Source organism: Kordia sp. (assembly GCF_965283645.1).
Classification (GTDB): domain Bacteria; phylum Bacteroidota; class Bacteroidia; order Flavobacteriales; family Flavobacteriaceae; genus Kordia.
In genome coordinates, this window is record NZ_CBDIPG010000001.1 from 2,292,400 (window position 1) to 2,350,070 (window position 57,671).

The following is a 57,671-nucleotide window of genomic DNA, read 5'->3' on the forward strand; positions in this document are numbered from 1 at the left end:
AGGATGGACAGCTGGTGGACCAGGTGCAGGAATTTACGGAACCTCAAAAGCAGGTGTACATGCAATTACAAGAGCATTAGCAAAAGATTTAGCTGAATACGGTATTCGATCAAATGCAGTATCACCAGGTACTATTGATACACCATTTCATGCTCAAATAAAATCAACAAAGCCAGAAGTTTTTGCTTCTTGGGCAAATAATATTATGCTTGGACGATTAGGTCAACCAGACGATGTAGCTGGTGTTATTTCGTTTTTAGCAAGCAAAGATGCTGCATTCATAACTGCCGAAACAATCCAAATAGGTGGTGGACAAGCATTAGGAATCTAATACAAAGAAATAAATTTTATTCTCAGCATAAGCGTTATTGTTTTTTAACAATAGCGCTTATTGTTTTTCAGACGAATCGCGTTCAATCAATTCAGCATCCAAAATAATTTTATTAAGGGTTTGCATAACGGTATCCATTTTAACACGTTTCAAAAAAGTTTCAGCGGCCAACTGCCCTATTTGTGCACTATGTTGATTAATGCTCGTAATTGTTGGTGTGACCAATGAAGTAAAAGGTTCGTTCCCGAAACCAACTAAGCAAATATCATTTGGGACACTAATATTTTTTTCTTTCAATAATTGCAATGCGCCCAAAGCGGCATAATCTCCGGCAATATACACAGCATCTGGTGGATTTTCTAGTTCCAATAATGCTTGCATTTTCAACTTTCCATCTTCAAGTGTTAAGCTACTTTCCATCAGTAAATCATCTTCATGCGGTAAATTATATGTATGTATAGCGTCAATATACCCTCTAATTCTATTATTAAAAATTCGTGTATGTCTAAAACCGCCAATATGTGCAATACGCTTACAGCCTTTTGAAATAAGGTGTTCAACAATCATATAACTACTATCATAATCATTAATTCCAATATAATCAACATTCAAATCATTCTCTCCTCTATCAAATAATATCAATGGAATTCCTTTCGACTTTATTTTTTCATAATATGACAAATCAACAGTTTCATTTGCCATAGAAGCGATAATGCCATCAACTTGTGTAAAAAGTAACGTATCTATATTACTGCATTCCTTCTTAAAAGACTCGTTAGACTGCGTAATGATAATATTATAACCTTCCTTATTCAGTACTTCTTCTATATTTTGAATAACAGATGAAAAAAAGTTACTACTAGTTTTTGGGACAATAACACCTACTAAATTACTTTTCCCTTTTCGCAACGCGCTGGCTAAATGATTGGGTTGATAATTTAATTCTTTAGCAACACGTTTTACGGCGTCTTTGGTTTTTGCACTTATTCTAGAATCGTCATGAAGTGCTTTCGAAACAGCCGCAGGCGAAATATTCAGCATATTCGCAATGTCTTTTATCGTAGTTCTTTTTTTTTTCACTTAGTTTTTATATATTTGCTTAAACGTTTAAGCAAAAGTAGCTTTTTATAGCTAATAATCAAAACCATCTCAGTTTTGATTTATTTTTAACGATTTGCTTAAACGTTTAACCAAAAAAGATATTTTAACAATTTAAGACGATATAAAGATGAGTAAAGTAGTTACTTTTGGAGAAATTATGCTTCGTTTAGCACCTCCTGGTTTTTTGAGATTTTCACAAACAAATAGCTTCGACGTTGTATATGGTGGAGGTGAATCTAATGTAGCTGTTTCTTTAGCTAATTATGGTGTTGATGTTGATTTTGTAACACGATTACCAAACAATGATATTGGACACTGTGCCATGATGGAAATGAGGAAACGTGGTGTTGGCGTTAACAAAATTGTTTGGGGCGGAGACCGTTTGGGAATTTACTTCTTAGAAACTGGTGCCGTAAGTAGAGGAAGTAAAGTTGTATATGACAGAGCACATTCAGCTATAGCTGAAGTAACATCAGGCATGATTGACTGGGATTCAGTATTTGATGGTGTTGAATGGTTTCATTGGACAGGAATTACACCTGCAATATCGCAAGGAGCAGCAGATGTTTGTTTAGAAGCCGTAAAAGCTGCAAGTGCCAAAGGAATTACAATTTCTACAGATCTAAATTACAGAGCAAAACTTTGGAAATATGGTGGCGATCGTGAAGCAATAATGACCGAACTAACGTCGTATTGTGATATCATTTTAGGAAATGAAGAAGATGCAGAAAAACACTTTGGTATTCATCCCGAAGGATTAGATGTGCACAAACATGGACACGATGTAAAAGCAGAAGCATTTTTATCAGTTTGTAAACAAATGATGGAAAAATTCCCAAGAGCTAAAAAAGTAATTACAACATTAAGAGGTTCAATATCAGCTTCTCACAACACATGGGCTGGTGTATTATATGATGGTTCAAAAATGTATGAAACACGCCAATATCAAATTACAGATATTGTAGATAGAGTTGGTGGTGGCGATTCATTTATGGGTGGATTAATTTATGGATTATTAAAATATCCTGAAGATGATCAAAATGCATTAGATTTTGCAGTAGCGGCTTCATGCTTGAAACACACAATCAAAGGAGATGCAAATTTATCAACAATCGCCGAAGTAGAAAAATTAATGGGTGGTGACGCATCTGGAAGAGTTGCGAGATAATACAAATTCAACAAAAATAAATTTAGAATGGCACAATATTCAAGACTCGAAGTAGCGCAGGTAATGAAAGAAACCGGAATGGTTCCGCTATTTTTTAATAACGATATAGAAGTTAGCAAAAAAGTGCTAAAAGCTTGTTATGACGGAGGTGCTCGCCTACTAGAATTTACTGCTCGTGGCGATTTTGCGCATGAAGTTTTTGGCGAATTAACCAAATATGCAATTGCAACATTACCCGGAATGATTATGGGAGTTGGCTCAGTTACTGATGCCGCCGCCGCTTCGTTATATATGTCGCTTGGCGCGAATTTTATTGTAACACCTGTATTACGAGAAGACATTGCAATTGTGTGTAACCGACGCAAAGTATTATGGTCGCCAGGTTGCGGATCGTTGACAGAAATAGCAAGAGCAGAAGAATTGGGTTGTGAAATTGTAAAATTATTCCCTGGCGGAATTTATGGCTCTAATTTTATCAAAGCAATAAAAGGTCCACAACCTTGGACAAGTGTTATGCCTACTGGTGGCGTTGCTCCTACTCGTGAAAACTTAGAAGGTTGGTTTAACGCAGGTGCAACCTGTGTGGGAATGGGTTCAAAATTGATGGCAAAAAAAGAAAATGGAGACTTCGATTTAGAAAAAATTGAAGCACTCACAAAGGAAGCTATCCAGATTATAAAAGAAGTAAAAAAATGAATTTTTCGCAATCAGCAATCACATTAAAAGAGTTATCGCAGTTATCTGGCTTTTCAGTTTCAACGGTTTCTAAAGCGTTGAATAATAAATTTGACATTAGTCTTACAACACGAAAAGCCATTCAAAAAATTGCGTCTAAGCATAATTATGTACCCAATAATTATGCGGTTGCTTTGCGTAAAAAACAAACGAAAGCGATTGCCATTATTGTTCCACAAATCAATACAACTTTTTATAGTTGCTTTTTGCACAATATTGAAAAAGTAGCTTCAAAATATGGTTATCGCATTATGTTGTTTCAATCTTTTGAAGAACGTAAACGCGAACAAGAATGTATGAAAAATATTAGTGATGGTAGTGTTGACGGTGCCATTGTAGTATCGTCTAACTGTTTACTCAGTGAAACTTCTGGCAGAAAACACAATTTGCCAATTCAATGCATTCAACTTTCTAAAGAACTTCATGGCAAACAGCTTAAGCATGAATGTATCAATGCGTTTTCGAACTTGTTAAAAGATATTCATAAGTAATAACTTCAAAATCCAAAACTAAAGATAAAACTATTCTAAATATTTAAATCGTTTACCGAAAAATCGAATAAAAAAGTTTCGTCATTAATTTTGACTAACGTAAAGTCTGTTCTTCCATATGCTATTAAATGGTCAGCTGTTAAGAAGGTACCATTTGCTAAATTTAGTCTATTACGAATATATCGTCCCAACTCACTATTATCATTTGTTGTTTGAACTCCTTTTCTTCCACCTTGAGCTACAACACAATCCAGAACAACATTATCATCTGTAAGCATCGTAAAAGTAAAGCCTCTTTCTGGAAGAAAACCTTCTTTACGAGCCGTTTTTTTGATACTTAAATAAGCTTGATCGGGATTTCTAGAGGAATATTTAACTACTCCTGTTCTTGGGTTTGTACTTTTAGCTTTTCTTTGTCCCCAATTTAATCCTGATTTTTCGGGTAAAGTTCCATCTTTTTGTAAAAAACTTATTCGGACAGATTTATTAGGTACTATCCATTGTATTTTACCAGGCGCTATAGTTCCTTCAACATTAGGCATTTCTTCTGAAACGCTTTCTTCAACTTCAATAGCAGTCATTAGTTGCGAGTTTGGAATTAAAGAGTCATAGAAATCTTTAATTGTTTGAGGCTCTTCATCACTGATTTGATTTATCTGTTTATTCGAAAAAAAACCATATTGACTGTAATTTGCAGAACCTGCGAATCCTAGATCAGGTTTACCATTAGTAAACCAAGAATATACTTTGCTATGTACAGAAACTGAACCATTATAGTAATGTCCCATAAATATCTGAGGATATTCATCATATAATTGCAAAAAAGCTTCGTGATCACTTTTCTTAGACGGCATACCTACTATTAAATTGATTTTAAAATTTATACCATGCGAAACTAAATCTGTAATATGTCGTCGTAAAAATGTAGCAGATGCATAACCGCTTACTATGTATAATTCACTAGATTCTTCTACTCTTGCTGGTTTAATAAGAACATTTTCGTATAAATTATCTATTCTCATAGGCATAGCTAGGTTCTACATGTGCATAATTAATCCCTGCAAAAGTTCTCAAAATAGATTCAAAAACTATTTTAGATAACACAGGAGGAACAGCCATTCCTATTTGTTTTCTTACGCTTTCTTTTGAGCCTAAAAAAAGATAATCATCTGGAAAAGTTTGAATTCTTGCTCTTTCTCTATTCGTTAATGCTCTATTTTCTGCGTAATGATAGCCGTGTGTTCCACCACCACCACTTCCTGTGATTGTGTAAGAAGGCTTATCTGGATGCAATTTTTTATAAATTTGACTTAGTTTAGCGCCTTTAACATTTAATTGCAAGTGCTTGGGTAAACCTTCTTTCCAAACGTTTTCTCCTGGATTAATATATGATAGCCTTTCAATTACTTTTGCACTTTGCCGAGTCCTTTCATTATTCAGTGCATTTAAAGGTATCGGTGGTATTTCTAATGCTTCTCTTGAGGTTCTATAATTTTCTTGGTTTGGAGTAGTAGGCGCAGGAACTTGAAAAAGTAAATCATGATCTTTTCTTATCCCTACAATAATTATTCTGTGTCTTGTTTGCGGAATTCCGTATTTTTCACTTCGGTATAAGTTAATTGTAAGATTGTAACCATTCTCTCCCGAATTTTCTAAGTCATGTAATATTTTCTTGAAAGATTTACCTTCATTTGCAGAAGTAATACCTCCAACGTTCTCTGCAACAAAAAAATGTGGATTGAACCTATTGATAACGTTAATTCCATAAGAATATAAAGGTCCAAATTTTCCATTAAAACCCAACTGTTCTCCAACCAAGCTAAAATCATTACACGGAAAACCGTATGCAAAGGCATCTATAAAAGGAAGTGCATCAATATTTAACTCTTTAACATCACCGAAAAATACATTATCATCATTCGCTCCGTCAATATTTTGCTTGTAAGTTTCACAACTATCTTTATGAAAATCGTTTGCCCAACCATGACGAATATTAAATTGTTCATTGTTATGATTAAAATTAACGTTCATTGCGCCATGCGACAATCCGCCTGGTCCTGAAAACAATTCTCCTAATGTAAATTCCATATATTGATTTTACTTTTTCTCCAACAAATTTTCTATATAATTCATCAAATTGAATCTAATAAAGCTTTTATCTGTATTCTTACTAGCTACTTTTAAAGTAGCTTCCATCAAATTATTCTTAATTATCAAACGATTATTGAATTAGTAAGACACTGTACATTCAAAAGTGGCAATGTACCAAATTCAAAAACATTTTATCTATTATTCATTGGAGAACAAATCTAAAAAAATTAAATGCTTTTTATATTATTTTTAATATAAACTACTTGATGAAAAATTGAATTGTTTGGTGCGTTGCTTGCATGATGACTAGATAAAACGCAAAATGTTTATCCAGAAAAACTTCAACCCATAAAAAAACCCTTCAAAATCAAAAAGATTAAGAAGGGCTTTCGTACTCGAGGCGGGACTTGAAACCATTCAATTTGATACTTTCTGAAAAACATTAAAGAAAGCTAAAAACCTCAACAAAATCGACACTTTAAAAGCAACATTAAGCACTTATAAAAATCTATTCTAATTGAATAAAATCTAACGAAAGGGAATTTTACCGTACAAAAATCGTACAAGCCGTACAAAAAACATTTTTTATTAGCTACATTTGTATTGTTCAAATAAATACTTTCAAAAATGGCAACGGTAAATTTCTTATATCGCTCTACACGTAAAAGAGCCGCTTTAACACTTCGTTTATTATTTAGAGATACCCAAAGCAAAGATCATGCGATTGACGCTAAAACTCAATATTTTGTAGATACTGAATACTGGAAACTTCACAACAAAAGAACGAAAGACGCTAACATCAAAAACAAACAAGTTGAGGTAAAAGCGCATTTAATTGAGATTGAAAACTTTGTACGCGATGCCTTTATCAATGAAAATGAAAAAAACGTTGATAAGGAATGGCTAAAAGATCAAATACACCTATTCTACAACCCAATACAAGAAAAACAACAAAGCGAACTTTTAACGGATGCTATACAAAGCATAATAGATGAAGCACCAACGAAAAAAAATGCAAAGGGCGGTATTGGGTTATCTAAAAGTCGAATAAACTCTTACAAGTCTTTAAAACGAATGATTGCAGAATACCAAAAACCGAAAAAATTCAAAGTAAAAGATATTAACGTAAGGTTTTCTAATGATTTTCTCAATTACCTATTGAATACTAAAAACTATCAAAAAAGCTATGCGCTTAAAAAAATCACAGATTTAAAAACTGTTTGTCGTAATGCTGAATTGAACGGAATCGAAACAAATATTCAATACAACAAAATAGAAAGCACCAAGCCAAAGAATGAAAACATACTGTATTTAACAACTAACGAACTCGAAGCCATAGAAAATACAGTTTTACTGAATGAAGCGCATAAAAACGCTCGTAAATGGCTTTTACTAGGGTGTGATTTAGGTCAAAGAGGTGGCGACTTATTAGAACTTACTAAAGACAACTTTGTTACAAGGGATGAATTAGAGGTTATTGAATTGCAACAACAAAAAACAGGAAAAAATATAACGATTCCTGTTTTAGAAACAACAAAAAAAATTCTCGAAAGCGGTTTACCTCATAAAATATCAATTCAAAAATTCAATAAATACATTAAAGAGGTTTGCAAATTGGCTGGGATTGATGAAATGATACAAGACAGTAAAATAACTGTTATCGAACTAGGAAACGGCAACACACAAAAGCGAAAAATTGAGGGTACATATCAAAAATGGGAATTGATGTCTAGCCATGTGTGCCGTAGATCATTTGCAACCAATCAGTACGGGGAATTACCAACACCACTAATTATGCAAATAACGGGGCATTCATCAGAAAAGATGCTACTTAATTACATCGGCAAAAACTCACTCGACTACGCACGACAAATAGCCGATTTCTACACGATACAAGCCTTAAAAAAGCAAAAAGAATCAAATCTAAAGGTAGTTAGTAAAAAAGCTTCAAATCAAAATTAAAATAACTCTATTTAATCTTTACCGCTATGAGTTATGAAAACATTACGCCCATATTTAACAACAAATTGGATAGACTAAAATTCCTAGTTAAAAAATACAAGCATGATTTTGAGATTGAAAAGAAAAAAGGAAATGAAGCTTTGCAAACTTTTTTAAAAATTTCAATACACGACATAGATGAGGTAATTGCGGACATTTTAACCGAAATTCAAACCGTTAAAATGACTGAAACAAAAATAGTTGATTACACGTATTACTGCAAAAGACTAAACAGCATTAAAACCAATTTTGAAAAGGAAAAACAAGAAAATGATTTTGATAAAGATGAAACAAATGATTTCCTGGACTTTTACAAAGAAATAGATATTAAATTAAGACCTCAACCAAAAATATTACTCCCTAATTCAGATGAACTCACAAAGCAGTTTAAAGACGTTGTTTTCAATTCCGAAAAAAAGACTGTTAAATCAAAAGATGAAAAAATATTTCCCGATTTTTTCAAGGGAGAAAAAAACATAAATTTTCAAATTTTCAACCTCTTTTCTAAAAAGTATATTCTAAATACCTACAAAGATTATAGTTTTCTCATTGCTAAAATGAAACATGAAAATCGTGTTCACAAACGAACTCATAAAATATGGTATAATTGGCTACATCAAGAAAATTATATCAATGAAATACAGTATGATATTTTTTTAAAAAAAGGCAATTTGGAAACACTAAATAAATCTTTTAGCGAACAAAGACAAAACAATTACTACAACGTTATTCAAGAAATAGAACCCGAAAAATAAAGAATCGGAAAAAACGCCCGAAAATCGGAATTGAAACAGATAGATATTGCACCAAAATTAAAAATATTTATCCATGAGCAACATTTCAATATTTCAAACAACACCGGACGAAATCGCTGAAGCTATTGCAAAAAGCGTAAAAACTCAATTAGACGAACTTAAAAAGAATTGGCAACCGAAAGAACCTACTGAATACTTAACACGAAATGAAGTAGCTGAAATGCTATCAATAGACCTGTCAAGTGTTCATAATTGGACTAAAAAAGGGATTATAACAGCTTATCAAATTTCGGGGCGTGTGTACTACAAAAGAAAGCAAATCGAAAACGCTTTAATTGAACTCAAACAAAAGTAAGCATCACAATAAAAAAGGCTTGCTTATTACTTCATTGAAATAAGAAAAGAGAGCCTTTCAAAACTCTCTTTTTTTGTTCAAATATCCGTTTCAAATACGGCAACGCATTCAAAACTATTTTCAAAAATACTTAATTCTTACCAAAATCGTGGACGGTGTAAAAATAATATGCGTTGGCACTACTCTCGAACAATGGGAAAATAACCCATTAATAAAATTTAAAAGCACGCTAAACGAAGATACAGCAGAAATAAGCAAAAAGAAATTTGCCACTTACAAAGGCTTATCTTTTATCGTTAAACCGAAATTAAAATCAAAAGGCTTTAACTTGATAATACGTGGCTCAATAGCACAATATTATAATAACGGGAAAGATAATGCCTTTGATTATGATTTCGATATGCTAAAGCAGACAATAAATGAACTTTGCGAAAAGTTTAATATAAACCACAAAACAGCCATTATACAGCATTTAGAAATAGGCGTGAATATATCGCTAGATAAAAATATAGATTCCATTTTAAGCGGACTTATAGCATATCAAAATGATATTTTTACACACCCAACACCTAAAGGTAAATTCAATGGCAAAGAAATTTACAGACAGGAATACAGATATAAAATATATGATAAAGGATTAATGATTAACAAAGCACATAAAAATCTACTAAGAATCGAATTTGCTGCTAAAAGTAGAAAGTATTTAAGAAAGCATAATATTGAAGTATTAGCGGACATTTTAAATATTGATAATCTGAATAGCTTAAAAGCGGAACTAATAGATTTTTGGCAAAATACGATCTTTCATTCTGACAAAATGCAATTTGACAAAATGACGAATCAACAACATATAAAATGGCTTACTTTATGCGATCCTACACATTGGGAAAAAATTAATAGATCACAACGTTTTAGGGCAAAAAAAAGGTTTCAACAGTTGAAAAATCAATTTAGCACTACCAGAACCCAAGAAAAAATTCTGCAAATGATAAAAGATAAGTTTAAAGATTTAAGCATAGAAAACACTATAAATACAAATCAATCTTTACACAACACCCAAAATAAAAGCGTAACGCTTTACGCTATGTGATAAACACGTAAAACGTTACGCTTTTATGATGAGGTAAGTATTAGTAAGAGAAAAAGCAACGATTAGCACACCCACACTAAAATAATAATGTAGTCTTTTTATTAAAATACTATATTTGTGTAACTCAAAACGTAAAACCAATGCAGGACAACATAGATAGTATCGTAAAAGCCTTAAAAGTAGTCAAAGCAGAAAACCCAAACAGCGAAGCAATATCTTTACTAGAAGACGCATTAAAAAAGTCTATGAAAGTTTACATTTTAAATATGGCTTCAATGGGATCAGTTATTGACATGAACGAAATAAAAGAGAACTTTAAAAACGGTTTGGAATTATTGGACGTTTTCAATAGGAAGTAAAGAAAATCGTAAAAAGGTACTGTAAACTAAAATTCCATGTAATGCAATACGTTGCGCACCGCTTTTAGTCCACGCTTAACCCTTTTTAAGCAACTGTAACGGTATTTGTAACGCCTATGAGTGTAACGCTTGCTAAATATATTTAAACAGCAAACCAAGTGATTTCAATCTCGTATTTTTCTATACTACAATCATTAAAAAATTAACCAATGAATTTACGCTTACCAAAAGACGAAGACATAAATATTGCCAATGGCGAAGACGTTGCACGCATCATGCGTAAAATACTATTACGTCAAAATAGATTACACCGTAAAAAGGAATACTTTTGGGCAATTGGTTTAAATACCGCAAATGACATTGAGTATATCGAACTCGTTTCAATTGGCACGTTAAGCGTAGACAACATAGAACCCGTAGACGTATTCAGCTTTGCAGTATCAAAAAAGTGTACAAAAATCATTATTTGTCATAATCGCCCAAGCGGGAACTTAAAACCTACTAAAAGCGTTCAAAAACTAACATACAAACTACTACAAGGCGCAAAAATTCTAAATATTTTGTTACTCGATCACATTATAATATGTGAAGATAAAGAGTATTTTAGTTACGGAGATAGTAAAAGCTTTCCAAAAGAAGAAGATTTCGAGTAGTTCTTTTTTGCTTGAATACCTCAACATCATAGCCAATTTAAAAAAATACGCAATTCCGTAAGCTAGTTTTAAAAGAAGTCACTATTTTTAAATTCTTACATTTTCAGTAAAACAGTATAGTAATACTGCTAAGATTTGTAAATGAAAATATTCTTTACTAAAAACTATGAATAAAATAAATACTAGAAAGGCACTTAATCCAGCTTATCGAAAACATAAACCACTACGTAAAGACGTAACCAATTTTACTACACAATTACAAAACTGTATTGACGCTGTAAAGTTAAGTGATAGTAATGGAGAATACGAAGAACATATAAAAGCACATTTTATAAAGTTTTTTAAGTCTACGTTCTATGCGGATAACTACATAAATACTAAAGATAGAATTGATTTGGCAATCTACTTGGATAATACTGTAAAATCCGATGTAGGTGTTATTATTGAAGCAAAGAAACCAAGTAACAAAGCAGAGTTTCTAACTACTAAAAACCTTAATCGGAAAGCATTACAGGAACTTCTTTTATATTATTTACGGGAACGTGTAGACAATGAAAATAATAATATTAAACATTTGATTGCTACAAATGGCTATGAATGGTATTTGTTCAACGCATCCGATTTTTATGATTATTTCTATAAAAACAAAGCTTTACTAAAAGAATATAAAGCCTTTAGAGATGGACTCAAAGACACCTCAAAAAATGAACTTTTCTACAATGAAATTGCAAAAAAATATATTGCAGAGGTTGAGCAGAGTTTGCCTTATGTTCACTTAGATTTTTCAAAAACAGATTTCAATAAATTAAGTGATGCACACCTAAATACACTTTTCAAAATATTTTCAGATGTCCATTTGTTAGGGCATTCGTTTGGCAATGATAGTAACCAACTAAACAAAGCTTTTTACAATGAATTACTGCATATCATTGGATTAGAAGAAATAAAAGACAAAGGAAAAAAAATCATAAATCGCAAAGATCAAAAAGATAGAGACTATGCGTCTTTACTAGAAAATGCAATTGTATTACTCGAAGATAGAGATTACTTAACCAATGTAAAAAGTGTAGACAATGGAGCAGACAAAGCCTTTAACGTAGGCTTAGAATTGTGTTTGACTTGGGTTAACCGTATTTTATTTTTAAAGCTTTTAGAATCGCAATTAGTAACCTATCATAAGGATGCAAAATATAAGTTTCTACAATCAAATTTTGTACATGATTATGATGAATTGAATGACTTATTCTTTTCCGCATTAGCAAAGCAAGAAGAAGAAAGACACCCAAAATACAAAGAAAAGTACAAAGATATTCCGTACTTAAACAGTTCTTTATTTGAGCGAAATACTTTAGAATCCGAAGCTTTTGAAATTTCAGCGTTAAACAATGACGAAATTGTAATTTATAGCAGTACTGTTTTAAAAGATGCAAACGGAAAAAGGCTAAAAGGAAAACTTTCTACGTTAGATTACCTGTTTAAATTCTTAGATGCGTTTGACTTTGCCACAGATGGAAATGAAGGAATTGAAGACGGACAAGAATCCAAATCGTTAATAAATGCTTCTGTATTAGGGTTAATATTTGAAAAGATAAACGGCTACAAAGAAGGCTCATTTTACACGCCTGCATACATAACCATGTATATGTGTAAAGAAACGCTTAGACGTGCTGTAATACAGAAATTTAAGGAACATGAAGACGACGAAATAGAAACCTTTGAAGACTTACAGTCATACTGTCTGAAGAAATTTAGAATAGATGATTTAAAACGATTTAATGCAATTGTCAACAGTTTGCGTATTTGTGATCCTGCGGTGGGTTCTGGTCACTTCTTAGTAAGTGCCTTAAATGAATTAATAGCCATAAAAAACGAACTACGAATTTTAGTTGATGCCAAAGGCTTACCGCTTCGCTGTGATATTGAAATCGTAAACGACGAATTATATGTATTAGATGATAGAGGTGCATTATTTGAATACAACCCAAATGACAAAGAAAGTGTGCGCATACAACACACCTTATTTCACGAAAAACAAACATTGATAGAAAACTGTTTATTTGGTGTAGACATTAACCCAAATTCAGTAAAAATATGCCGTTTGCGTCTGTGGATTGAGTTACTAAAAAACGCCTATTATAACAGCGATAACCGACTGCAAACACTTCCAAATATTGACATAAATATAAAGTGCGGAAACTCTCTAATAAGTAGGTTTACTTTAGATGATGACTTAAAAGACGCTTTTAAAGGCAAAGAAGTTGCACACAGTTTCATAGATTACAAAAATGCAGTTGCAGAGTACAAAGAAACCAATAGCAAAGAACGCAAGCGCGAAGTATTAGAAATAATTGACGAGGTTAAAAACAACTTTAAAAGCACGCTAGACAATGCCTTTATAGACAAATTTCAAAAGGCACAAGGGAAACTTATAAACGAGCAGGAACGACAAAAAAACCTCAAAGCCTTTGAAGAAAAAATAACCAAAGTAGATAGAGACAAACTCAAAAAACTGAAAGTAAAAGCTGAAAAAACCTATTTTGAAAAAGAAGAAATTGTAAATAATGCCATATACCGCAATGCCTTTGAGTGGCGTTTTGAATTTCCCGAAGTACTCGAAGATGATGGTAGCTATATTGGTTTTGATGTGATTATAGGAAATCCGCCTTGGGTTTCTTTAATGGGAAAACATAGTTCAATTAAGGATGAATCATTATTGAAATTTTACAAAAAAAGTTTCCCCGAAAATACATACATGCCTAATTTATATGAGTATTTTGTGAAAAGAAGTATAGAATTATTGCATAATGATGGTTACAATTGTCAAATTGTTCCTGACCGATTAGGCTCAAATGAATCTCTTAATTATTTGAGGGAATATATTTTAACTAAAACAATTTTAATTGAAGTTACTTACAGGTGGGATTTCCCTGATATAATAACAGATACAATGACTTTTTTACTTAAAAAGAGCCTTAAAGAAGATTATCAAATCAGCGTGAAATATAACCCTAAAGCACAGAATATAGAAATATCAAATAAAACATATTTGACAAATAGCAATTTTGACTTCAAGAGTTATAAAAACAGTCATATTTTTTCTTTAATAGATAAACTTAACACTTTTCCAAAGTTAAAATCTATTGCATCAGCTACTTCTGGATTTGGTGGGAAATCAAAGTTAATAACAAACGAAAAGATTAATTCTAATCAAATAAAAATATTAAAAGGTAAATCTATAGGAAGATTTAAAACATTAGAAACCTTATACTTTGAATTTAATGATACTAATGTGACAGGAAGAACTAGAGATACTTACAAGTTGGGTTATATTCCAAAAATTTTATTAAGAAAAACAGGAATACCATTGATTTGTACCATTGATTTGACTGGAGTATTTCCCGAACAATCACTATATTTTATTTATGAGGTCAATGATAGTATCAATCCTTTATTTTTATTATCATTAATGAATTCGAAATTATTAAATTTTATGTACTTGAATGAATTAGTTACAAATATAGATAGTACCCCACAGCTTAAAAATAGCGATCTGTATAAATTTCCAATAGCCTTAACAGAAAATCAAGATGATTTTGTATTTAAGACTAACCAAATCTTATCTGTAAAAAAAGACAACCCACAAGCAGACACAAGTAAGTTAGAAAACGAAATAGATCAAATGGTATACGAACTCTACGGACTTACCGAAGATGAAATACAAATTGTGGAAAACAGCTAAAAAAAGCTAAAAGTTGAAGTTATGATTACGGACTAACTAACGTAAGCAACACAAGAAGTCTTTTGAAGTCAAAAACACCAAAAACAACATTGACCGTACAACAATCGTACAAAACAAACATCATAAAATATAAAAACCCTTCAAAATCAAATGATTAAGAAGGGTTTCAGTACTCGAGGCGGGACTTGAACCCGCACGGCCCAAAGGCCATTGGATTTTAAGTCCAACTCCTTTTGAACTCATTTGAACGTATATACGCTAAAAATCAATTGATTACCAGCATTTTAATAAATTCATTGTTCAGAAAAAACCATGAAAAAATACTAAATGTTTTACCTATGTTTTACCCAAATTTCGTAACTTAGATAAAAGATAGAAACATGGCAACAAGTGTAAAAGTGCTTTTACGAAATAAAGCTAACAAAGAGGGACTCTACCCATTGGTTGTGAGAATCATTAAAAATCGTAAGCCTTCGTACATATATATTGGTCATTACATTGACAAAAAGTATTGGAACGAAGATGAGCGTAAGGTACGAAAATCACATCCAAATTCTGCACGACTGAATAATCTCATTGCTGCTAAACTTGCTGAAGCAAATAAAACACTCATTGAACTACAATCCAATGATATGGAAATAAGTTCTCAGCAAATTAAGAAAGAGATTAAGAATCCAATGAGTGATAAGAATTTCAATGATCTTTCAAAGGAATACCTCAACGAACTTGAATCAAATAAAAAACTCAATCAATTCTATGCTGACAGAGTTAGAGTAAACCACGTCATTAATTTTTCTAAATCAACCTCACTTAGCTTCCGTGAGATTGATGAAACCTTTCTCAGACGATTTATGTCGTATCTAAAAATTGAAAAAGGAGTTAGTCAGCGATCAATCATTAACAATCTAGTAGTAATAAGAACATTATTTAATCGAGCAATCAGAAGTGGAATCGTTGAACAGAAGTACTATCCTTTTGGAAGAGACAAGATCAAAATCAAGTTTCCCGAATCAAAAAAAGTTGGACTCTCTATTGAAGAAGTTCAAGCGATTGCAAATAATGAAGAACTTAGTACCGCAGAACAACACGCACGTAATGTATGGCTCTTTAGCTTCTATCTAGCAGGTATGCGAGTTGGTGATGTATTAAAGATCAAGTGGGGTGATATCTATGATGGTCGCCTCCACTATCGCATGAACAAGAATAGTAAATTACTATCGTTACAACTACCCGAAAAAGCTATTGATATCATTTCACACTACAAAGACTCAAGACAAGAAAATGATGACTTTATCTTTCCCGAAATGAAGAAAGCAAATCTAAAATCTCCTAAAGACATTTTAGCCAAAACAAAAACTGCTACCAAGAAGTTCAATAAGTACCTCGCCTCTATCGCAACTAAATGTGAAATTGACAAGAAGTTAACGATGCACATTGCTCGCCATACCTTTGGCAATATATCGGGTGACAAGATTCCAATTCAAACCTTACAGAAATTGTATCGTCACTCTTCAATTACTACAACGATTAACTATCAATCTAACTTTACGCATAAAGAAGAAGATGAAGCTTTGAATAAGGTATTGGACTTCTAAATATTTCATACCTTTAGTTCATGGAAGTAATATGTCTACATGATGAAGCTTTTTATGAACTTGTTGAGCAAGTTGTTGAGCGTATGAAAGAAAAGCATAAGCTCCCAAAAGAAAAATGGGTGTCACAAGAACGTGCAATGGAAATTCTTAATGTTAAAAGTAGAACCACTATTCAGAAACTTCGTGATACAGGAGCAATCTCATATTCCCAACCACAGAAGAAAATCATCTTGTATGATTACGATTCCATTATGTCCTATTTAGAAACTCATCGTAAATCAACATTCTAATGGAGATAGCAAACAAACAACGATACGTCAAAGGTGTGAATCATGCTTATCTTCTAGCGGAACATCAACCTCAACTTCTTGAAAATCTTCTCAAGAGCGAATCACGTAACGATTACTTCATAGGATTACAAGACGGGAAGCGCATGTTTGAGCAAGAATGCAGTCAATCACGACTAAATGAACTTAACACCATGCAGAACAAGAAATCGAAAGATAGAGGCTTGGAGCGTTAGTCGTTCAACCAAGGTCTGAAAACCGCTATTTCAAAAGCCTAGGCAGTGTCTAAAATGGTTATCACAACTGTATTAGTATGACTAAATTATACTTTACAAATTGAAGCACCCCTCCTATTTGATAAGCCAAATTCATTCAAGATTAACATTTTAGGGAATAATATTTATGTAACTGATGTAATTCGAATTACTTTTCTACAACATTTAAAATGAAAATACTATCAATATAAGTGAGAATAGTGAATTTCTCAGTGAGAATATTCATGTTGTTAATTGTAAGTTAAACTATTGTTTAACAAAGTTTTAACATCTATATTTAAGATCTAATTCATCATATATGAAGCAGTTATACCTTTTCTTTTTTTTTAGTCTTCTTTCTTTTTTTCTTTTTGGACAGCAAAGTAAAATTGATAGTTTAAAACAAGTAATTAATCATACAGAAAAGAAATTAGTTACTATATATGATTTTTGCAATTCAGAAAAAGATAAAAGTAAGATAGAAGATTTTAGGTTATATATTGATTATTTAATAGAAGAAGCTAAAATTCAAAATGAAAAGAAATATATTTCTTTTGGAAATATATTATTATCAGATAAGTATCAAAGAATTGGAGATTACGACAATGCAATAAAAACAATAAATAATACAATAAATAATACTGAAAATAAATTTAGTGATTCTATTAGAATTGTTAATTTTAATCAAAAAGCTAAAGTGCTTAGATTTTTTAATCAAAAAGACAGCTCATTTGTTTATTATAGTAAAGCAATTAGTTTAGGTGAAAAATCAGAACAATACAGACCTTTAGGTTATGCCTATAATGGACTCGCTTCTCTTCATACAAATATGGGGAATTATACCGAAGCTATAAAAACACAACAAAAATGTTTAGTTATTGCAACGGATTACAATTTTGAATATTTACAAATAATATCTTTAATCGGTCTAAGTTGGATATATATATCAAATGAGAATTATTCTAAATCACTCGAGTATTTAAAAGATGCTGAAAGAAGAATTAAAATTATTGACAATCCTAAGAAGGAACAAGAATGTGACATTTATAGATTCATTGGATTAAATTATTCAAAACTGGGAAATCTTGTTGAAGGAAACAACTATAATCAAAAAGCTCTTAAATGTCTTGAAGAAACTGATAATCTTATACTCGCTGCAGATGTTGCTAATACTATTGGTGCTAATTATTTAAGAAGTAAACAATACAAAAAATCAATACCATATTTCAAAAAACTTATTTCTAAAGCACAAAAATTAAAATATAAGCAGATAGAGAATTATGGAATTATTAATTTATCAAGGGCATATATTGAAACCAATCAATTAATCGAAGGTGAAAATATATTATTACAAATTTTAAACGACACATTAGATGAAGTAATCTTACCAAAGAAATTAGAAAAAGTCATTTACCAGAATTTATCAAATTTATATGATCGAAATAATAATTTTAAAACTAGTTTAAATTATCATAAAAAATTCAAAAACCTTGATGACTCTCTAGCCTCTGCCCAAAAACTAAAAGAAGTTTCTGAAATAGACGCTAAATATAATAATGAGCTTAAAGAAAAAGAAAACCTCCAACTAAAAGCAGATAATGTAGAACAAGAACTTTTAACCCAAAAAGCCAATACTCGAAATTGGCTACTTATACTTGGCTTAATCACACTAGGTATTTCAGCTTTTTTCATTTGGAGGCGCTACAAATCCGAAGCCAAAGGAAAACAGATTATTAGTAAACAAAAAGATGAAATAGAACAGCAGAAAAACATGGTAGAAACTCTTCAAAAAGAGTTACATCACAGAATGAAAAATAATCTTTCATTTATCGATTTGTTCATCAATCTTGCTAAAGGACGATTTCCTAATCAGGCATACCAAACCAAGTTGAATGAATTGCAAAATAGAATGCGTAGCATGTTTGAGGTACACAAACAACTCTTTAAAAAAGATGATGTAACATCTGTACAAGCAAAAAGTTACATTGATACTTTGACTCAAAACGTTAAAGAAGCCTATGCAAAGAATAATGTTACCATTGTCAATACAACTGACTCCAAAGAAACTATATTAGCTGATACATCGTTTCCTGTTGGACTTATTGTAAATGAATTTGTAACTAACTCCTATAAATACGCATTTGATGACAACGAACAAGGAGCTATCAATATTGAATTAACGTCGGATACTTCCAACTATCATTTATCCTTAAAAGATAACGGTAAAGGCTTACCAACAGGTTTTAATATTGAAGATTTAGACTCTTTTGGAATGGAAACTATACAACTCTTAACAAAAGAATATATGGGAACGTTTACAATTGATGGTTCTGATGGGGTAACTATGGATATAACATTACCTAAAACTGCGGCATAAATGAAAGCAAAAGCACACATACTCGTTGTTGAAGACAAGTCACTTATCTATAAGAGACTAAAAATGATTCTTAAAGAGCATTATTATTCTGTGGATTCTTATACGCCAAGTGTAGAAAAAGCAATTGCTAACATTAACAAAAAGCGACCAGACCTAGTGCTACTTGATATCGATTTACAAGGTGAACATAATGGCATCTATCTTGGTGGTTTATTACAAAAAGAATACAACATTCCATTTATTTATGTTACCGACCTTGATGATGATCAAACGTTTTATAATAGTCTTAAAACAAAACATGGTGATTTTGTTTCTAAAAAAGATATTAATCTTACCGAAGAAGAACCAATCGTTATTCAAACCAAACCACATTTAGATGAAAAACGATTAATTCGTTCTATACAAACAGTTTTGGAGCAAAATAAAGCACAACAAAAATCAATCAATAAAGATTCCATATTGGCGTATGTAGATTATGTTCAAAGCACTAAAGATTTAGGTAATGAAACCATTTCACAAGTTCCAATACCATTTAAAGAAATAGCTTATTTTACTACCAATACCGAAAAAGTAGATGAAGTCAAAACCAAAGAACGTAATAAGACTACTTACATAAAATTAGAAAAAAATAACGCTCGCGTATATACATGGCTAAAAAAATCATATATCGTACCTAATAATTTGTCTTCTATTCTGAAAAAAATACCACACCACTTTGTTCGTATTAGTGATGATTGCATTGTTAATCTAGATAATGAATTTGCTTTACAAGGTAGAATCAATGGAAAGCGCATTAAAATTGCAGACCAAGTATTAGAGGTTTCCGATACATATAAAGTTGAAGTTGAAAAACGCATCGCACACTTCTACATTACAACAGATACAATTAAGAATAAATGATTTTCATTGAAAAACAGGTGATTTTCATTCTTATTAGAAAACACTGAATAAGCTTCATACTTTTATTTTAAATGTTGACAAGTAACCTTTTGTCATGCTAAAATTATTTTATTATGAAGAAAAAATATTTATTAATTATTGGAGCTCTTTTATTTCTCTTTATTGGAGGCTCTTTTGCAATAAACCCTTCCAAAGATTTTACAAATCAAAATAAAGTTGAAATAGGGAAAAATGATAAACTAATTCCACAAGAAGTTAACAAACAAAAGAAGAACACCTTAACAGTTAAATTAAAAAAAAATAAAGACCCAATTTCTCATAAACTTATTTATTCAGAAATTGAAGTTTACAACGAAGAAAAAGAAAAAATAGGTAGTATAAATTTATTTACCGAGAACCCTTATTTACAATATAAGCTAGGAAATAGACAAATAAATCCTTTTCAAGTTAACAACGCTGAGCTTGCTTTTTCCCAAACACATCTTGATAGAAATATAGCTTACCGGACAACTTTTAATGATAAAATCCCAAACCATATCGGAGTTACTTATACCGCAAAAAGTTCAGATTTTAATTATAGTAGTTCTGTTATCAAAGTTTATAATCAGTTTGGTGATGTGATCTTCGATTCGGATGTTTTATATGATAAAAATTATATGTTACCAAGCATTTCACCAAATGGAAAGTATCTGGCTGTTTATTCTTCTATTTATGAGGATGAAACTGAAAATTATCGTTTGATTAATGAAAATAAAATTGATTTTTTTGACTTACAAACAAATACAAAAATTCAGATTAACAATAACGATTTGAATTTAGATTTAGCTCACGGTTCTTTTAATGAAAATAATTTATTTATTACAACTAAAAAATCCATAGTAAGCATTATAGATATAAAAGCAGGTAGTTATTATTTAGGAAATAGAGATACAGGGCAACATATTACAGCCGTAAGAAATAACGAAGAAATAAAAATCTACACAGTTAACAATCTTAATAAAGATAACATAAAAGATGTAACTAATAATTTTCAAAAACATTCTTTATAAATGAAAAAAATAATTTCATATTTGTTCATTGCTTTTTCAATAAGTAGCTATGGTCAAATACAACATTTATATGCTGACTGGAATAATAGTACAGAAACATATTCGAGCCCACAATTATTTACTTCGAGAGCAATTTCAGAAGATTATGGACCAAGACCAAAGAGTGGTTATGATTTTCATGGTGGTATTGATATTGGTAAGGATGATTCTACAAACCCTAGTATTCTAGGCGACGCTATAGTTACACCTTTGAATGGTGAAGTTGTTTTTATTGATGATTCAGGCGTTAAAAATATTTTAGTTAAATATTCAAACAATGAATATGTTGTGTATAGACATATTTTTGAAGGTGGAAGCTCAGGAATTCAAGAATCAGGTGGGTTTGTAATGAAAACAACAAATGAAGGAACTTTAACAATAATAAATTTAAAAGCTAATCCTATAAAAGCTATTAGTACAGCTAATGGAGACACAGTTAGTTACGATCTCAATAATAATGGCATAATAGAATCTAACGAAACTTTTACTACGAGTAATACATTCAATCAATTTCAACTTATAGCGCCAATTGGTAACTCTGTTGGTTTTGCTGCTCATCTACATGTACAGTCAGTTAAAGAATTAAAAAATAGTGCAGGCAATACAACTACAAATATCGATAATATCAACGAGGTTATGACCTTTAATGACGATAGCAACACCTTTAATCCTCTTTATGATTTTAATTATACTGGTATTGCTTATAATGTAATTATGACTGATTTCTCTAGCTTAAATCAAAATTCTTATGTGAAAATAAGAACAGAAGTACCTGAGGAACATAGAACTGGACTAATAAAGAGATATGAAAATGGAATGTTTGATGTTCAAAATATTTCATTAAAAATAAGCCGATACAATGAAGATTCATTTTTAAAAATGAAAAAAAGTGATGGTAATTTTATTGAATTTGATTTTGGCTCCAAATCGAATGGTTTTTACCCAGAGGAAATGGAAGATGTTTCGGAAGTACCAAATGAGTGGAAAATAACTCCAACTGCCTATTGGAGTGGCACAACTAATAATTATGGTCTTTATGATGATTATTATTTAGCATTAACAGACTTTAATAGTAGAGCTATAAATCCAAATATTCAAGATATAGATAATAATGGGATGGCAGAAATAAATAATGAATCCCTTTATGGAGATGGTTTGTATAGAATGAAAGCTGTTTTAGAACCTGTTGAGGAAAGAAACCCTTTTTTCTACAGTAATATTGGACCATTTCAATCTTCTGTTTCAGAACCATTTATTATTGATAATTTCTATCCCTATGTTGAAAGAGTATTAGTAATTTATTCACTACTGGATGTCTATCATAAACGGTGGGAAAGAGATGGGAATTCCATGCAATTAAATGGTTCCAATGGTGGTGCAATTTTTGAAAACGGTGATGAATTTCATGTTAGAGTTTTTAGTAGTGAACCTCTAGAATCATTAAATCTCCAAGTAGATGGTATATCTACAGTTTTTTCTTTAACACCAAATATCAGTAAAACTCAGTGGGATATTGATTTAGTATATTCTGGTACAACTATTCAAAGAGATTTAATTTTTACAGGTTTAGATACAAATAATAATGAATTACTTAAAGGTGAAAATATTGCTAATTTAAACAATCATGTGATTCAAGGTTCGGGTTTAGGTCAAGGAATTACATTTGATAATGGATTAACAGGTGAAGACAGAACCCATAAAATTAATAATCTTGACGATTGTCAAGTTACAGCTAATGCAGGCTTAGATGTTACTATACAGAACGGAGAAAGTATTCAACTACAAGGTACTGGTGGTTCAATATTTTCTTGGTCACCAACGACTGGGTTAAACAACCCAAATATTTGGAATCCAATTGCTACACCATCTCAAACAACGACATATACATTAACTGTAACAGAAAATGGATGTAGTGATACCGATCAAGTAACAGTAATTGTTAATAATAGTTCTGGTGGAGGAAATGAACCAACTAATGATAATTGTAATGATGCGATTAGTTTAATAAGTAGTACGAGTTGTAATAGTGTTTATGGAAGTGTAGACTTCGCAACAAGAGAGGTAACTATTCCTACCCCTCCTTGTGATTCTCATCAAAATCCGAATGGCTTTGGAGTTTTTTATTCATTTATTGCTGTAAGTAACACTCATACTATAACTGTAGACCCAACAGGAACACTTGATGCGGTAGTTAGTGTATATCGTGGAAGTTTCTGCCCGATAATAAATCCATGGGACTGTGAGGATACTCCCGGAGGTAATGGAGTAACTACAATATTAACAAATAATAATTTTACGATAGGAGGAAGATATTGGATACGTGTTTATGATTTTGGAAATATAGAACCTCCTATCGGACAAGGTGGGTTTAATATTTGTGTAACTCATGACAATTCAAGTAGTGGAACTGGGATAGATTTAATAAGTAATATTACCAATGTAAATGATAATAACCCAGATGCAGGAGATCAAATTTCTATTAATTATAGTGTGAAAAATATAGGAGATACATCAACAAGTACCTTACCTACTATTAGTTTTTATCTATCTAGCAACCAAAATTTGACAAATAGTGATGATTTTTTAAATTCTGAAGCAATTCTACAAACAATATCAATCAATCAAACAGTTAATGGGGACATTTTAGTTGATTTACCTAATATTTCTGATGGTCAATACTATCTAGTTTCAGCAGTAGATAATATTGGATTTATAAATGAAAGCAATGAAAATAATAATCTAGATTTTTTCCCAATACAAATTGGTCAAGTTAACCAAAATGGACCAGATTTAGATATTACAGGTATGACGGTAATTGCAAATTCTGGATTAGCACCAAATCAAGAAATTAATATTGAATTAGAAATTGATAATGACGGAAATCAAGATGCTGATAATTTTGATGTTCTTTATTTTTTAGATATTGATGGAGATGAAGAATATGATGTTAACGAGTTTATGCGTCTAGCAAGTTTTGGAGAAATTGATGCAGGTGATGATCGCGTAAGAGATAGAGATATGTTTTTGCCATCTGGAATCCCTTCTATTGGAAGTTATAAAGTGATTGCAATTGCTGATTATAACAATGAAATAAATGAAACAGACGAAGATAATAATGATAAAAGTCGAACAGTAGGTATATCCACTATTACTCCTGCTGGACCTGATATTATCTGTGATTTTGTTAAATGGGAAATTAATGGAACAACGACACAAGTTAGTCCTCAAAATCTTTGTCTTAACGAAGAATATCGAGTGTATTGGGAAATCACAAACATTGGTAGTTTAGACGTTTCTGGAGGATTTCAGGTTTCACATAAAGTTTATATATCTCAAGATGAGTTTTTTGACGGTTCTGATATCTTTTTTGATTCTAGTAACATAAATGCAGGTTCTCATGATGTAGGACAAGTTTTTGAAAGAGATGATAATAACAATTGGGAAGGTGTTTCTCCTGGAGATTACTACCTTTTATTAATCGCTGACGAAGATCAAGAAATTGCTGAAATTAATGAGCAAAACAACGTTAGGGCATTTCCTATTACATTGAACAACTGTAATAATTCAGATTATCCAGATTTAGCTATCGAGATTACAAACTATACTCCTTATGCTTCTGCATTAGGAGATTACATAACTGTTGATATGATTGTTTCTAATTTAGGTAGTGTAGATGTTACAGATAATATTGATGTGGAGCTATTTTTATCTGATGACCAAATTTTTCATGGAGATGGTGGAAGTGGAGTATTTAATGATCACCAACTAACCGACAATGGGTTGTTAGTAATAAATCAAGATATTAGTGCTGGAAGTTCTATTAATATTAGTATGACAGCATATACGCTTAGTGATAACGGTAGTACATCTGACCCAATAAATTCAACAGGAATAAAATATTTATTCGCTGCGATTGATGAAGGTGGAGATTTTATTGAAACCGATAGAACAAATAATATTGATTTTGTTCCTATTGAATTTACATCTGTTGATTGTTATTATAACTTTGATAATGAGATACCTACTGTTGCGTATGATGACACATTGGAAGATCTATTTCTAGTTAGAACTGAAGATGACTGTACATATATTGTTGATAGTGTTGAAGATTGGATAACATCACCAAATAATTCATCCGAAACAGGTACAGAATACATTCTTGCATTTTTTCAACAAAACCCATACCCGTTTCCACGAACTGGTCACATTAATGTGGGTCCAGAAGTTTTTGAATTCGTTCAAGAAGCTCGACCATGTGAGTTTTTAGATGAGTCAATTAAAATGAGTTTGTCATCTCAAAGTATTACTGATATAGATTGTATAAATCAAGGTAAAATTGAAATAACTATGCAGAATGGTTTTCCAACATATACATACTCTTGGTCAAATGGGACATCAGATAGAGACTTAATTAATATAACTACTGCTGGAGACTATACCCTAACAGTAACAGATATATCTGGTTGTACATTTGAACAAACGTTTACTATTGGTGAAAATTTAACTCTGGATACAACAGTTACTAATAATGGTGGCATTTTAACATCTAACCAAAGTGATGCTACTTATCAATGGTTAGATTGCAGTAATAGTTCTAATACACCTATTGCTAATGAAACTGATGAAACATTTACTCCAACATCAAATGGAGAATATGCTGTAGAAATTACGTATGGAAATTGTACTGAAATATCAGAATGTGTAATGATTTCTACATTAAGCACAGAAGAGATCAACAAAGAGAAAATTAAAATTTATCCTAATCCGGCACAAGATATTTTAACAATTAACTTAGGTAGAACTTATTCAAAAGTAAATCTAGAGATATACAATATTGTTGGGCAAAGAATAAATACTTTAGAGTTTGAGACAAAACAGATTTTGACAATTAATACTAGTTTACTTTCTAGTGGTATTTATTTTTTCAAAATTAAAACCGACACAATGAAATCGAAAGAATTTAAAGTTATTAAAGAATAATCTTATAGGTGTAACCTCACTTAAAAACCAGAATGAAATATTTCTGGTTTTTTTGTTCATTCATGTTTTCCATTTTACACAAATGATATTATTCAAAACCATCTTTAAAAAACTCTTCAAGCGATATATCCAATGCCTTAAGAACTTTAAGCAGGGAAGAGAAACGTAAATCTTGACCTTGCTCATACCTACCATATTGCGCTCTTGGCAAGTTATGTTCAAAAGCAAATTGCTCGTAGTTAGAAAAACCTTTCTCCATACGTAAACTGCGTAGTTTCTCGCCTAGATTGGTGAGTTGCTTTTCAGTGTATTCATCCTTTTTAGCCATGCAACAAATTACTATCAATTCATATTAATTTGTTACCACTAATAAATTCATACTTATAAGTAGTATTTTGAAAAATAAAATCTATATTTGACACATAAACGACTCTATATGAACACCCTTAGAAGCCAAAGGGTAACTAAAACTAAAACAAATGAAAAAACTAATACTTCTTTTACTATTTCCATTAATGACCTTTTCACAAAGTTTTAATGAAACAATTATTGCTGATGCGAATAACTGGGTACAACCAAAAATTATAGATTTAGACAATGATGGTCTTGATGATTTGGTTTCTGTCAGTAGAGACGGAAATGTAGCGTGGTGGAAAAAAGATGCTACATTTAACTACACAAAGATTATCATAGACGAAACATCCAAAAGTTGGAATCACTTTGATGTTTATGATATTGATGGAGATTCTGATTTAGACATTCTCGTATCAGAACAAGGTTCTATTGAAATTTATTATAACGATGGAAATCAAAACTTTGTTCCTACCTATATTAATGGAAGTTCATTGTCATCAAATATCGTTGCAGGAGATTTTGACGCAGATGGATATATTGATTTTATCACTACGAGCAGAGGGCAAAACGGATCGCTGAAATTTTGGAAAAACATTCTCAATATTGGATTTCAACAAAGCACCGTAACTAATGTGCAAATTTCTACTGGAGATATATTAGTAAATGATATTGATAACGATGGTGATCTTGATCTTGTTATGTCAGTATCATCTGGTTTTTGGATGGGAAATCATATTCTTTGTTATCTCAATGATGGAAATGCAAATTTTATTGAACAAGTCATTAATTACACACTACCAAATGAACATCTTCAAATACTAGATTATGATACTGATGGAGATAAAGATTTGGTGGTAAAACAAGGGAATTGTTGTGTAGTTCTATTTAGCAATGATGGAAACCTCAATTTTACAGAAACCCAATTAACCAATGACGCAAATATGGATTCAATGCACATTGTTGACTTTGATAATGATGGCGATTTAGATATATCTGTTGTGTTTTCTGCATCTAATATCATCGATTCTTTTGGCTTCTATGTGAATGATGGAAGCGGAAACTTTATTTTAAACACCTTAGAAACTCTAGATAAAGGAGAACGCATTCAAAGCTTGGATTATAATACTGATGGAATGATGGATTTTCTCATAACTTCTTCGGCATTTGATGATCCACGACTCTATGAAAATATTGGAAGCGGAAGTTTCAATCTTACGACTCTTGATGATTCTTTTGTATCACCAACAAGCTTTTATACAGATGATATTGATAATGATGGATTGAAAGACATTGTCAGTACCTCAAGTAGTGAACATGAATTAGTATTATGGCACAACACAGGAGCGTTTAATTTTACCAAAATAGTCATTGATACTACTGAACCACTTATCAGTTATGCTCATATTGATGATATTGACGGCGATGGTCACAAGGATATTCTTGTATCAACTTATGGCTTTAATGAAGGAGAAGTTTTGTTATACACCAATGATGGTAATTTAAACTTTACCAAATCTACTTTTTTAAGTGTTACAGGAGTAGAAAGAGCTTTTACAACAGACATCAATAATGATGGTCATATTGATATTATTATTACTCGACCTGCTGGCAGTAACGGGCAAATATTTTACTATCTCAATGATGGGAACGGGAACTATCAACAGCAATTTGTAAACAACATTCCTGAATTTAAAGTGTGTACTGATTTTGTAGATATTAATAACGATGGTATTAACGACATCGCTACAAACGGAGCATTCTATTATCAAAATGATGGGAACTTAAATTTCACACAAGTATTACTTCCAACTGAAGGGAAACTTTTTGACATTGATCGTGATGGTGATCTTGATATTCTTGGAAGTAATTATGATTTCGCAAATTCTAGCAACATCATTTCATGGTTTGAAAATGATGGAAACGGCAGTTTTACTGAACAACAAATTCAAACAGGGAACACAATCAATAGTGGCGATATCTTTACCATACAAGATTTTGATGGTGATGGAGATATTGACTTTGTATCATGTCCGACCAATGATTTTAATTCAGAGCAATTATCTTTTTGGGTAAATGATGGAAGTCAAACATTTACCCGCACGGTTATGAACGCAAATTATATTACTTCAAATCTTCTTCTTTCTGATGATCTTGATGGTGATGGCGATATTGATGTTATTAGTTCAAATAATAAGTTTCCTTTTACCATTTGGAATAACACGAGTGATATTCCATTAAGTTTAGAAAGTCCAGAGGAAGTTACTGCAAACATTAAGATATATCCAAATCCAACATCTGATATTGTTACCATTGAATCAAATCATGTTATTACAAAAACAGAACTCTATAATCTTCAAGGTCAAATAATAAAGAGTGAATTTTCAAACAATAATATTGATATGCGAAATGTCGCTAATGGACTCTATATTCTCAAATTAAAAACTAAAGAAGGAAGTAAGATCTTTAAGATAATGAAACGTTAAAACTAATTATTGCAACTACAGGAAGGCTCGACAAAATGAAGATCAAAAATCAATAGATTTTGATATTTTTATCAGATAGATATTAAATTTCACCTCTAAATGTAACGCTTATACATTTTTTTCAATGTTAATACAATATCTTACAAATATGTAAGTTTATTACTTATATTTGAATAAGAATTAACATTCAATTCAATCCCAAAAGAACCTTCCTTTATACATAGCCAAATTATAAGTTAAAGCAATTTTAACTTACTCGTGAATAGAGCAACATTTACTCTTATTTCTTCATGAGTGGTATTTAAATAAAAATAGTATTGCTAAAAAGACATACATCTTGAGTGTCTCTAAATGTTCAAGAATACTATTTTAATAATTAAAACATAAATTATGTTACAAAACATTTTAAATTTAGAAGGAATTACTATTTTAACAAAGGCAGAACAAAATACTGTTATTGCAGGAACTGGGACAGGAACATGTTCAGCATTCATTCCTTGTACGATTCCTGGAGACCATGATGATTCTTGTGGTGGCGGACAGTACACTCACAATGTTTCTAAAAAGGAAGCAAAAGCATTTGTTGCTAATGGAGGACGTTGGTGTTGTGAAGGATGTTCGACAGCTAGCTGGATGCATTAACAAAATGAAATTACGGAGAGGGGAATATTTTCCCTCTCTACATTTAAAAAATAAGAATGAAAAATATTACGGTTGTTCTATTAATATGCATATTGTTTCTTTCTTGCAAGGAAGAAGTTACTCCAAAAAAGAAAATTGAAGAAGATAAGAAGCCTAACGAAATAGTAATGATCTTTAACAAGAGGTCATACACAAAAGACACCTTGCGTGCTGATGACGGTTCATATACCGTAAAAAGAGATAAGCCAATTTTTTATACTAATGGGAAAACGTACGAGAAGATATTCTTAGAACCTAATAACATTAGTAAAACGGATACTGTTAAAATCAAAACAGATATTTCCATTGTAGTTAATCATCGATACCATTTCTATTATGATTCATCATATAAGTTTAATGTTGGTGATACGATAATTTTTGATTATCCAAACGATGCTCCTCATGTTTCTGTTTTGAACAATACAGAAAAGAATGATTACAATGTTGAAGTAGATTATAATTTATCCCACGCTGTTTATAAAGGAGCTGTAGAATTTTATAATGAGAATAATAAACGATTTAGAACAGAGAAAGAAAAAACAGTATATAGAAATGTTTTAAAAGAGAATATTATTGAAAAAGAGAAAACACTTGATTCTCTATACGATTTAAAGAAACTTTCAAGCGATTACTATTCTTTCCTAAAGACAACGATTCACTACAAGAATAAAATCATTCATTCTAATTATAGTGCTGATCAAACTGAATTAAAAAATGATTCATTACTTTTTATTCAGAGCTACCAACACTTCTTAAACAACTTCACCTTTAAACATTTTGATATTTCATATTCCCAAAAAGGATATCAAAATTTACCTGATTATTTGACGCTGTATGATTCCATAGAAAAAAGTGTATTATTCTCAACTAAAATTAAAAACTACCTACTCTACAATACTACAAGAAGTATCATAAAGAATTACGATCAATCTAAGATTACGAAGTATTTTGATAAGTTCAAACAGGAGGTTAAAGACACAGTATTAGTAAATAGAATTTTAGAAGATTTTTTACTCGATTTTTCTTCACTTAAAACCGAAACTGCTGATGTTAATTTGATAAATATCTCAAAGGAGAGAAAAACATTGAATGAAATTATTCAAAGCCATAAAGGAAAAATTATATATGTTGATTTTTGGGCAAGTTGGTGTGTTCCTTGTAGGGAAGTAATGCCAGATTCTAAGAAGTTGATACAGGAGTATGAAAATAAAAATATTGTATTCTTATTTATTTCGATTGATACCAATTTCAAGAGTTGGAAAAAAGCTGCTAAAGATGAAAACATTTTATATTACAGACACAGCCAATTAGCGATAAACTATCCAAAAGCTACATTTTTTAAAGACTTACAATTAAAGAGTATTCCGAGGTATTTAATTTTTGACACAGATGGTCAGCTGATTCATAAAAATGCTCCGAGTCCTAAGAGTAATGATATTCGAGACATTTTAAATAGCTATATTTCTAGAAAATAGAAAATTTAATCCGCAAAAGATTGTGAATAAAAAATAATCATTTTATCTCTTTTCTTATCATATGTTATACATTCTTTACAATTATAAAAATTGTCCGTATCAAAGCAGATCGATTGGACATTTTTGAGGCATTCAAATGATCCCTTCTCAACTGTAAAACTATTCCCTGGAGATATAGCTATATTTTTAATTTTTGAAAATTTTCCGATTGCTACATAAATATTTTCACTAAATAAGCTAGGGTCTTTTGAACGATTATATAAACGATCATTAAGTATAAAAACTTGTGTATCAAATGATGCATTAAAATAATATTCATTATTCGTTAACCAATTCTCTATTTGAATATTATCAAACAACTCTCTGTATAAATTCTTCATACTGTCATAAAATAATATCTTAATTTTCATATCTTCTTTATCATATACTACAAAAACACCATCTTCCATATCATTTAAGAATACATTACCTATAGCAAAATTTAAGACAAACCACTTTTTTTTCCATTTGAAATATCTTCGATGATTTTCACTCATTTTTCGTTCTATGTAATTATGTGCACTTTCAAACGCTCCTGCTTTTTCTAACATAGATAAGTATTCAATAAATTTTTTTGTGCCATAACTATCTTTAAGATGATTATCAAAACGTGAAGTGCTATTTTCAAAATCATTATTCATTCCTCGAAAAAAATTATTCTGATCACACTCATTAGTGAAAATTGCAATCATATCTGTAATATCGTTATTGAATCTAGAATAAAGACCTATACGCCATTTGTCAGATTTATAAGTTGTAGAAAACCCAGGGTATAATTCTTTACTATTCAAATCTTTTAATTGATCTTCCTCAAGTTGTATTCCTTGTTCCAATAAATAATTTAAAAGTTCATAAATATTAGTTCCCAAAAAATTTATATATGATGTTTCATTTCTATCATAAGAAGTTAGATTATATGTTGACTTATTGTAATATAGTTCGATCCTATAAACATCTTTGTATTTATTATTTCCCTTAAACTCAGACCATATAGAAAATACTTTTCTATTTTTTAAATCTTGATCGCTTATCATATAGAAATCTTTACGAGTACTAGTAGGTTCTCCCATTGGATTTTTAGTTAAACTAATAGTTTCTACTTTAGAAAAGTATTTATCTCTGGGAAGTTCAACTAGGTTATCATAGCCTGAACCTATAGACCGCATAAAACCATTTTGAAACACCTCATAATCAGATCTCTTTTTAGTTACTTTTTTTTTGATTGGGTAATCAGCATTATCTGTATTGATTTTGTTAACATCAATACTATTAAAATATATTCTTGTATCCTTATCGTCAGAAAGTTCTATTTCAATAATACTGGGTGAAAACTTTCCTTTGAATCCAGAAGATGTTTCGATTCTTAATTCATTTGAACTCTTAATTTGATATACATGTATCTCATCGTTATATTTCAAATATAATTTATATTGGAATTTAGGAATCTCTACAATTTTTTCAGTAGTAACATATCTTATTTCTGAATTTTCTTGTACTACATTATTAATTTGAGATTCATATTGAAGTTCTTTTCCCCCATTTTCATAAATATTAGTTCCTGCTTTTAATTTAAAAACACCTAGTGGCGTTACAAATGAACTACTAGCATGAGTACTCACATTACCGTTATCATCTACACATATTTCTATTGGTAAAATAGGAGGTTGGTAGCATCCCTTAATTTTGACTTGAGAGAGTGCTTTAGAAAACACGAAAAAACAAATGAATAGAGTAGGTAAACTTATTTTCATTTTTATTGAATTTTAAATAAAAATACGAATTTTACTATTAAATATGTAATTTTCTAGAGTAGAATATGTAAGAGCAGGAAAGTCAAATTATAGAAATCGAAGAGTTAAAATAGTTTTCAAAATAATAAGTAGACCTGTAAATATACGTCTTGTGATTGGGAATTCATTTAATTACAAAAACATTCACATAAGTGAATGTTCTTAATTTTAGTTAGTTATTCTTTTTTAATCACAGCTTTAGAACTACCGTTCAAGGTAATAATATCAGTACGTGATGACTTCGGATCACTCCCTTTGGTTCGGATCAATCGCTGATTGTTAAATAATGGACGACACTTGATATTAAACTCCGTATATTTTACCGCTTTTTCTTTATCATCCAAACTATCAATATACGTTTGATATAACTCTTCGTTGGTCAATGATTTTTTCTTGGTATTCATCATGATATCAAATGCAGTAGTTGCAACTGAATTCAGTCCTTGTTTAGATTCTGAAAGGTCTAAATCTAGCGCTTTAATCTTTTCAATTTGTTCATCACTCGCATACTTAATCATTGCAGTAGCATCTTTACGATAGCCTTTAATACGATCAGTAATTGCTTGCTTATCTTCTTTTGCTTGATCAATTTTTTCATCTGCTTCTTTGAGCAGTTTTTGATCCTCGGTGATGTTTTGTAATAAAACATCAAAAATACCTTTGTTGTTCATGTGTATTTAATTTTAAAGTTATTGTTTCGTAATTCATTAAATCGTATTTCTTTGAATCCTCGATCTCGTTCGATGGTAAGAAGAAAAGGACGCTTCCAAGTTTCTAATTCGTCTATGAAAAAATAATCCCAATCTTCAAAGAAATCACCTGAGTTTCCCTAAGGCATGCCGGTGAAGTATGCATAGCATGTATTATTGTCTGGATAATATTCAACGACGTACCATCTGATAGTCCCTCCAGGATCAAAGAATCGAGTAATAATGATAGGGTCTTCAACATCATGTTGGTCTCCTACTTCTTCAAATCGCTTTTTGAGTTCATCGGTAATGAGTTTCATATCTTAAACAGCTTTGTAGAGATACAGAACATGTAAGTATCCATCTTCAGAATCATTCTCAGAAATCATGGTAGTCATCACTTCTGTAGCCTGTTCTTGGGTTTCATAAAAACGTTTTGGTGGCGTATCAACATCCGTTGCTTGGTCTTGAGTGACGCTGATGTCGTAAATACCATAAACCTTAATGATCTTACCTGCCTTGAGTTGCATTGATCGGAAATTACTGCGATCATACTTATCCCAATCCTCTGGCATTTTGTTACGTAAATAATGGTTGTGATTCGATAGTTGTTCAAGCGTATCGTTTACCTCCTGTGTGCTATGAGATTCATGTAATATGAGCTGTTGTTCCCATTGATTCAGATAAAAGCGTAGAATGCTCATATCATCATCAATAATGTCTAACAACTCATCATGAGTCAGTAGTTTCAAATCAACTTCGCTTAGTTCATGTTCGTTGAAAATGTAGCTTGTAATGTCAATAAGTTCTTGCTTGGTAAAGAAGTTTTTAAAGAACGGATGTATCCCTGTATGGAATTGCTGTCCTTCACCTAATCGCATGAGAAAATGTTTCACGACTGTTTGTGCTGTGATATTCATAAGTATTAAATTTTAAAGGTTTGTGTTTGTTGTTTTAAATTGGATAGTTTGCAGTTAGTACCTCTATCTTTCGCTTACGCTTTTTTTCATTTGCGCCATTACTGGCAACAAGTGGCTTATCAACCATAATTGTATGCCAACCATGCTTTTTACTGTATTCTTCTAATGTTTCAGATGGATAGGAACTGAGTAGAAATTTTCCCTTGATAGCTGAAAGCGTATCAAGAAGTTTGACGTAATCAGCTTTACTGTAACCATCATAATGTCCCATGTCAGCGTTGTAATACGGTGGATCAACATAGTGGAATGCATCATGGGTATCATACGTTTCAATCACTTTACAAGCATCGTTATTTTCAATTTGAGTATGCTCCAAACGTTTGGAAATAGTTTCATCAAATCGAAGTTTTTTATTCCGAACTGTTTTTAATCGCTTCCCATACTTATCAAATCCCCAACTTCCAATCTTGCACGCAAAGCCCATGTTCGTAGCGATATAGAATGCCCATGCCTGCTGAAGTTTATTAAACAAGTGTGGCATTCGGTATATCGTATGTGCTACGGTGTAGGTAGCTCGTGAAAAGAGTGTTGCTTCAATCTTTATTTTGAGATTGTCAAAATCAGTTTTACACACTTCAAAGAAGTTAATCACCATGTTATTGGTATCATTAATGATTTCTGATTCTGTTGGCTCTTTAGCAAAGAAGACTGCACCACCACCGAAGAAACTTTCAGTGTATATTTTGTGTTCTGGAATTAATGGAAGGATTTTATGAAGTAAGGTGATCTTGCCACCATAATACGATATTGGGGTTTTCATAAAGGTTGAAAGGAATGGGCGAATAAAAGGGAACTACATCAAGTTTTCGTCAGCAAGTGACACATAGTCTTCTGATGTGATAATGATATGATCAAGAACTTTGATATCCATAATTTCTCCAGCAGAACACAATTTTTTAGTAATTGCTTTGTCCGCACCTGAAACTTTGAGTGTTCCTGATGGATGATTGTGAGCTACGATAATAGCAGTCGCATTCACCAAAAGGGCTAATTGAAAAATATTCTTTTTATCTACGGTTACTGAGGTAACACCTCCTTTGGCAATTTCTGCAAAAGCAAGTACACGATTTGCATTGGTTAAATAAATCGCCCAAAAGTGTTCTTGAAGATCAAGAGTATCAGCATCAATAACGGAGCGTAAATAATCGCTGGCATCTTTTGATTTCTTGATGGTAAACATATTATTAAAGGCTTGCCGTTTATAGACAACTCCCACGATAGCACTACTAAGTACTACCGTAGATGGTAAACTGTTTAATTTCATATATGGAATTGTTTTATGGATTACAAAATGGTATCTGCGCTAAAGGGAACTGAAGGTTTTCCATCAATCATTAATCGCAGGTATATAGAATAGTTGGCAAGGGAAGTGAAGTCAGTAGTATTAAAGACAGGATAGAATTCTTTTGCCATTAAGTTGGCATCAGTAATTCCGAGTCGAAAGCATACAATCGTACCCACATTTCCGAGCACACTATTACGCACTTCAATATTGAGTTGATGTAAAAATTGATTGGCTAGGATAAGTCCAACTTTGAATTTTCGGATCTGAGCCAACATTTCGGCGATAAGTTCGGTACTCGATAGAATTTGAAACTCATCGATATACAGAAAATAGGGAACTCGCTCCTGCTCTGGAATATCTATTCGAGAGAAACATGCCGACGCAAGGGAAGTCAGAAGTAATCCACCAAGAATATTGGCGACATCACTCCCGACTTGTCCTTTAGCAAGGTTAATAATCAAGATTTGATTGCTATCAATAATTTTTCTGAGTGAAATCTGTTCATCATTTTCGACAAGAATTTTTTTGATGATTCGATGCGATAATAATGCGCCAATCTTATTCATGATTGGAAGCAGATCATTTGACTTGTACTTTGGAAATTCTTTCTGCCAAAAGAGAAGAATCTCTTCCGATGTTATATGTTCAAGACATGAATTACGATATGACGTATCGTGCATGATTCTTAAAATATCAGATAGATTTGCTTGTGGCTGTTCAAGAAGCGATAACAAAACCATTCGTAGAATGTGTTCCATTTTCATTCCCCAAGCAGATTTCCAATTACGTTGAAATATTTCCAAAATATTGGAAGCAACCAGTGATCGTTTTGCAGAACTGACTCTCCGTAAGGGATTATATCCAAAAGGAATTTCAGGATCAGTCACATCAAAATAGATGAGTTTACGATCTGGAAAACGATCTTGAATATTGGCGACAATTTCAGTTGAAGCATCGCCATGTAAATCTAAGAATGCAAATCCACGCATAGCTTCTGCATCTTGCATCATGAGTGTTTTTAAGAGTGTCGTTTTACCACTTCCGCTTTTTCCAAAGCAGTAAAAATGAAGCATTCTATCTGCTTGTTTAATGCCAAATAACTTTCCATCATTTCTAAAATTAGTCCGTGCGAAATAGCTGATGTCATTCAGATTATTGAAAAAGAACATGGCTTTATGGCTAGTAAGTGGATAAGGATATTGAGTTGTATTTGTCAATTTTCATGGACAAAAAAAGGAACTACTTGCTTTTTTTTAATGCTATGGTAATTTTTAGAAATGCTTGAAGGGCTTTTTTGCGTGCTAACTTATACCTATTATACCATATTTGGAATGCAACAAAGTCCTCAGCTAAAATCTGTAGGGGGAGCATACAGTCCTTGCAAAAAAATCATTTATGAAATACACTATTAACCGTAACTTAAAAATAAAGAAACCCCGTTGCCCGAAAGGGTCGTCTATTCATTTTTGAATAGACTAAGGAAACAGCGCGTGTTTATTTATATTACCAAACCAAAGGCTACCGCTAGAATTTTTATTTTAGTGATTCTCTTACGGCTAGGTTATATAAAAGACCCGCCAGATTTCCTTTGGCGGGTCTTTTATATATGAAGATTCAAAAATCAATAGAGATCTATTTAAAATGGAAGAAGTCTCATAGGATTATCGCCCACAAACGCTACAAAATACGATTAGATCAATTTACCGAATTCCTAAAAATTACAACAAACAAGTCTACGTTAGAAACAATCAATGGCGATGACATTGTAAACTATCATGAGGCAATGGAAACAGCAGGTTATAGCCGAGCGACCATTGCGTATTCGGCACGTATCTTACGTAACTTCTTTTGGTTTTGGCATGGACGTGGACATGTGAGTTTTAGTCCAAAAGAAATCATTCCGATAGCTTTTGTAAATGCAGATAAGGACATTATCGACAGAGAAGATTTTGAAATATTAGATGCCTTATTAACAACAAAAACATTAGCAGATATTCAAAAGAAACTAGTTATTAATTTGTTATGGGATACAGGAATGCGTATTAGTGAACTTTTGGACTTAAAATTATCTCACATAAGCAAACAAGGAACTAGTGGACTTCGCTCAGCTAAAGTTAGAACACGAAAAAGTATGAGGTACAATCAGGTAGTCTGGAGTAAGGAAACCAATGCAATTCTTAATATCTATTTAGGTATTCGTCTTTCTATGGAAACCAGCCACGATGAGCTTTTGATCAATTCCAAAACAAAAAAACCATTTACGCCACGTAGTGTGCAGCGATGGATGAAAACCTTATTAGAAGAAGCACAAATTGACAAGAATTATACGCCACATAGTTTCCGTCACGGTAAAGCAAACGAAATTTTGGAACAGGGAGGCACTATGCGTGATGTATCAGTTATTTTACGTCACGTAAATCCTGAATCATCCTTTGCTTATACTCATTTATGTGTGGAACGTCACCAGAAATTGGCAGGGAAGTTCATCAATAGAACTAAAATTGAAGAGCATACTGTACCTGAACAGCACCCACAACAAAGTATCTTCAAACTTGACGATTCACTTATTGAAGCAATAAAGCTGAAGGAACTTTTATTACAGGCATCCTAAATACAAAAAAGCAACTCGATAGAAACGGTTGCTTTTTGTATTATCAGAGGCTATACTAACGGTAAGTACCTTTAACTATGAAAATAACAGTCTGGACGAAGTGGTTTTTTATAAAGTTTAATACTTTATTTTTAAGTTACACCGTTCCAAAGAAAATAGTATTACATCATATACCCCATAATAGGGTATAAAAATTTATCATATTAACGTCGCACAACACACCTTGTACGACAAAAGTCAAGAGTTTTACGACATTTTTTTGTAACACTTCCACTTGTTGTCCTACTGTTATTTTGGATGAATACCCTAAGGTTACTGGTACGTTAAAATTTAATTTAAAATGTCAAAATTTTATAATGTAGTCGTTAAGAAAGTAATTCCTAATAGCACAGAAAAAGCTATTTATCACAAAATAGGAACAGTAAAAATCACCAAAAATGGTGGTTGGTTTTTACAAATGTATCATCAACCTCATACCGAGTTTATGATCTTCCCAAATCATAATGAAACATTACCAGTAATTGAATTTACTGATCATGAAGCTTAATAATACTACCGCAGTTCCGAATGTGTTTTTTGATTTACAAATGAGTCAATTGAGTGGTTCTGCAATTCGGGTGTATTTAAAAATTGTTCGTAATACCATTGGTTGGCGTGATCCAAGTGGACGCATTAAAGGGCGTGATTGGATTGCGCATTCTCAGTTTGAAAAAGTTGGCTTATCTAATAGAAGTGTGACAAGTGCCATTGAAGAACTACTCCGAAACAGGCTCATTACCGCAACAGATTACGTAGGAAACTCACTCACAAACCCTGTAGAGCGTAAAAAAGCGAAACGAGTATACTACTCCATTGTAGTGGATAACCTTGAAAAAATTGCACTCCAGACCGAAAAAAATGACCAAAACAAACCGCAAGAATTGCGGACTACAAAAGAAACTTTTTTACAAAATTACAACGCAGAAAATGCAAATCCGGACCAAAGAAGAATTAAAGAAATACTAGACATGGAACAGCATAAACAAGTTCAAAGAGATCGCTGGATATAATTTATTTTTTAGAGTGGATAATTTCCTTGAGGAAATTATGAAAAGCTTTCTTTAATGGATTAATAAAAAAGTCATTTCTGAATTATAGAAATGACTTTTTTTAATTGAAACTACCATAATATTTTTCTCCAATTCCTATTGAATATTCTGTATTAAACTCTTTGCTAGGAACATAAGAAAGAGCAATTTCAGGAAATTCTAAATATATCTTATATATTGACATAGAAGTTAATTTAGGACCAAGAGAAGTTATAATCACATTATATTCATTATATATTTTTTCTATTTGTTCTTTAATTTCTAAGTAACCACTACCTTCACCGTAAGCATCAATGCTAAATTCTACAACTTCTGTAAATCCTTTTATAGAATCATGCATTTTAACGTTTCTTTCTTTGTTATTAAATTGTTCCCCTTTTTGAAGTCCTAAATATGTGATTTTTGGTTCAAAAAAATATACTAATTGTTTAGCTCGTTCAACCTCGAAACCTGTTATAATTATTAAAGCTGTTTGAGCCCCTAATTTAGAAATGCCTGAATGCTTAAAAAGTAGTCGAGGCTTCCCCGGCTCTTTAGAGAGCCAATTAGGATTGTATTTATTTGGTTGATGATAAACATAATCGATATTACATTCTTTTGAATTTAAAAAATACAATAGTGCCCATGTGGTATCTCTTGGCATAGTTGAAATCTCTAATAAGATATTTTTCAAACAATAATCATTGTTTAAAAAATATTCTTCCAGCTGTTTCCATTTTAAAACTGTATCACTAACACTAATATCTATATAACTAAGGGTAATATTTTCGTTTTCACATATTTGCTCTACTTTCTTTCTAGAACTTAATGTCAAACGATTATATTCAGTGTATCTAATTAAAGTTATTTTTTCAAAATTATAAGATTCAATATCTAGTTTTATTCCATCATGGAATCTATCTTCCCATCCAAGAACACCAATAAGAGTTTCATATTTTTTTTCCATAGCATTTAATTATCAAAAAGATCAAATTGAATTGTATCCTCATTATCATCACTATCTTTATTTCTTGGCACTGGCAGAGGAATTTTTTTATTATCATATGCAGCATTAACAATATCAATAGCCTTAATCGATGCAGAAGCATATTGTCCGTGAGGATCTAATCCTTTATTTATTAGTAATAATCTATTAGGCACATATACTATTACTCTTTTTCCTGTTCTTTTATCTTTACCAGGTCTTGTATATAAAAGTTGAGCCTTTTGTGCAATATTCAAAATGGGATCAACTTTTTCCATCATTTGAGGATTTCTAACTGTAATAACGAATGTCACAGTTCTTGGTTCAGATAATTCGGACATTAGACGTTCTTTGAAATGAATCATCAAATTCTCAAAAAGATTAAATAAAAATACAGCTTGATCTCTATTACAATCAACATCCGTTTTGTCTAATCCTTCTAATCTTTCCCAAAGTTTATTACTTCTAGTAACCAAAACGCTTTGTTGGGTACCATGTGGAATAAATTCAACTGCTTTGCCTTCTGAATTAGATAGTTCAGCATCGTACATCCAATAACATGGGTCTAATAAATTCCTGATTACTCCTGTAGATATATCAACAATTGTTTCAAAACCTGAATATGGAGGTAAATTTGCTCTTGAGTGCCTGGATCTAAAATATTCTGCCCTAGTATATTTAGCTATATAATCTGATATTTGAGTTCCGGTACCTCCGTCATATTTTTTTCGCGCTTTTTCTCTTGCAATTTCTCTTGCATCATTTATATCGCTCTCAAATGAGGGACTAACAGGGAAAAAATCTTTAATGTCTTTACTAATCCCATATTTATTTAATCTTTTTTGAACTATCTTATTAGCTAAATTACTAAATTCGGAAGTCCTGTTCTGATAAGGCTTTAACATATCAACAGATACAAAATCATGTCCCTCTAGTATCATTCCTCCAGTAGAAGTAGAAAAATCTGGCTGCGACTCAGCTGTGGCAACTTTGAAACTAAACTGTGAATGATCACGATAAGCAATCCATGAGTTAATCGTTTTTTTCTGATAAGAATTAAGATCATGAGCATCATCTATAAGAAGTAGAAAATGTGAATCTTTAAAACAATTAATTTTAGATAAGCAATTAAAAAATGGCATTACTAATGAAGAAAAAGTTAAAGAATCTTGATAAAATTCATCTTCTTTTTGTGTATTTATAATTCTTTGAGTATTTCTAGATTCTTTCTCAGAAAACATTGACATTGCTTGAAGAAAAGATCTATCTTTTATAAGCTCTACACCCAATATATATTCCATATCTGATTTTAATGAATTATTAATTTCATTACTTAAATCTTGAATTTCCTCTATATCAATTAATGTCATACATATTGCATTAACTATTGAGAGGACTAAGAAATGTTCTGTTATTAAAGATGCTTTAAAATTATCTTGTAGTAATAAGTGTTCTTTTTTATGGAATAAAGGGGTATTGCAAGGAATATACACTCCTATTTTATCGAAGTTAACATTAGTTTTCATTTTTTTATATTGAATTCGAAATGAATTATATAATAATGCCATAGTCTTTCCAGTTCCTCTAGCTCCTTGTAAAAAAATGTTTCTTTTTGTATTTATAAATCTTGAGTAATTATAATCATCAATATAATAGTCTAAAATTTCTTCATGCGATAGGTTATTGGCAGCTTCAAACTCAAAAGGGTTTCTTTGTTGATTCATTCCACACTATTTTTTTGTTTTAAACTTATCATTTGTTCCCATAAGTTATTAGGGTCAATACTAATATCATTCCCATTTTTCATGAAATCATTAAATGTTATTTCTTTTTCACCAGGAATAGGGAATCTATCTGTAATTTCTAATTTATCAATTTCTAAATTAGCAGAAGAACCATTAATATAAAAATTATATTTTACTGATGTCATCTTAAAGGGAATTAATAAATTACAATAGTGTTTTGTATATCTTCTTTCTTCATCGATTTTGATAATTCTTTTAAACGTAAATTCTAATAATTCTAAAAATTTAATTTTATCAATTTCATCAAGATCTAAATCTATTTCGTAAGTCAATGAAATTCTACCTAACTCTCTATCAATAAAGATATGCGTTATACTTGCATATTGATGGTAAATTTGACTATTTTCATCATATTTATGTCTTTCCATCATAAATTGAGAAGTTCTTTGGGGCCCTTCAGCTAATTCATCTGCAAATCTTAAAATAGCAGCTAGGTCTCGTAATAAAACTTTTTCTCCATCAAGGTGATCAGAACTATCTAAATCTTTCAATGTATCCCTAGTTCCATCTTTTGATAATCCACAATGGGCTTCTCCAGCTTTTACAATAATAGATTTTTCTCGATTGTATTTAGGAACTTTTTTTCTTACGAAATTGTATACATCTGATATGTTTTTATTATGATCTATCCTTCCATTTATATTTCCAACATCGTGAAATAAAACTATCAAACCTAAGCAATAAAGATTAATTCCAGACAATTTATCTATATCATCACCTAATAATTTGTGTACATTGTTCAACACATTAGCTATGTGCTTGGCACCATGATCAGTTAGATTTGGCTCTGAACCAGTAATATTATCAAAAAAATTATCTGTTATAAGCGTATCTCTTGCACTGGTATATCGTGTATAATATGTTTTTCCTTTTTCTTGTCCTAAATCTTTTTCTAGATTTATTAACATTGCAGTCTCAAATGGTAACGTATTCCACATTTGTAATTTACTTTAGTTCTAAAATTTGTTCAAATATTGCTTTAGCAAGTAAAGGTGGGACAGCATTCCCTACTTGTTGTTGCTTTTGATCTAGAGAGCCATAAAATTGATAATCATCAGGAAACGATTGTAATCTTGCTGCTTCCCTTACAGATAACCCTCTATCCTCTGTTGGATGTATCAACATACTTTTTCTATAATTAGTTATTATAACCGAAGGCTCACTTTCTGATAATCTTCTGTATATGTTACTATGGCATCTAGAATGATCTTTATAATTCATCATAAGACTTGAAGGTATTTCTTTCCAATTATTTCCCTGTTGAATATGTTTGTATCTTTCTACTACAACATGCGAATTTTTGGAAACAAAATTTTGTGTAACAATTCTCTTTTTTTGTCGCATTTCTTTTGCATAATCAGATTTAGCTCTAGACTTATATTTTAGTTTATTTTCTTTAGATCCATTAATTAATTTAGGTAAATCTGATAAAGCATCACCTACTGTTACAGGTGATTCTATATAATTTCCTGTTGGAAATTCAAATGCAATACCATATTTTGAAGCTACTATAAATATGCGCTCTCTGTTTTGAGGAACTCCAAAATTTGAAGCATTGAGTATTTTAGCATTCGGAGTGTACCCTAAATCTTGTAAATCTTTACAAATAGTTTTTAAAAAAAAACCGTTTTCCATTTTTTTTAACCCTGGGACATTTTCGATTACAATCCAATCAGGATTTATAAGATTTATAGATCTTATGAATTCTTTAAATAACCAATTCTTTGGATTTTTATTAGATCTAGTCTTTCTATTTGAGTATGAGTAACCCTGACAAGGAGGTCCTCCGAATAAAACAACTTGTTGATTTTTTCTTTCAAAATTGAATTCCTTTATGTTCTGAATCTCATCAATAATAACAGTTGTATCCTTGTGATTTGCTAAATATGTTTGTGCAGCATAAGGGTTATTTTCAACAGCCAATCTTATATCTATACCAGCTTGAGATGCTCCTGTTGCCATACCACCAGCTCCTGCAAAAATTTCTATACCAATCATATTAATTAGTTAATTTAACTACTTTACAAAAAATAAGTAAAATAGTATATAAAACTTAAGTCCAGTAATCTTTTTCCTTTCATTAAGCTATTACACTGTAAATATAACTTTTAATAGATATAATTATATATTTCTTCCTACATAATTTACCATTATCTTATCAGAATTTTCGTTGTAAATTATATTTGTATTGTTACTTTTCATTTAAAAATTTAGATAAATAAAGTATTATCTAATTATTTTATTTTCATATTTGAGTCACCAAAATTCACTCCCCAATTAATACCAAAAATAGTTAGAAGATTTTCATCACTTATTGCAAAGTCTTTTCCAAAGCCTCCGGTAATACTTAAGTTTTTATTAATGGTATATTTTACATTACCTACCGATCTTTCACTTTCAACTGTTCCATTTCTAGAAATGTATTCGTAAGAAAAAGCAAAATCATTGAATTCAAATTCAACTTTACCTCCTAAATCTCTATAGTAATTAGTAGAATAAATACCATTTTCATTTATATTAAATTCATCCTCTATATAACGCCCTGTAAAGAGTAAATTAAAATAAGAATTAGAAGAAGAGTTACTATTTGAGTTTAGTAGAATACTTAATTCTCCTGTAATCCAGCTTCCTAATCTATTCACAGTTGCAGAATTAGTCGTGTTTTCTTTAAATAAAGCACTATATGCTATAGCCCCATCAAGCCTAAAAGTTGGTTTATATGTTTTTTGAAATGGCAATGATTGAGAATTGTAATATTCTTTGATAGCCTCGCGTCCTTGTAATAAGATACTATTCGGCGGAGATATCGCAGCCAATAAGTTCGCCATAGATTCAGCGTTTTGATAAGTTCTATTTAAGTCAGTATCACTATACCATCGAAAAAACGGAATTTTAACACCTAAAGAATATACTTTTCGTTTCGCTCCTATTCCTTCAAATTCTTTATCAACATAAGCAACTGAAATAGTAGTATTATTTATGCCACTAAAAACATTTTGATCCAAATTACCAGTTCGCATATTTTTTTCAACACCTATATATTTGTAATATGTTCGATTTGAGCTGTTTTTATTAATAAAGAAATATGGTGCGACTTCAATCGATAGACTCTCTCCAAAATTATCTAATACATGTAGAGATAGAGCCTTAATGTTATTGGTAGTATATATTGATGTAGGAGATTCATCAATTAGCAAGAATGCAGGACTTGTATTATTAGACATTTTATATTGGCTAATATCTACTTTATCTGTTTGAGCTTTCAATCCAAATTGAATGTTACAAATTAATAAAGCTATTATTATTTTTTTCATCATAAATTGATTTAGTTTCCTAATAATTTAATTACTATATAAGCCATAAATAAATTATTATTTATCTTGACTTTCTTACATTCATAATTTTTTGTATTCATACTATCTTTAAGTAAATACTTTACAGTAGTATTGTTCATTATAATATCTATATTATTATCATTCACAAAAAAGTTTGAAACAACTGATAACATACCATTATGAATATCATTACTGTTTCCAATATCAGATTTAAAAGAGTATTGCCTACTCTTTTTAATTAGCTTATCATTCAAATTAACATTAGACCCGACATTAGCGTCTGAGCTAATACCAACAGATAAATTGACTGAAGAATTTGTCGTCATTTCGAATGTTTCCATAATTTAAAATATTTTAGTTAAGTGTTATTTCAGTATATATTACTGTCAACTGTATTAATTAATTCTGTTGAACAACCATAATTTCACTTTTCCATAAAATAATGAAAACCAACACCATACAATCTAATAACATCAAAATTAAATATAAAAAATAACGATACATTACGGAAATCCGTAATGTATCGTTATTTTTTATTATCACTTTTATATAAAATTTAAAAATCAATAATATATCTGGTGATTAAGCAATTTTCATTAACCTCTTAATTTTTTAACACTAATAGTAATGAAAGAAAGTAACATAAAGCATCTAGAATTCATTCAAAATATTATTACACGAATGAACACGAATTCATTTCAGATAAAAGGTATGGCGATAACAATTCTATCCGCTTTACTTGCTGTGTATGTTACTGAAAAGAAAGTTGAATTTATTTTAGTATCGCTTGTACCATTGGTGCTTTTTTGGTTTCTGGATTCTTACTACTTAATGCAAGAAAGAAAATTCAGAGGATTGTACAACGATTTAATTAATGATAATGAGTTCAATTTAAAGGCTTTTGAAATGAGAATTAATCTTTATTCAAAAGGCAAATTTTCATTTTGGGTAGTATTTTTTTCTAAAACAATTATAACTTTTTATGGAGTACTGATCTCATTAATGATTGGGTTCTATATTTTTCTAAATATTTACTTATGCACAGAGGAGAAGTCGCTTATGTTCACACAAATTATGTAAGAGTTCCTAAACATCTTTTACACCCGCTAAATCTAGTTGACTCAAGTAGATTGACAGGTTTGTATTATCCAACACCAAGATACTATAAAGATAAAGAATTTGTAGAAAATATTACTCATGATTTTATTTTTAGTCCCATACCTTTTGATCTATGGCCATTTCTAGGAAGAATGACTATTAGAGCTAAGGAAGACATTGGCACTTTAGCTTCTATTGCTAATGTGCTAGAAGAAGAGGGGATTAATATTTTGATCTCAGACGCCCATAAAGCTGGGCATAGATATATGGTTTGGTCGCTTATTGTTGAGTTTAATGAGATAAGTACTTCATATTACAGAAAGAAACTTTATTCTAGAGAAGCATGTAATAAAACAGGAGATTTTAAAAAAGAAGCTAACATGAGTAAATATGAGCGTCTTGAAAAAATAATCAATAAAGTCATATCTAAAAAAATTAAAGAATTAAAAATAATAATAACTGAAAAATGTAAAGAAGTTTTATTTGATTTCAATAGTGAAAAAGATAGACAGGATAAGAAAAAACGAATTACTATTGTCAAAGCGAAAACATTACCTTACCATTATTGGGAAGTGAAAAAGGATAGAGATAAGCATAACGAAAGAATACCTTTTGATACTAAAATAAAAAATAATAAAATTCTGTTTGATTCTGAATTGTCAAATAAAATCAAAAAAAAAGTAGGACTATGTAAAGAATCTCCCGTTACACTTGGTTTCGTAAACGTACATACTAATGCTTCTAGATTAAGAATTTCAATAGTTCGAGCTAGCGACTTACCTAGCTATAAAAAAATAATAATAAATTATAAAATAAAAGGAAAGGAAGATAATTGTAAAGGCTTGATCGCTAAAATTGCTAAAGGTATAAGTTCTGAAAATATTAACATACAGAACGTAACAAATAAGATTTTAGGATACAAAAAATATAATGAAGAAGGTATGATAGAAATGATAGTTAAATTAGATGAAAATCTTATTTCAACAGATTCTTTAGAAAAAAAATTGCAATTTTTACTGAAAAAAAATAATAGTAAAGTTTCAGTATTCCCAATTAATAATTATAAAATATTTGTATCAATTGTTAGCAGTTTTTTCTTTAGGAAGCAATTTATTAATATGCTTAAAAAAATTGGAGAAAAATATGCTCTTCCTAAAGATTGCTTTGTGTTTGTTCAAGAAAATATTTCAGAAACAACTAATAAAGTTATCTCTGAACTGAAGGATTGCGATGGAATGATTCAATTTTTTATAAATTTTTCTAACAAAGCGGACTTAAGGTGGCTTGACTCTGAATATTTTTCTGCTAGATCTTTGGATATTCCTGTTATCAGGATTCAAGATGAGTTACAAGAAATTGAGTCTGTAATAGCTAGAGACAATCATTCCGTTTATATAAATCTTAATGATAGTAAAAAAGAAATGCAGAAAAAAATTAACCATGCACTTGGAAGACTCATTGAGTTAATGAGAGAGAAAACTAAAACTCATTTTCAAGGAATATAAGGTAATCTATTTTCTTAATTTCTATGTTTTAAATTGTTTATTGGAGTGGATAATTTCCTTGAGGAAATTATAAAAGTAACTCACTAAAACTATTTCATCTTTTATTAATTATTTAGCTTCAATATCAAATATCTCAAGTTGATGTTTAATATTTTTCTTTAGAAAATCACTATCAAGAACATCGACAATCTCTCTTATTGGAATACCGTAATCTACAAGGGATTTCTCAATAAGATTGGACTTAGTTTTTGCAGTTTCTATAATAGTATTATCAAAACCATCATTATTCATAAGGATATAATCGATTAGGAAACACCAACCTGCAGAATCAGACTTATCAAGATTCATAAGAAAGTCAATGTTATTAGATAAAAGAGTTTCGACTTTCTTATGGTATTCAGGATAAATATCTTTTATCCTGTAGCAAACGATGCAAAACTGAACTGAAGTTCTTAAATCGACAGATTGGTTATTTCCAAGCGGAATTCCATTTCCGTTATCTTGCCATATTTTTATGAGCTTTGGTACTAAAAGCCTTATGATTTTATCTAATTTCTCATTCGCTTGATAATGTTCCAATAAGCCGTCGAGGATATCTACCGTAAAACAATATTTCCTATGTTCACTGTTAGGGATGAACCACCAATTTGAATTAGCAATCAATTTTTTATATAACCACTCTATCCCTAGTTCCCAGTAATTATTAAGAAAAACCTGTTTTTCATTAAATTCAAGATTTTCAAGAAAGCCTAATATTTCGAAAGATTTTATTGCATTTAAGATATATGCAGTAGTTAATGGGTCAGCGTTTTTGTCAATATTTGGTCGAATTGTTGTCCAAGACCACGCATCCGTTTTTCGTCCAATAACATATACTATACTCTGCAAAGCTAAATTCCAAGATTTACCATATTTTAAAAGAAATAATGCTCCAGTAGCAGTATGACGAGGATGCACTCTTATATCTGTCTCTGGAATTAACGCAGAACCTATATCTTTTTTCATCCCAACCCCCCCTTTTGCAGACCTACGTTCTATCAGATAGATTTTAAAATCGTGAAAAAATACGTCAAAGTTGGATTTTCCCAATTTGTCCAAAAGATCCATCACCCATAGACTAACAGTAATACTTCCAGGGTCTTTGTTTCCATAATCCTGCGAGGACATTGCTAATGAACGCCCCCATACGCCAATGGGAAAACGATCCAATAATAATAGTAAAAGGGCATCTTCAGTGATTCTATTGATGTTCTTAAAAGAATAAGGTTCGATTTTTTCTTTTTTAAACGTTAATTCAAGTTTTAAAAGGTGTTCTTCTTTAATGACTTTCTGCTCTTTACCTAAATCACGATTAGAATTGTAGTAATCTATTAGCCTGTTCAGATATTCGATTTTTTGTGGGTCAAATTCACGCTTTATTTTTTCCCCATGAAAAAAATTATAGAGGCTTGAACCTCTATATGAAAGTTCATTTATATACTCGGTAGCATCTAAACCTACTATGTTATAGAATTTATGCCTTTTCGACTTCTTGTTTTTTACAATATCCAGATAAGTAAGTTTTTCTTGATTATCTCTGTAGAAATTTTTATAAGCAGATTTTAGAAGCTCAAAAGTATCCTTTCCCTTTGATAGTGGATATTCTAATAAATTCATTTTAAGTATTTAAACATTCATATTTATAATGTGAAGATACAAAAAAGTCATTGACCCAAAAATTGACTCCATTGTCCTAAAATTACCTCATGTCCTTTGTTTTCAAAGGCGAAAAAAGCCCATCTGCGCCAACAGATGAGCCATAAAATCGCCGAGAAGCAAAAAACCGCTTTTGACATCTCGACTTATTCAATTGTAAAGATTACGACTTTTCAATCGAATCGACATACATATACCATTTTGGTTTATGTTGGTCAAGCATCTTCAAAGTGGTTTTGAAAAACTAGTTACTAACAGTTAACATTTTCAAAATCGTGAAATCAAAAAAAACTCAGAACAACTTCAAATGTGCTTTTCACAACAACAGAAAAAGTATCATTAATTCTTCAATCAAGGAGATGCAACTCCTTGAATCCAAAGAGCAATTCCAATTATTATTCGATCCTACAACTGACAGACATGCAGTATTTAATGCTGCAACTGGTCATTTACATTACACAACTTCTTTAAAGGATGCTGAATCATTCTTTATGCAGAAGGTACAATAACAACATAAGCACATGGCTATTTCTAGTCATGTGCTTTTCATTTCATTTTCACATTTAAAAAAAACAAATGAAACTATTTAACAAAAAAACTGATAATTCAGCTAAGATTACCACTATTGTAGATCGTGAACTTTCAGAATACATCGACACGAAAGAAATCGAATATCACAATAAATATCAGAAACACGCACAGAAATTAAGTGTATTGAAATTCAACGAGCTACCAAAAACGGCACGTATTACCGATTACATTACAGGACTTGTAATGGACTTCCAGAAATTAGTTGATTACACCGACCAACGTTTAAATGGTGTACTCCATCAAGCAAAAGGGAAGTCTGATACCGCAGACATGGAAGCAGAAGCAGAAGAACTTGATCGAAAAGTTGATGAAACGCAAAACGAACTGAACATTTTAAACGCAAAGTTTGATGCAGATGCGAAGAAACATAAATCAACCATACGAAGATGGCATAGAGTATTATGGATATTGTATTTCTTGGCTGGATTTGAGCTACTGGCAAACATGGAAATTTACAATATGCTAGGTGGTGGTATTCTAGCGTCAATCTCTATCGCCATTATCAGCGGTATTGTTGTGTTCTGGTGGGCACACCTTACAGCGAAATTGATTCACCGTTTCGGTGACTCAAATTGGAGAAAACAACTTGGCATCTTTTCGCTGATGTCGATTCCAATTTTTGTGATATTCTATCTTTTCAGCGCTATGCGAGTTATGTATCTGCTGGCATTATCTCCCGAAATGCAAGATGTCTACAGTAGCAATCCGATTGTACCAACATTGATAAACTTTTTTGCCTACCTGATCGCTACGTATCTTGTTTTTGAATATCGTCCAAATGTCGCTGTCAAAAATGCGTACAGTAAATACTGTGATGATCTTAAAAGCATTGAAGAAGCACAACAGAAACGCGACACTTACTTAACTGAAAAAAATAGTTTAGAACCGAAGCTACGGCAGAAGCTACTGGATTATCATAATCTACAGCTACTTGGACAGCAGATTGAACAAGATATTTCAACACGTATGCTTGCGTGCTTTCACGAATTTAAAAGTGAATTACACCTTCTCAGCAATGGGAAATGTGCTAATCTTTTTTCTACCGATGCAGAAGATGTTCCTGCACTAAAATTGAATTACCAAAACAATAACGAAAACACAACGCAATCATGAAAAAGATTTTAATATACCTCTACATTGGATTTTCATTAGTTTCTTGCAAACAGGAAACAGAGAAGTCCACATACATTTCAGTTTTGGCAGACAAGACATCAGATAATATGTCTGCGCCAACCATTCAAGATATCTACCAAGTTCTTGAAAACGGAAAAGAAGCAACGACTGCTGTAACATTTTCATATCAAATCATCAGCAATACGGATATCAACAAGCGACATACATTGTCGCTTCCGCCCTATTCAATGTTTGAAAATACGTTAAAACGAAAATCTAAAGTAAGTAGATTTTTTAATGCTATTGATAAGCTCTTTCATAGACAGCAAGCAATACAATATGAATATAATCGCTCACACATTTTCGTTCCGCTTGTGCAGCAACTAGAAACATTGCAACAATCTGGCGCAACGGAAAAGGTTATACTGTTATATTCTGATCTTGTTGAGTATTCAACTTTCTATAACGGATACAAGAACTCGCAAAAACAAAATATTGAAGCAATTGTTGATTTGTTTCGTTCACAATTACCGTCAACAAGCTATCGTGGTATTACACTCTACATAAACTACTATCCTACTACGCCAATTGAAAATCAACGTTTTTCTGATTTCTGTAAAATCTATAAATCGGTATTTAAAGATACTGGTTTGAAGATACGTATTGGCATGGACAAGCAAATATCATTGAGCCATGAAAACTAAAGGACACATCTTTTTTAATGCGCTTGGAAGTATTGTTAAAGCGTTGTGGAAACTGTTCCTACTTGCAGTCTTTATTGCAAGTAAACTGATTGAAGCCATTGGTGGATTATTCAGTAAGCTCACAGAAAAAATGTTGAATTAAACAGTTACAAAAATGATACAACTATTACTAAATACAATCAGCGATGTCATCACAGGAGGTTTCAACTTCCTGTTTGATGGTATCGAAAGTATGATCCAAAAAGACACTTCTTTATCCGCAAAATTTGGTAAAGAATCGTCACTTCTCTCGTCACGTCATGATGGTTTGTCCGTTACAGGAACAAAATTTTTAAGTATTGAAAAATCAAAAGAACACCTTTTGTTCTTCGGCCCCACAGGATTGGGGAAATCGACTGTTTGTATGGTACCTAGTGCCTTAAACATTTCACAATCTAAAAACGGAATTGATTCTAGTATGATTATTAACGATCCATCGAAAGAGAATCTAAAAATGATGAATTTCCTTATTAGTAAAGGATATAAAGTGTATCGTTTTGACCCAAATGATCCCGAGCATTCTATTTATTACAATCCACTTCATCGTATTCGGAACGCGTCAGATATTACTAAAGTGGCTACATTGTTAGTCACTAAAAGTAGTAAAGAAACACAAGATTATTGGCAATTGAAATCTATTGAAGTGATCAGCCTCATTATTAGTTTTCTCTTAGAACACACATCGAAAGTGTATCAAAATATTGCAAACGTATATTATCTCCTTGAAAATCTAGCAGGGGATGAAGATGTGGTAAGCGGTTTATTTGCAGAGAAAAGTACCGAAAAACAATGGCGACAATTCAAAGCATTAATTGCTAATAGTGAAAACACGAAAGCCAGTATCATCAGTTCCGCAATTGGAAATTTATCATTCATCGGAAACGACCCAAATTTATGCAATCTCACATCAGTAGATACATTCGATTTTTCAAATATGGCGAAGCAAAAGACCGTACTATTTTTGAACTGTGGAACGGCAGAAATGGAATATTACAGTCCGTTACTTGGTTTATTCTTTGAGCAACTATTTACTGAATTGTTCCGTTCCATTCCGAAAGCTTCTGATAATCATCTATTCTTATTAATTGATGAACTTTCTTCCATTCCAATTCCTAGCCTTTCAAAAGTGATTGCAAATGCGAGGAAATACTTTTCCATCTTAGGAATTTTACAAAGTGAAAATCAATTGTATCAAAACTATGGCGAGTACAATGCGAAAACCATTCTTAACAATGCTTGTCGCGTTTATATGACAGGGTTAAATGATGAGTGCGATCGCATTTCCAAGGCACTTGGTGAATATGAGTACTATACGGATAAAGATAAAAAAGTAATGCGTACACGATCACTTATGACGAGCAACGAAATCCGAACGATGCCAAAGGATCGTGTCATTGTTATACCGAATGGGGGATTGCTTCCACTCTACTGCAAAGTAAAGCCGTTCTACAAGAATGGAAAGTATATGCGTTTTCTTAATACGGAATTACCCGAAGAAGATATCCCCATTATGAAAGCACAGTATCAAGCGCAGTATTTACCATTGGATGCTAAACAAAATGATACCGAAGAATAATGAAAGTACGTAAATCCATAGATCGCTTTATTGCAATGAATCAAAAGATAATTTCTAAATCTATTGAAGGTTTTGGAAGTGTTTTTAAAGACGTCATACATGGTAATTACACTAAGATTATCAAGGATGTGGAGACTGTTCTTTCTAAGTCGATTAAAAAAACTGAAAAGTTCATTACAAGGAGGAAAGTCAAAAAGGTACAGAAAAAAACACATCAAAAAGAGTTACAGGAAATTGCGAAAGAACACGACACCTTACATGACTTTGAACACATTAAATACATCATTGAACGAAAGAAACAACGATTGATTGAACTTAATACAATTCATAGACTTGATAAAAAACAAATACGTGAACGATGATACAAAAATCACAAAAACCTTTTGAAAATCTGCAAGCGTATTGGGAACATCGCTTTTCAACCATTAATCATGTTACACCTGAAATGGTTACAAAAGCTAAGGCGGAATATCGTAAAATATATCAATCCCGATACCGTAAACAGTATCGGGAACGGTATGTACAAGTAACGTTTAGAATTGAAAAACAAGAATATAAAGAGTTGAAAAGAATTGCTCAACAACAAAACAGCAAACCTACTGCACTCATCAAACAACGTGCTTTAAAACAGCAACTAACTTTTGATGAAAAAGGAATCATCAAGGAATCACTTCTGAACATTATTGATACACTTGAAGAAGCAATACATGAGGACGAGTCAGTTTCAATAACTGAATTATTACACCGCATAACAACCATCTATGAACGTATACCATGATCGTAAAAACCATTTCACATACTTCAACCAAGCGAGAAAATATAGAGAAATTGATTCGTTACGTATTTGATAAGCAGAAGATGGAACACGACCATCTTGGAAGAAAATCACTCACCGTTAAAAAATATATTCGCAGTTATGACATTAACAAATGGACAGACCAATTCATCGAGAATGACAACAAACGGGGTTTTAGTCATAGCAAACGAACCGTACTCAGGCATGAAATCATTTCCTTTGCTCCACAAGACAACAAGTTGTTAACTCGTGATATCTTAAAAGATTTTGGCAAATACTACTTAAAACACCGTTCTCCAACATCTATGGGAGTGTGTGGTGTTCATTATGATGAAGCCATCCATATCCATTTTATTATTTCTGGTGTTGGCATAGATGGAAAAGCAACGAGAATTTCTCAAAAGCAATTCAAAGAGTTTAAAATTAAGTTACAAGAATACCAACAAGAAAAATATCCTCAACTCTCCCATTCTATTGTTGAGCATTCGAAAAAAAAAGTTTAAACCTCAAGCTATCGCAGAAAGAGCAACTCATGAAACAATCACGTGGCATTGTTTCTAAAAAAGAGCAACTAGCTATTCACGTAACCAAAATTGCAAAGAAATGTAAAAACTTTACGGAACTTCATACTAAATTAGTCGATCAAAATATAGAACCATATTACCGATACGGAAAGTTAACTGGCGTTTGGTATGGGAATAAAAAGTTTCGACTATCCACACTTGGAGTCGGAAAGGAACATCTTAAAAAACTTACGAAAGAACAAGAACGATTAGAAAGTCTAAAAAAAAATAAAGACAAGAATATCAATCGCGAATTGGTGCGATAGAATAAGTTAATTTTTTAAGCTTTAAATTACAAAATCCTATAACTTAAATAGATACACAATTAAAAATGTAAGCAAATATTTAACTTTAAAGAAGTCTATGTTTTACATTATTTGTATATTATATTGATTTTAATCAACTATTAAATAGAGTTTTATGAGAAAAATAATAGGAAAAGAGACAGATAATAATATTAGCTCTAAATCAAATAATATCTCAGATTCCGTAGAGGACGTTAATAAAAATGTTATTTATAATTGTCACTCACATATATTTATAATTGATCATGTACCTAATAAGTTTGGTAAGCGAATCCTACCCTTTCCATTACATCTAATTCTAACAATAAAAGTAGTGAAATGGTTTTACAACAATTTAACTGAAAGAGGAAATCAAAAGTATAGATCATTTAAACATAAACTTAGAAATCTTAAATTCTCAATATACGAATTATTAAAATCTACATGGATTTTATGGATTCTTTACAGCATTATAAAATACCTATTTAAGCTTATATTCAATATAATTTCTAATTTTCTAAAAATAGATGTTTTATTCTCAAAGGAATCTATAGAGTTATATTATAGATATCTTACTCTCGCAAGATATTCGACACGTTATAAGTCACAAAAACAAATATATAATTTCTTAAAAAAAAATTATCCTCCTAAAACTAAGCATATTATTCTTAGTATGGATATGGACAAAAGCTCTATGGATGCAGGCAGTCCTAAAGTTTCATACATGGAACAAATAGAAGAACTTAGACAACTTGGACGAAATAATAAAGACCTCTTACCTTTTGTTTTTGCTCATCCTAAGAGAATTAAGGACACCAAAGAGTTGACTCAAAATTCTAATTATTTTAATTACATGAAGTATTATTTGAGTAAAAAACATTTTTCAGGAATTAAGTTATATCCAGCACTCGGATATTACCCTTTTGATAAAGAATTAATTAAACTATATGAATTTGCCCAAGAGATGGAAATTCCAATCATGTCTCATTGTATTAAAGGAACAGTCTTTTTTAGAGGGAAAAAAGATCAGAAATGGAATGAGCATGAGATTTTAAAATACCCAGCAAAAGGAAAAAAGAGAAAAGTCATTCCATTACCTCAAAAAAAGAACTATGAATTTACTTCAAACTTCACTCATCCATTAAATTATGAATGTCTTTTAAATCCAGAAATACTTTCAGAATATATAGGAAGGGATATAGATTTAAGTAAACTTAAAATATGCCTTGCTCATTTTGGCGGTACAGAAGAATGGGAAAAATACAGGAAAGACGCTTTCAATAACTATAACAATAGAATTTCTCCTGTAAGTAGAGACGAATATTTGGAAAGTAAATACAAAAACACCTTAACCTTTGGAAATGCTAGGACTATATGGTGGAATGCTAGTTGGCTTTGTATTATATATGATCTGATAGTAAAATATGAAAATGTCTATTCAGATGTCAGCTTTATACTTTATAATGAAGAATTGTTCCCTTTATTAAAATATTTGTTAAACGATCAAAAAGTAAAACATCGTATATTATTTGGAACTGATTATTATGTCGTGTCACAAAAAGGTTTAGATAAAGACTTGTACCAAACATTAAGAAGTTATCTAGGAGAAGGACTATTTAAATTAATAGCAGTTGACAACCCAAAAACATATTTAGAAACCAAACTGTAGATTTTCTAAAAATACTAACTAGTTTTCATAAAACTCAAATAATGCATTAACTAACGGCTTAAAATCTTTTAAACAGAAAATTTAGGGATTCCAAAGGTCTCCTTTGGCA

52 protein-coding genes (1 of these 52 running past the window's edge) are annotated in these 57,671 nt (G+C 31.3%); 34 read left to right on the forward strand and 18 right to left on the reverse strand.

The window, feature by feature from the left end:
• Positions 1 to 331 carry the final stretch of an SDR family NAD(P)-dependent oxidoreductase gene (locus ACQ654_RS10125; RefSeq protein ID WP_430410212.1) on the forward strand. 434 nt of this gene lie to the left of the window's left edge, so 331 of the gene's 765 nt are visible here — the last part of the coding sequence; its start codon lies beyond the left edge, outside the window; it ends in the stop codon at positions 329 to 331.
• 57 nt (positions 332 to 388) lie between these two features.
• Here the strand turns inward: ACQ654_RS10125 and ACQ654_RS10130 are convergent, their stop codons facing one another.
• Positions 389 to 1,411 (reverse strand): LacI family DNA-binding transcriptional regulator, encoded by a 1,023-nt coding sequence (locus tag ACQ654_RS10130; RefSeq protein ID WP_430410213.1) that lies wholly within the window; start codon positions 1,409 to 1,411, stop codon positions 389 to 391.
• A 148-nt stretch (positions 1,412 to 1,559) separates the two neighbouring features.
• Here ACQ654_RS10130 and ACQ654_RS10135 point away from each other — a divergent pair, with 148 nt between their 5' ends.
• From ACQ654_RS10135 to ACQ654_RS10145, 3 genes are read left to right on the forward strand one after another with little or no spacing between them, the layout of a single operon-like run.
• Positions 1,560 to 2,600, forward strand: coding sequence for a PfkB family carbohydrate kinase (locus ACQ654_RS10135; RefSeq protein WP_430410214.1), 1,041 nt, complete (start codon positions 1,560 to 1,562; stop codon positions 2,598 to 2,600).
• Positions 2,601 to 2,627: 27 nt separating this feature from the next.
• The gene (locus ACQ654_RS10140) at positions 2,628 to 3,296 is read left to right on the forward strand and encodes a bifunctional 4-hydroxy-2-oxoglutarate aldolase/2-dehydro-3-deoxy-phosphogluconate aldolase (RefSeq protein WP_430410215.1); all 669 of its coding nucleotides are present in this window, start codon (positions 2,628 to 2,630) and stop codon (positions 3,294 to 3,296) included.
• The gene (locus ACQ654_RS10145) at positions 3,293 to 3,826 is read left to right on the forward strand and encodes a LacI family DNA-binding transcriptional regulator (protein WP_430410216.1); all 534 of its coding nucleotides are present in this window, start codon (positions 3,293 to 3,295) and stop codon (positions 3,824 to 3,826) included. Before ACQ654_RS10140 ends, ACQ654_RS10145 begins: the two co-directional genes overlap by 4 nt.
• 35 nt (positions 3,827 to 3,861) lie before the next feature.
• On the opposite strand, the gene ACQ654_RS10150 is transcribed toward ACQ654_RS10145, so the two are convergent.
• Together ACQ654_RS10150 and ACQ654_RS10155 are read right to left on the reverse strand one after the other, a co-directional pair.
• The gene (locus ACQ654_RS10150) at positions 3,862 to 4,848 is read right to left on the reverse strand and encodes a restriction endonuclease PLD domain-containing protein (protein WP_430410217.1); all 987 of its coding nucleotides are present in this window, start codon (positions 4,846 to 4,848) and stop codon (positions 3,862 to 3,864) included.
• Positions 4,835 to 5,914, reverse strand: a complete 1,080-nt coding sequence (locus ACQ654_RS10155) for a DNA cytosine methyltransferase (RefSeq protein ID WP_430410218.1) — start codon at positions 5,912 to 5,914, stop codon at positions 4,835 to 4,837. The genes ACQ654_RS10150 and ACQ654_RS10155 overlap by 14 nt, the downstream gene beginning before the upstream one ends.
• Before the next feature lie 630 nt (positions 5,915 to 6,544).
• On the opposite strand from ACQ654_RS10155, the gene ACQ654_RS10160 reads away from it, so the two are divergent.
• From ACQ654_RS10160 to ACQ654_RS10220, 13 genes are all read left to right on the forward strand, one after another.
• Entirely contained in the window at positions 6,545 to 7,879 is a 1,335-nt protein-coding gene (locus ACQ654_RS10160) for a tyrosine-type recombinase/integrase (RefSeq protein WP_430410219.1), read from the forward strand.
• A gap of 26 nt (positions 7,880 to 7,905) precedes the next feature.
• On the forward strand, positions 7,906 to 8,673 hold the full coding sequence (locus ACQ654_RS10165; protein WP_430410220.1) for a hypothetical protein: 768 nt from the start codon (positions 7,906 to 7,908) through the stop codon (positions 8,671 to 8,673).
• A gap of 73 nt (positions 8,674 to 8,746) precedes the next feature.
• Positions 8,747 to 9,028 carry a helix-turn-helix domain-containing protein gene (locus tag ACQ654_RS10170; protein WP_430410221.1) on the forward strand — a complete coding sequence of 94 codons (282 nt, stop codon included), beginning with the start codon at positions 8,747 to 8,749 and terminating at the stop codon, positions 9,026 to 9,028.
• Between the two features lie 148 nt (positions 9,029 to 9,176).
• Positions 9,177 to 10,118: a hypothetical protein gene (locus ACQ654_RS10175; protein ID WP_430410222.1), complete on the forward strand. Its 942-nt coding sequence runs from the start codon at positions 9,177 to 9,179 to the stop codon at positions 10,116 to 10,118.
• Between the two features lie 140 nt (positions 10,119 to 10,258).
• Positions 10,259 to 10,477, forward strand: a complete 219-nt coding sequence (locus tag ACQ654_RS10180) for a hypothetical protein (protein ID WP_430410223.1) — start codon at positions 10,259 to 10,261, stop codon at positions 10,475 to 10,477.
• 209 nt (positions 10,478 to 10,686) lie between these two features.
• On the forward strand, positions 10,687 to 11,130 hold the full coding sequence (locus ACQ654_RS10185) for a JAB domain-containing protein (RefSeq protein WP_430410224.1): 444 nt from the start codon (positions 10,687 to 10,689) through the stop codon (positions 11,128 to 11,130).
• A 166-nt stretch (positions 11,131 to 11,296) separates the two neighbouring features.
• Entirely contained in the window at positions 11,297 to 14,869 is a 3,573-nt protein-coding gene (locus tag ACQ654_RS10190) for a DUF7149 domain-containing protein (RefSeq protein WP_430410225.1), read from the forward strand.
• 380 nt (positions 14,870 to 15,249) lie between these two features.
• Positions 15,250 to 16,464 (forward strand): tyrosine-type recombinase/integrase, encoded by a 1,215-nt coding sequence (locus ACQ654_RS10195; protein WP_430410226.1) that lies wholly within the window; start codon positions 15,250 to 15,252, stop codon positions 16,462 to 16,464.
• Between the two features lie 20 nt (positions 16,465 to 16,484).
• Positions 16,485 to 16,754, forward strand: coding sequence for a hypothetical protein (locus ACQ654_RS10200; protein WP_430410227.1), 270 nt, complete (start codon positions 16,485 to 16,487; stop codon positions 16,752 to 16,754).
• 570 nt (positions 16,755 to 17,324) lie between these two features.
• Positions 17,325 to 19,382 (forward strand): tetratricopeptide repeat-containing sensor histidine kinase, encoded by a 2,058-nt coding sequence (locus tag ACQ654_RS10205; RefSeq protein ID WP_430410228.1) that lies wholly within the window; start codon positions 17,325 to 17,327, stop codon positions 19,380 to 19,382.
• Positions 19,383 to 20,282 (forward strand): response regulator transcription factor, encoded by a 900-nt coding sequence (locus ACQ654_RS10210; protein ID WP_430410229.1) that lies wholly within the window; start codon positions 19,383 to 19,385, stop codon positions 20,280 to 20,282.
• A 113-nt stretch (positions 20,283 to 20,395) separates the two neighbouring features.
• Entirely contained in the window at positions 20,396 to 21,331 is a 936-nt protein-coding gene (locus ACQ654_RS10215; protein WP_430410230.1) for a hypothetical protein, read from the forward strand.
• Positions 21,332 to 26,350: a CARDB domain-containing protein gene (locus ACQ654_RS10220; RefSeq protein WP_430410231.1), complete on the forward strand. Its 5,019-nt coding sequence runs from the start codon at positions 21,332 to 21,334 to the stop codon at positions 26,348 to 26,350.
• Between the two features lie 88 nt (positions 26,351 to 26,438).
• Here ACQ654_RS10220 and ACQ654_RS10225 read toward each other — a convergent pair whose 3' ends face one another.
• Positions 26,439 to 26,678 (reverse strand): helix-turn-helix domain-containing protein, encoded by a 240-nt coding sequence (locus ACQ654_RS10225; RefSeq protein WP_430410232.1) that lies wholly within the window; start codon positions 26,676 to 26,678, stop codon positions 26,439 to 26,441.
• A gap of 151 nt (positions 26,679 to 26,829) precedes the next feature.
• On the opposite strand from ACQ654_RS10225, the gene ACQ654_RS10230 reads away from it, so the two are divergent.
• The 3 genes from ACQ654_RS10230 (at position 26,830) to ACQ654_RS10240 (ending at position 31,343) form a co-directional block, all read left to right on the forward strand.
• Positions 26,830 to 29,187 (forward strand): T9SS type A sorting domain-containing protein, encoded by a 2,358-nt coding sequence (locus ACQ654_RS10230; RefSeq protein WP_430410233.1) that lies wholly within the window; start codon positions 26,830 to 26,832, stop codon positions 29,185 to 29,187.
• 390 nt (positions 29,188 to 29,577) lie between these two features.
• On the forward strand, positions 29,578 to 29,829 hold the full coding sequence (locus tag ACQ654_RS10235) for a hypothetical protein (protein WP_046756456.1): 252 nt from the start codon (positions 29,578 to 29,580) through the stop codon (positions 29,827 to 29,829).
• Between the two features lie 56 nt (positions 29,830 to 29,885).
• Complete coding sequence (locus ACQ654_RS10240; RefSeq protein ID WP_430410234.1) at positions 29,886 to 31,343, forward strand: TlpA family protein disulfide reductase; 1,458 nt, start codon at positions 29,886 to 29,888, stop codon at positions 31,341 to 31,343.
• Positions 31,344 to 31,348: 5 nt separating this feature from the next.
• Here ACQ654_RS10240 and ACQ654_RS10245 read toward each other — a convergent pair whose 3' ends face one another.
• The 7 genes from ACQ654_RS10245 to ACQ654_RS10275 form a co-directional block, all read right to left on the reverse strand.
• Entirely contained in the window at positions 31,349 to 33,133 is a 1,785-nt protein-coding gene (locus ACQ654_RS10245) for a hypothetical protein (RefSeq protein WP_430410235.1), read from the reverse strand.
• Between the two features lie 215 nt (positions 33,134 to 33,348).
• Positions 33,349 to 33,843 carry a hypothetical protein gene (locus ACQ654_RS10250; RefSeq protein WP_430410236.1) on the reverse strand — a complete coding sequence of 165 codons (495 nt, stop codon included), beginning with the start codon at positions 33,841 to 33,843 and terminating at the stop codon, positions 33,349 to 33,351.
• 158 nt (positions 33,844 to 34,001) lie between these two features.
• Positions 34,002 to 34,181, reverse strand: coding sequence for a hypothetical protein (locus ACQ654_RS10255; RefSeq protein ID WP_430410237.1), 180 nt, complete (start codon positions 34,179 to 34,181; stop codon positions 34,002 to 34,004).
• Positions 34,182 to 34,184: 3 nt separating this feature from the next.
• On the reverse strand, positions 34,185 to 34,781 hold the full coding sequence (locus tag ACQ654_RS10260) for a hypothetical protein (protein WP_430410238.1): 597 nt from the start codon (positions 34,779 to 34,781) through the stop codon (positions 34,185 to 34,187).
• A 34-nt stretch (positions 34,782 to 34,815) separates the two neighbouring features.
• Positions 34,816 to 35,601: a DNA adenine methylase gene (locus ACQ654_RS10265; protein ID WP_430410239.1), complete on the reverse strand. Its 786-nt coding sequence runs from the start codon at positions 35,599 to 35,601 to the stop codon at positions 34,816 to 34,818.
• Between the two features lie 33 nt (positions 35,602 to 35,634).
• On the reverse strand, positions 35,635 to 36,105 hold the full coding sequence (locus tag ACQ654_RS10270) for a JAB domain-containing protein (protein ID WP_430410240.1): 471 nt from the start codon (positions 36,103 to 36,105) through the stop codon (positions 35,635 to 35,637).
• Positions 36,106 to 36,125: 20 nt separating this feature from the next.
• Positions 36,126 to 37,199 (reverse strand): type IV secretory system conjugative DNA transfer family protein, encoded by a 1,074-nt coding sequence (locus ACQ654_RS10275; protein WP_430410241.1) that lies wholly within the window; start codon positions 37,197 to 37,199, stop codon positions 36,126 to 36,128.
• 533 nt (positions 37,200 to 37,732) lie between these two features.
• On the opposite strand from ACQ654_RS10275, the gene ACQ654_RS10280 reads away from it, so the two are divergent.
• The 3 genes from ACQ654_RS10280 to ACQ654_RS10290 all read left to right on the forward strand — a co-directional run bounded on the left by ACQ654_RS10280 (position 37,733) and on the right by ACQ654_RS10290 (position 39,786).
• Positions 37,733 to 38,737: a tyrosine-type recombinase/integrase gene (locus tag ACQ654_RS10280; RefSeq protein WP_430410242.1), complete on the forward strand. Its 1,005-nt coding sequence runs from the start codon at positions 37,733 to 37,735 to the stop codon at positions 38,735 to 38,737.
• A 340-nt stretch (positions 38,738 to 39,077) separates the two neighbouring features.
• Positions 39,078 to 39,284, forward strand: coding sequence for a hypothetical protein (locus ACQ654_RS10285; RefSeq protein ID WP_430410243.1), 207 nt, complete (start codon positions 39,078 to 39,080; stop codon positions 39,282 to 39,284).
• Complete coding sequence (locus ACQ654_RS10290) at positions 39,274 to 39,786, forward strand: hypothetical protein (RefSeq protein WP_430410244.1); 513 nt, start codon at positions 39,274 to 39,276, stop codon at positions 39,784 to 39,786. Before ACQ654_RS10285 ends, ACQ654_RS10290 begins: the two co-directional genes overlap by 11 nt.
• Before the next feature lie 100 nt (positions 39,787 to 39,886).
• Here ACQ654_RS10290 and ACQ654_RS10295 read toward each other — a convergent pair whose 3' ends face one another.
• The 6 genes from ACQ654_RS10295 to ACQ654_RS10320 form a co-directional block, all read right to left on the reverse strand.
• Positions 39,887 to 40,771, reverse strand: a complete 885-nt coding sequence (locus ACQ654_RS10295; RefSeq protein ID WP_430410245.1) for a hypothetical protein — start codon at positions 40,769 to 40,771, stop codon at positions 39,887 to 39,889.
• Between the two features lie 5 nt (positions 40,772 to 40,776).
• On the reverse strand, positions 40,777 to 42,513 hold the full coding sequence (locus tag ACQ654_RS10300; protein ID WP_430410246.1) for a hypothetical protein: 1,737 nt from the start codon (positions 42,511 to 42,513) through the stop codon (positions 40,777 to 40,779).
• Entirely contained in the window at positions 42,510 to 43,532 is a 1,023-nt protein-coding gene (locus ACQ654_RS10305; protein WP_430410247.1) for an HD domain-containing protein, read from the reverse strand. Before ACQ654_RS10305 ends, ACQ654_RS10300 begins: the two co-directional genes overlap by 4 nt.
• Before the next feature lie 7 nt (positions 43,533 to 43,539).
• Positions 43,540 to 44,592: a DNA cytosine methyltransferase gene (locus tag ACQ654_RS10310; protein WP_430410248.1), complete on the reverse strand. Its 1,053-nt coding sequence runs from the start codon at positions 44,590 to 44,592 to the stop codon at positions 43,540 to 43,542.
• A gap of 236 nt (positions 44,593 to 44,828) precedes the next feature.
• Entirely contained in the window at positions 44,829 to 45,908 is a 1,080-nt protein-coding gene (locus ACQ654_RS10315; RefSeq protein WP_430410249.1) for a hypothetical protein, read from the reverse strand.
• An 11-nt stretch (positions 45,909 to 45,919) separates the two neighbouring features.
• Positions 45,920 to 46,270 carry a hypothetical protein gene (locus ACQ654_RS10320; RefSeq protein WP_430410250.1) on the reverse strand — a complete coding sequence of 117 codons (351 nt, stop codon included), beginning with the start codon at positions 46,268 to 46,270 and terminating at the stop codon, positions 45,920 to 45,922.
• Positions 46,271 to 46,966: 696 nt separating this feature from the next.
• Between ACQ654_RS10320 and ACQ654_RS10325 the strand changes: the two genes are divergently transcribed.
• Positions 46,967 to 48,532 carry a hypothetical protein gene (locus tag ACQ654_RS10325; protein ID WP_430410251.1) on the forward strand — a complete coding sequence of 522 codons (1,566 nt, stop codon included), beginning with the start codon at positions 46,967 to 46,969 and terminating at the stop codon, positions 48,530 to 48,532.
• 108 nt (positions 48,533 to 48,640) lie between these two features.
• On the opposite strand, the gene ACQ654_RS10330 is transcribed toward ACQ654_RS10325, so the two are convergent.
• Entirely contained in the window at positions 48,641 to 50,188 is a 1,548-nt protein-coding gene (locus ACQ654_RS10330) for a hypothetical protein (protein WP_430410252.1), read from the reverse strand.
• A gap of 398 nt (positions 50,189 to 50,586) precedes the next feature.
• On the opposite strand from ACQ654_RS10330, the gene ACQ654_RS10335 reads away from it, so the two are divergent.
• The 10 genes from ACQ654_RS10335 (at position 50,587) to ACQ654_RS10380 (ending at position 57,562) form a co-directional block, all read left to right on the forward strand.
• Complete coding sequence (locus ACQ654_RS10335) at positions 50,587 to 50,736, forward strand: hypothetical protein (RefSeq protein ID WP_430410253.1); 150 nt, start codon at positions 50,587 to 50,589, stop codon at positions 50,734 to 50,736.
• A 67-nt stretch (positions 50,737 to 50,803) separates the two neighbouring features.
• Complete coding sequence (locus tag ACQ654_RS10340; RefSeq protein WP_430410254.1) at positions 50,804 to 51,931, forward strand: hypothetical protein; 1,128 nt, start codon at positions 50,804 to 50,806, stop codon at positions 51,929 to 51,931.
• Positions 51,928 to 52,635: a hypothetical protein gene (locus tag ACQ654_RS10345; protein ID WP_430410255.1), complete on the forward strand. Its 708-nt coding sequence runs from the start codon at positions 51,928 to 51,930 to the stop codon at positions 52,633 to 52,635. Before ACQ654_RS10340 ends, ACQ654_RS10345 begins: the two co-directional genes overlap by 4 nt.
• Positions 52,625 to 52,777, forward strand: a complete 153-nt coding sequence (locus ACQ654_RS10350; RefSeq protein ID WP_430410256.1) for a hypothetical protein — start codon at positions 52,625 to 52,627, stop codon at positions 52,775 to 52,777. The genes ACQ654_RS10345 and ACQ654_RS10350 overlap by 11 nt, the downstream gene beginning before the upstream one ends.
• 12 nt (positions 52,778 to 52,789) lie before the next feature.
• Positions 52,790 to 54,250, forward strand: coding sequence for a type IV secretory system conjugative DNA transfer family protein (locus ACQ654_RS10355; RefSeq protein WP_430410257.1), 1,461 nt, complete (start codon positions 52,790 to 52,792; stop codon positions 54,248 to 54,250).
• A complete protein-coding gene (locus ACQ654_RS10360) occupies positions 54,250 to 54,612 on the forward strand; it encodes a hypothetical protein (protein WP_430410258.1) in 363 nt (120 codons plus the stop codon). The genes ACQ654_RS10355 and ACQ654_RS10360 overlap by 1 nt, the downstream gene beginning before the upstream one ends.
• Positions 54,609 to 55,028, forward strand: coding sequence for a hypothetical protein (locus ACQ654_RS10365; protein WP_430410259.1), 420 nt, complete (start codon positions 54,609 to 54,611; stop codon positions 55,026 to 55,028). Before ACQ654_RS10360 ends, ACQ654_RS10365 begins: the two co-directional genes overlap by 4 nt.
• Entirely contained in the window at positions 55,025 to 55,549 is a 525-nt protein-coding gene (locus ACQ654_RS10370) for a hypothetical protein (RefSeq protein ID WP_430410260.1), read from the forward strand. The genes ACQ654_RS10365 and ACQ654_RS10370 overlap by 4 nt, the downstream gene beginning before the upstream one ends.
• A 29-nt stretch (positions 55,550 to 55,578) precedes the next feature.
• Positions 55,579 to 55,875, forward strand: a complete 297-nt coding sequence (locus ACQ654_RS10375) for a hypothetical protein (RefSeq protein WP_430410261.1) — start codon at positions 55,579 to 55,581, stop codon at positions 55,873 to 55,875.
• Between the two features lie 154 nt (positions 55,876 to 56,029).
• The gene (locus ACQ654_RS10380; RefSeq protein ID WP_430410262.1) at positions 56,030 to 57,562 is read left to right on the forward strand and encodes a hypothetical protein; all 1,533 of its coding nucleotides are present in this window, start codon (positions 56,030 to 56,032) and stop codon (positions 57,560 to 57,562) included.
• The last annotated feature ends 109 nt before the right edge of the window (positions 57,563 to 57,671 follow it).

Excerpts from the sequence above, each read along its gene's own strand:
- ACQ654_RS10135 (WP_430410214.1), top strand. The coding sequence starts at position 1,560 with ATGAGTAAAGTAGTTACTTTTGGAGAAATTATGCTTCGTTTAGCACCT.
- ACQ654_RS10195 (WP_430410226.1), top strand. The coding sequence starts at position 15,250 with ATGGCAACAAGTGTAAAAGTGCTTTTACGAAATAAAGCTAACAAAGAG.
- ACQ654_RS10295 (WP_430410245.1), bottom strand. The coding sequence starts at position 40,771 with ATGGAAAAAAAATATGAAACTCTTATTGGTGTTCTTGGATGGGAAGAT.
- ACQ654_RS10340 (WP_430410254.1), top strand. The coding sequence starts at position 50,804 with ATGAAACTATTTAACAAAAAAACTGATAATTCAGCTAAGATTACCACT.
- ACQ654_RS10180 (WP_430410223.1), top strand. The coding sequence starts at position 10,259 with ATGCAGGACAACATAGATAGTATCGTAAAAGCCTTAAAAGTAGTCAAA.
- ACQ654_RS10160 (WP_430410219.1), top strand. The coding sequence starts at position 6,545 with ATGGCAACGGTAAATTTCTTATATCGCTCTACACGTAAAAGAGCCGCT.
- ACQ654_RS10145 (WP_430410216.1), top strand. The coding sequence starts at position 3,293 with ATGAATTTTTCGCAATCAGCAATCACATTAAAAGAGTTATCGCAGTTA.
- ACQ654_RS10370 (WP_430410260.1), top strand. The coding sequence starts at position 55,025 with ATGATCGTAAAAACCATTTCACATACTTCAACCAAGCGAGAAAATATA.
- ACQ654_RS10335 (WP_430410253.1), top strand. The coding sequence starts at position 50,587 with ATGCAACTCCTTGAATCCAAAGAGCAATTCCAATTATTATTCGATCCT.
- ACQ654_RS10170 (WP_430410221.1), top strand. The coding sequence starts at position 8,747 with ATGAGCAACATTTCAATATTTCAAACAACACCGGACGAAATCGCTGAA.
- ACQ654_RS10155 (WP_430410218.1), bottom strand. The coding sequence starts at position 5,914 with ATGGAATTTACATTAGGAGAATTGTTTTCAGGACCAGGCGGATTGTCG.
- ACQ654_RS10380 (WP_430410262.1), top strand. The coding sequence starts at position 56,030 with ATGAGAAAAATAATAGGAAAAGAGACAGATAATAATATTAGCTCTAAA.
- ACQ654_RS10205 (WP_430410228.1), top strand. The coding sequence starts at position 17,325 with ATGAAGCAGTTATACCTTTTCTTTTTTTTTAGTCTTCTTTCTTTTTTT.
- ACQ654_RS10245 (WP_430410235.1), bottom strand. The coding sequence starts at position 33,133 with ATGAAAATAAGTTTACCTACTCTATTCATTTGTTTTTTCGTGTTTTCT.
- ACQ654_RS10240 (WP_430410234.1), top strand. The coding sequence starts at position 29,886 with ATGAAAAATATTACGGTTGTTCTATTAATATGCATATTGTTTCTTTCT.
- ACQ654_RS10290 (WP_430410244.1), top strand. The coding sequence starts at position 39,274 with ATGAAGCTTAATAATACTACCGCAGTTCCGAATGTGTTTTTTGATTTA.
- ACQ654_RS10305 (WP_430410247.1), bottom strand. The coding sequence starts at position 43,532 with ATGTGGAATACGTTACCATTTGAGACTGCAATGTTAATAAATCTAGAA.
- ACQ654_RS10150 (WP_430410217.1), bottom strand. The coding sequence starts at position 4,848 with ATGAGAATAGATAATTTATACGAAAATGTTCTTATTAAACCAGCAAGA.
- ACQ654_RS10355 (WP_430410257.1), top strand. The coding sequence starts at position 52,790 with ATGATACAACTATTACTAAATACAATCAGCGATGTCATCACAGGAGGT.
- ACQ654_RS10315 (WP_430410249.1), bottom strand. The coding sequence starts at position 45,908 with ATGAAAAAAATAATAATAGCTTTATTAATTTGTAACATTCAATTTGGA.
- ACQ654_RS10375 (WP_430410261.1), top strand. The coding sequence starts at position 55,579 with ATGAAACAATCACGTGGCATTGTTTCTAAAAAAGAGCAACTAGCTATT.
- ACQ654_RS10275 (WP_430410241.1), bottom strand. The coding sequence starts at position 37,199 with ATGCTTCATTTTTACTGCTTTGGAAAAAGCGGAAGTGGTAAAACGACA.
- ACQ654_RS10300 (WP_430410246.1), bottom strand. The coding sequence starts at position 42,513 with ATGAATCAACAAAGAAACCCTTTTGAGTTTGAAGCTGCCAATAACCTA.
- ACQ654_RS10265 (WP_430410239.1), bottom strand. The coding sequence starts at position 35,601 with ATGAAAACCCCAATATCGTATTATGGTGGCAAGATCACCTTACTTCAT.
- ACQ654_RS10225 (WP_430410232.1), bottom strand. The coding sequence starts at position 26,678 with ATGGCTAAAAAGGATGAATACACTGAAAAGCAACTCACCAATCTAGGC.
- ACQ654_RS10250 (WP_430410236.1), bottom strand. The coding sequence starts at position 33,843 with ATGAACAACAAAGGTATTTTTGATGTTTTATTACAAAACATCACCGAG.
- ACQ654_RS10200 (WP_430410227.1), top strand. The coding sequence starts at position 16,485 with ATGGAAGTAATATGTCTACATGATGAAGCTTTTTATGAACTTGTTGAG.
- ACQ654_RS10255 (WP_430410237.1), bottom strand. The coding sequence starts at position 34,181 with ATGAAACTCATTACCGATGAACTCAAAAAGCGATTTGAAGAAGTAGGA.
- ACQ654_RS10280 (WP_430410242.1), top strand. The coding sequence starts at position 37,733 with ATGAAGATTCAAAAATCAATAGAGATCTATTTAAAATGGAAGAAGTCT.
- ACQ654_RS10270 (WP_430410240.1), bottom strand. The coding sequence starts at position 36,105 with ATGAAATTAAACAGTTTACCATCTACGGTAGTACTTAGTAGTGCTATC.
- ACQ654_RS10285 (WP_430410243.1), top strand. The coding sequence starts at position 39,078 with ATGTCAAAATTTTATAATGTAGTCGTTAAGAAAGTAATTCCTAATAGC.
- ACQ654_RS10350 (WP_430410256.1), top strand. The coding sequence starts at position 52,625 with ATGAAAACTAAAGGACACATCTTTTTTAATGCGCTTGGAAGTATTGTT.
- ACQ654_RS10330 (WP_430410252.1), bottom strand. The coding sequence starts at position 50,188 with ATGAATTTATTAGAATATCCACTATCAAAGGGAAAGGATACTTTTGAG.
- ACQ654_RS10210 (WP_430410229.1), top strand. The coding sequence starts at position 19,383 with ATGAAAGCAAAAGCACACATACTCGTTGTTGAAGACAAGTCACTTATC.
- ACQ654_RS10325 (WP_430410251.1), top strand. The coding sequence starts at position 46,967 with ATGCACAGAGGAGAAGTCGCTTATGTTCACACAAATTATGTAAGAGTT.
- ACQ654_RS10215 (WP_430410230.1), top strand. The coding sequence starts at position 20,396 with ATGAAGAAAAAATATTTATTAATTATTGGAGCTCTTTTATTTCTCTTT.
- ACQ654_RS10220 (WP_430410231.1), top strand. The coding sequence starts at position 21,332 with ATGAAAAAAATAATTTCATATTTGTTCATTGCTTTTTCAATAAGTAGC.
- ACQ654_RS10235 (WP_046756456.1), top strand. The coding sequence starts at position 29,578 with ATGTTACAAAACATTTTAAATTTAGAAGGAATTACTATTTTAACAAAG.
- ACQ654_RS10260 (WP_430410238.1), bottom strand. The coding sequence starts at position 34,781 with ATGAATATCACAGCACAAACAGTCGTGAAACATTTTCTCATGCGATTA.
- ACQ654_RS10360 (WP_430410258.1), top strand. The coding sequence starts at position 54,250 with ATGAAAGTACGTAAATCCATAGATCGCTTTATTGCAATGAATCAAAAG.
- ACQ654_RS10365 (WP_430410259.1), top strand. The coding sequence starts at position 54,609 with ATGATACAAAAATCACAAAAACCTTTTGAAAATCTGCAAGCGTATTGG.
- ACQ654_RS10185 (WP_430410224.1), top strand. The coding sequence starts at position 10,687 with ATGAATTTACGCTTACCAAAAGACGAAGACATAAATATTGCCAATGGC.
- ACQ654_RS10140 (WP_430410215.1), top strand. The coding sequence starts at position 2,628 with ATGGCACAATATTCAAGACTCGAAGTAGCGCAGGTAATGAAAGAAACC.
- ACQ654_RS10345 (WP_430410255.1), top strand. The coding sequence starts at position 51,928 with ATGAAAAAGATTTTAATATACCTCTACATTGGATTTTCATTAGTTTCT.
- ACQ654_RS10190 (WP_430410225.1), top strand. The coding sequence starts at position 11,297 with ATGAATAAAATAAATACTAGAAAGGCACTTAATCCAGCTTATCGAAAA.
- ACQ654_RS10320 (WP_430410250.1), bottom strand. The coding sequence starts at position 46,270 with ATGGAAACATTCGAAATGACGACAAATTCTTCAGTCAATTTATCTGTT.
- ACQ654_RS10230 (WP_430410233.1), top strand. The coding sequence starts at position 26,830 with ATGAAAAAACTAATACTTCTTTTACTATTTCCATTAATGACCTTTTCA.
- ACQ654_RS10310 (WP_430410248.1), bottom strand. The coding sequence starts at position 44,592 with ATGATTGGTATAGAAATTTTTGCAGGAGCTGGTGGTATGGCAACAGGA.
- ACQ654_RS10165 (WP_430410220.1), top strand. The coding sequence starts at position 7,906 with ATGAGTTATGAAAACATTACGCCCATATTTAACAACAAATTGGATAGA.